This window comes from Rhizobium sp. ERR 1071 (assembly GCF_007828675.1).
Classification (GTDB): Bacteria; Pseudomonadota; Alphaproteobacteria; order Rhizobiales; family Rhizobiaceae; genus Rhizobium; species Rhizobium dioscoreae.
Genome location: NZ_VITM01000013.1, coordinates 56424 through 113758 on the forward strand (window position 1 = coordinate 56424; position 57335 = coordinate 113758).

Annotated in this window: 52 protein-coding genes and 1 tRNA gene (2 of these 53 cut by a window edge); 26 read left to right on the forward strand and 27 right to left on the reverse strand. The window is 60.9% G+C overall.

The window, feature by feature from the left end:
- Positions 1–88: the 5' portion of a hypothetical protein gene (locus FBZ99_RS28765; protein ID WP_145636292.1), read on the reverse strand. It extends 578 nt beyond the left edge of the window; 88 of the gene's 666 nt are visible here — the first part of the coding sequence; it begins with the start codon at positions 86–88; its stop codon lies beyond the left edge, outside the window.
- Positions 89–298: 210 nt separating this feature from the next.
- Here FBZ99_RS28765 and ftsE point away from each other — a divergent pair, with 210 nt between their 5' ends.
- From ftsE to FBZ99_RS28785, 4 genes are all read left to right on the forward strand, one after another.
- The gene (gene ftsE / locus FBZ99_RS28770; RefSeq protein ID WP_015341323.1) at positions 299–958 is read left to right on the forward strand and encodes a cell division ATP-binding protein FtsE; all 660 of its coding nucleotides are present in this window, start codon (positions 299–301) and stop codon (positions 956–958) included.
- A gap of 88 nt (positions 959–1046) precedes the next feature.
- Positions 1047–1994 carry a cell division protein FtsX gene (locus FBZ99_RS28775; RefSeq protein ID WP_113421393.1) on the forward strand — a complete coding sequence of 316 codons (948 nt, stop codon included), beginning with the start codon at positions 1047–1049 and terminating at the stop codon, positions 1992–1994.
- A gap of 69 nt (positions 1995–2063) precedes the next feature.
- Positions 2064–2786: a YdcF family protein gene (locus FBZ99_RS28780; protein ID WP_173002584.1), complete on the forward strand. Its 723-nt coding sequence runs from the start codon at positions 2064–2066 to the stop codon at positions 2784–2786.
- Between the two features lie 105 nt (positions 2787–2891).
- The gene (locus FBZ99_RS28785; RefSeq protein WP_145636295.1) at positions 2892–3695 is read left to right on the forward strand and encodes a lysophospholipid acyltransferase family protein; all 804 of its coding nucleotides are present in this window, start codon (positions 2892–2894) and stop codon (positions 3693–3695) included.
- A 27-nt stretch (positions 3696–3722) separates the two neighbouring features.
- On the opposite strand, the gene FBZ99_RS28790 is transcribed toward FBZ99_RS28785, so the two are convergent.
- On the reverse strand, positions 3723–4295 hold the full coding sequence (locus FBZ99_RS28790) for a gamma-glutamylcyclotransferase (RefSeq protein ID WP_113354222.1): 573 nt from the start codon (positions 4293–4295) through the stop codon (positions 3723–3725).
- A gap of 11 nt (positions 4296–4306) precedes the next feature.
- Here FBZ99_RS28790 and FBZ99_RS28795 point away from each other — a divergent pair, with 11 nt between their 5' ends.
- Complete coding sequence (locus tag FBZ99_RS28795) at positions 4307–5320, forward strand: DUF2125 domain-containing protein (protein WP_145636297.1); 1014 nt, start codon at positions 4307–4309, stop codon at positions 5318–5320.
- A 3-nt stretch (positions 5321–5323) separates the two neighbouring features.
- Here FBZ99_RS28795 and FBZ99_RS28800 read toward each other — a convergent pair whose 3' ends face one another.
- The 4 genes from FBZ99_RS28800 to FBZ99_RS28815 form a co-directional block, all read right to left on the reverse strand.
- Positions 5324–5752, reverse strand: coding sequence for a GNAT family N-acetyltransferase (locus tag FBZ99_RS28800; protein WP_145636299.1), 429 nt, complete (start codon positions 5750–5752; stop codon positions 5324–5326).
- A gap of 27 nt (positions 5753–5779) precedes the next feature.
- Entirely contained in the window at positions 5780–6709 is a 930-nt protein-coding gene (locus FBZ99_RS28805; RefSeq protein ID WP_145636301.1) for a prephenate/arogenate dehydrogenase family protein, read from the reverse strand.
- The gene (hisC, locus tag FBZ99_RS28810) at positions 6706–7815 is read right to left on the reverse strand and encodes a histidinol-phosphate transaminase (RefSeq protein WP_145636303.1); all 1110 of its coding nucleotides are present in this window, start codon (positions 7813–7815) and stop codon (positions 6706–6708) included. The genes FBZ99_RS28805 and hisC overlap by 4 nt, the downstream gene beginning before the upstream one ends.
- A 102-nt stretch (positions 7816–7917) precedes the next feature.
- A complete protein-coding gene (locus FBZ99_RS28815; RefSeq protein WP_145636305.1) occupies positions 7918–8697 on the reverse strand; it encodes a class I SAM-dependent methyltransferase in 780 nt (259 codons plus the stop codon).
- 53 nt (positions 8698–8750) lie between these two features.
- On the opposite strand from FBZ99_RS28815, the gene gloB reads away from it, so the two are divergent.
- From gloB to FBZ99_RS28830, 3 genes are all read left to right on the forward strand, one after another.
- Positions 8751–9521 carry a hydroxyacylglutathione hydrolase gene (gloB, locus tag FBZ99_RS28820; RefSeq protein WP_113421404.1) on the forward strand — a complete coding sequence of 257 codons (771 nt, stop codon included), beginning with the start codon at positions 8751–8753 and terminating at the stop codon, positions 9519–9521.
- On the forward strand, positions 9521–9946 hold the full coding sequence (locus tag FBZ99_RS28825; RefSeq protein WP_113333931.1) for a cupin domain-containing protein: 426 nt from the start codon (positions 9521–9523) through the stop codon (positions 9944–9946). Before gloB ends, FBZ99_RS28825 begins: the two co-directional genes overlap by 1 nt.
- Before the next feature lie 134 nt (positions 9947–10080).
- Positions 10081–11238 carry an esterase gene (locus FBZ99_RS28830; RefSeq protein ID WP_113421386.1) on the forward strand — a complete coding sequence of 386 codons (1158 nt, stop codon included), beginning with the start codon at positions 10081–10083 and terminating at the stop codon, positions 11236–11238.
- A 21-nt stretch (positions 11239–11259) separates the two neighbouring features.
- On the opposite strand, the gene yddG is transcribed toward FBZ99_RS28830, so the two are convergent.
- Both yddG and FBZ99_RS28840 read right to left on the reverse strand, forming a co-directional pair.
- Positions 11260–12159: an aromatic amino acid exporter YddG gene (gene yddG, locus FBZ99_RS28835; protein WP_113421385.1), complete on the reverse strand. Its 900-nt coding sequence runs from the start codon at positions 12157–12159 to the stop codon at positions 11260–11262.
- A 134-nt stretch (positions 12160–12293) separates the two neighbouring features.
- On the reverse strand, positions 12294–13070 hold the full coding sequence (locus tag FBZ99_RS28840; RefSeq protein ID WP_112336429.1) for a DUF3108 domain-containing protein: 777 nt from the start codon (positions 13068–13070) through the stop codon (positions 12294–12296).
- 237 nt (positions 13071–13307) lie between these two features.
- On the opposite strand from FBZ99_RS28840, the gene rpmB reads away from it, so the two are divergent.
- Both rpmB and FBZ99_RS28850 read left to right on the forward strand, forming a co-directional pair.
- Positions 13308–13607 (forward strand): 50S ribosomal protein L28, encoded by a 300-nt coding sequence (rpmB, locus tag FBZ99_RS28845; RefSeq protein ID WP_069612914.1) that lies wholly within the window; start codon positions 13308–13310, stop codon positions 13605–13607.
- Positions 13608–13724: 117 nt separating this feature from the next.
- A complete protein-coding gene (locus tag FBZ99_RS28850; RefSeq protein WP_113333929.1) occupies positions 13725–14360 on the forward strand; it encodes a queuosine precursor transporter in 636 nt (211 codons plus the stop codon).
- A 99-nt stretch (positions 14361–14459) separates the two neighbouring features.
- On the opposite strand, the gene FBZ99_RS28855 is transcribed toward FBZ99_RS28850, so the two are convergent.
- The 4 genes from FBZ99_RS28855 to FBZ99_RS28870 all read right to left on the reverse strand — a co-directional run bounded on the left by FBZ99_RS28855 (position 14460) and on the right by FBZ99_RS28870 (position 19404).
- Complete coding sequence (locus FBZ99_RS28855; RefSeq protein WP_233788801.1) at positions 14460–15455, reverse strand: esterase-like activity of phytase family protein; 996 nt, start codon at positions 15453–15455, stop codon at positions 14460–14462.
- A 110-nt stretch (positions 15456–15565) separates the two neighbouring features.
- Positions 15566–17467 (reverse strand): cobaltochelatase subunit CobT, encoded by a 1902-nt coding sequence (gene cobT, locus FBZ99_RS28860; protein WP_113333927.1) that lies wholly within the window; start codon positions 17465–17467, stop codon positions 15566–15568.
- Between the two features lie 17 nt (positions 17468–17484).
- Positions 17485–18474 carry a cobaltochelatase subunit CobS gene (cobS, locus tag FBZ99_RS28865; RefSeq protein ID WP_095436016.1) on the reverse strand — a complete coding sequence of 330 codons (990 nt, stop codon included), beginning with the start codon at positions 18472–18474 and terminating at the stop codon, positions 17485–17487.
- 309 nt (positions 18475–18783) lie between these two features.
- A complete protein-coding gene (locus FBZ99_RS28870; RefSeq protein WP_145636310.1) occupies positions 18784–19404 on the reverse strand; it encodes a J domain-containing protein in 621 nt (206 codons plus the stop codon).
- A gap of 109 nt (positions 19405–19513) precedes the next feature.
- Here FBZ99_RS28870 and FBZ99_RS28875 point away from each other — a divergent pair, with 109 nt between their 5' ends.
- Entirely contained in the window at positions 19514–19801 is a 288-nt protein-coding gene (locus FBZ99_RS28875; protein WP_113333926.1) for a BolA family protein, read from the forward strand.
- 15 nt (positions 19802–19816) lie between these two features.
- On the opposite strand, the gene FBZ99_RS28880 is transcribed toward FBZ99_RS28875, so the two are convergent.
- The 3 genes from FBZ99_RS28880 to FBZ99_RS28890 are packed head-to-tail and all read right to left on the reverse strand — an operon-like array spanning position 19817 to position 22847.
- Positions 19817–21127, reverse strand: coding sequence for an HlyC/CorC family transporter (locus FBZ99_RS28880; RefSeq protein ID WP_113333925.1), 1311 nt, complete (start codon positions 21125–21127; stop codon positions 19817–19819).
- Complete coding sequence (gene aroB, locus FBZ99_RS28885) at positions 21127–22257, reverse strand: 3-dehydroquinate synthase (protein ID WP_145636312.1); 1131 nt, start codon at positions 22255–22257, stop codon at positions 21127–21129. Before aroB ends, FBZ99_RS28880 begins: the two co-directional genes overlap by 1 nt.
- Complete coding sequence (locus tag FBZ99_RS28890) at positions 22254–22847, reverse strand: shikimate kinase (protein WP_069612905.1); 594 nt, start codon at positions 22845–22847, stop codon at positions 22254–22256. The genes aroB and FBZ99_RS28890 overlap by 4 nt, the downstream gene beginning before the upstream one ends.
- Positions 22848–23007: 160 nt before the next feature.
- Between FBZ99_RS28890 and FBZ99_RS33280 the strand changes: the two genes are divergently transcribed.
- The 5 genes from FBZ99_RS33280 to FBZ99_RS28910 all read left to right on the forward strand — a co-directional run bounded on the left by FBZ99_RS33280 (position 23008) and on the right by FBZ99_RS28910 (position 26948).
- Complete coding sequence (locus FBZ99_RS33280; RefSeq protein ID WP_167078112.1) at positions 23008–23175, forward strand: hypothetical protein; 168 nt, start codon at positions 23008–23010, stop codon at positions 23173–23175.
- Positions 23172–24161 carry a site-specific tyrosine recombinase XerD gene (gene xerD / locus FBZ99_RS28895; protein ID WP_145636314.1) on the forward strand — a complete coding sequence of 330 codons (990 nt, stop codon included), beginning with the start codon at positions 23172–23174 and terminating at the stop codon, positions 24159–24161. The genes FBZ99_RS33280 and xerD overlap by 4 nt, the downstream gene beginning before the upstream one ends.
- A 63-nt stretch (positions 24162–24224) precedes the next feature.
- Complete coding sequence (locus FBZ99_RS28900; RefSeq protein WP_113333922.1) at positions 24225–25178, forward strand: acetyl-CoA carboxylase carboxyltransferase subunit alpha; 954 nt, start codon at positions 24225–24227, stop codon at positions 25176–25178.
- Positions 25179–25408: 230 nt separating this feature from the next.
- On the forward strand, positions 25409–26722 hold the full coding sequence (locus FBZ99_RS28905) for a L,D-transpeptidase family protein (protein WP_113354435.1): 1314 nt from the start codon (positions 25409–25411) through the stop codon (positions 26720–26722).
- Positions 26715–26948, forward strand: coding sequence for a sulfurtransferase TusA family protein (locus FBZ99_RS28910; protein ID WP_113354234.1), 234 nt, complete (start codon positions 26715–26717; stop codon positions 26946–26948). Before FBZ99_RS28905 ends, FBZ99_RS28910 begins: the two co-directional genes overlap by 8 nt.
- Before the next feature lie 378 nt (positions 26949–27326).
- Here FBZ99_RS28910 and FBZ99_RS28915 read toward each other — a convergent pair whose 3' ends face one another.
- Together FBZ99_RS28915 and FBZ99_RS28920 are read right to left on the reverse strand one after the other, a co-directional pair.
- Positions 27327–28529 (reverse strand): CobW family GTP-binding protein, encoded by a 1203-nt coding sequence (locus FBZ99_RS28915; protein WP_113354235.1) that lies wholly within the window; start codon positions 28527–28529, stop codon positions 27327–27329.
- A gap of 15 nt (positions 28530–28544) precedes the next feature.
- On the reverse strand, positions 28545–29711 hold the full coding sequence (locus FBZ99_RS28920) for a D-alanyl-D-alanine carboxypeptidase family protein (RefSeq protein WP_113354236.1): 1167 nt from the start codon (positions 29709–29711) through the stop codon (positions 28545–28547).
- Between the two features lie 195 nt (positions 29712–29906).
- Here FBZ99_RS28920 and FBZ99_RS28925 point away from each other — a divergent pair, with 195 nt between their 5' ends.
- Complete coding sequence (locus tag FBZ99_RS28925) at positions 29907–31067, forward strand: M20 aminoacylase family protein (RefSeq protein ID WP_113354237.1); 1161 nt, start codon at positions 29907–29909, stop codon at positions 31065–31067.
- A 122-nt stretch (positions 31068–31189) separates the two neighbouring features.
- Positions 31190–31266: transfer RNA gene (locus tag FBZ99_RS28930), tRNA-Arg, on the forward strand.
- A gap of 362 nt (positions 31267–31628) precedes the next feature.
- On the opposite strand, the gene FBZ99_RS28935 is transcribed toward FBZ99_RS28930, so the two are convergent.
- Positions 31629–31895 carry a BON domain-containing protein gene (locus FBZ99_RS28935; protein WP_113354283.1) on the reverse strand — a complete coding sequence of 89 codons (267 nt, stop codon included), beginning with the start codon at positions 31893–31895 and terminating at the stop codon, positions 31629–31631.
- Positions 31896–32092: 197 nt separating this feature from the next.
- On the opposite strand from FBZ99_RS28935, the gene dxr reads away from it, so the two are divergent.
- Both dxr and FBZ99_RS28945 read left to right on the forward strand, forming a co-directional pair.
- Positions 32093–33286, forward strand: coding sequence for a 1-deoxy-D-xylulose-5-phosphate reductoisomerase (dxr, locus tag FBZ99_RS28940; RefSeq protein WP_145636316.1), 1194 nt, complete (start codon positions 32093–32095; stop codon positions 33284–33286).
- Between the two features lie 120 nt (positions 33287–33406).
- On the forward strand, positions 33407–34036 hold the full coding sequence (locus FBZ99_RS28945) for a LysE family translocator (protein WP_113354438.1): 630 nt from the start codon (positions 33407–33409) through the stop codon (positions 34034–34036).
- A gap of 88 nt (positions 34037–34124) precedes the next feature.
- Here the strand turns inward: FBZ99_RS28945 and hemA are convergent, their stop codons facing one another.
- The 4 genes from hemA to FBZ99_RS28965 all read right to left on the reverse strand — a co-directional run bounded on the left by hemA (position 34125) and on the right by FBZ99_RS28965 (position 39281).
- Complete coding sequence (hemA, locus tag FBZ99_RS28950) at positions 34125–35336, reverse strand: 5-aminolevulinate synthase (RefSeq protein ID WP_069612971.1); 1212 nt, start codon at positions 35334–35336, stop codon at positions 34125–34127.
- Positions 35337–35555: 219 nt separating this feature from the next.
- Complete coding sequence (locus FBZ99_RS28955) at positions 35556–36350, reverse strand: FAD binding domain-containing protein (RefSeq protein WP_113354285.1); 795 nt, start codon at positions 36348–36350, stop codon at positions 35556–35558.
- Positions 36351–36365: 15 nt separating this feature from the next.
- Positions 36366–38711 carry a xanthine dehydrogenase family protein molybdopterin-binding subunit gene (locus tag FBZ99_RS28960; protein ID WP_145636318.1) on the reverse strand — a complete coding sequence of 782 codons (2346 nt, stop codon included), beginning with the start codon at positions 38709–38711 and terminating at the stop codon, positions 36366–36368.
- Positions 38712–38792: 81 nt separating this feature from the next.
- Positions 38793–39281 (reverse strand): (2Fe-2S)-binding protein, encoded by a 489-nt coding sequence (locus FBZ99_RS28965; RefSeq protein ID WP_113333911.1) that lies wholly within the window; start codon positions 39279–39281, stop codon positions 38793–38795.
- A 297-nt stretch (positions 39282–39578) separates the two neighbouring features.
- Between FBZ99_RS28965 and FBZ99_RS28970 the strand changes: the two genes are divergently transcribed.
- The 6 genes from FBZ99_RS28970 to FBZ99_RS28995 all read left to right on the forward strand — a co-directional run bounded on the left by FBZ99_RS28970 (position 39579) and on the right by FBZ99_RS28995 (position 50581).
- Complete coding sequence (locus FBZ99_RS28970; protein WP_069612891.1) at positions 39579–39878, forward strand: glycine zipper domain-containing protein; 300 nt, start codon at positions 39579–39581, stop codon at positions 39876–39878.
- 302 nt (positions 39879–40180) lie between these two features.
- Positions 40181–42106, forward strand: coding sequence for an autotransporter assembly complex protein TamA (locus FBZ99_RS28975; protein ID WP_145636320.1), 1926 nt, complete (start codon positions 40181–40183; stop codon positions 42104–42106).
- 65 nt (positions 42107–42171) lie between these two features.
- Positions 42172–46356 (forward strand): translocation/assembly module TamB domain-containing protein, encoded by a 4185-nt coding sequence (locus FBZ99_RS28980; protein WP_145636322.1) that lies wholly within the window; start codon positions 42172–42174, stop codon positions 46354–46356.
- 473 nt (positions 46357–46829) lie between these two features.
- Complete coding sequence (rocF, locus tag FBZ99_RS28985) at positions 46830–47765, forward strand: arginase (protein ID WP_113354439.1); 936 nt, start codon at positions 46830–46832, stop codon at positions 47763–47765.
- Positions 47766–48132: 367 nt separating this feature from the next.
- Complete coding sequence (locus tag FBZ99_RS28990) at positions 48133–48609, forward strand: chemotaxis protein CheW (protein ID WP_095436032.1); 477 nt, start codon at positions 48133–48135, stop codon at positions 48607–48609.
- Positions 48610–48907: 298 nt separating this feature from the next.
- Entirely contained in the window at positions 48908–50581 is a 1674-nt protein-coding gene (locus FBZ99_RS28995; RefSeq protein WP_145636324.1) for a methyl-accepting chemotaxis protein, read from the forward strand.
- Between the two features lie 72 nt (positions 50582–50653).
- Here the strand turns inward: FBZ99_RS28995 and FBZ99_RS29000 are convergent, their stop codons facing one another.
- From FBZ99_RS29000 to FBZ99_RS29020, 5 genes are all read right to left on the reverse strand, one after another.
- Positions 50654–52315, reverse strand: a complete 1662-nt coding sequence (locus FBZ99_RS29000) for an OFA family MFS transporter (RefSeq protein ID WP_145636327.1) — start codon at positions 52313–52315, stop codon at positions 50654–50656.
- Positions 52316–52418: 103 nt separating this feature from the next.
- Positions 52419–52685, reverse strand: a complete 267-nt coding sequence (locus FBZ99_RS29005) for a formate dehydrogenase subunit delta (protein ID WP_113333905.1) — start codon at positions 52683–52685, stop codon at positions 52419–52421.
- Positions 52675–53502: a formate dehydrogenase accessory sulfurtransferase FdhD gene (gene fdhD, locus FBZ99_RS29010; RefSeq protein ID WP_145636329.1), complete on the reverse strand. Its 828-nt coding sequence runs from the start codon at positions 53500–53502 to the stop codon at positions 52675–52677. Before fdhD ends, FBZ99_RS29005 begins: the two co-directional genes overlap by 11 nt.
- 187 nt (positions 53503–53689) lie before the next feature.
- Positions 53690–56569, reverse strand: coding sequence for a formate dehydrogenase subunit alpha (fdhF, locus tag FBZ99_RS29015; RefSeq protein ID WP_113354293.1), 2880 nt, complete (start codon positions 56567–56569; stop codon positions 53690–53692).
- 5 nt (positions 56570–56574) lie between these two features.
- Positions 56575–57335, reverse strand: the end of a protein-coding gene (locus FBZ99_RS29020) for a formate dehydrogenase beta subunit (protein WP_113354294.1). It continues 796 nt past the right edge of the window; the window shows 761 of its 1557 coding nt (coding positions 797–1557); its start codon lies beyond the right edge, outside the window; the stop codon is at positions 56575–56577.

The window sequence follows — 57335 nt, forward strand, 5'->3', positions numbered from 1 at the left end:
GCACCGGGCTCGACCCCGCTCCGCGTTCGGGCGGAATGAGGTCATAAATAAGCCCCGTCTGTTGTTGACGGTGGCGAAAAGCGCCCATGATGGCCTCCCGTTGCGGTGATCCACATGGTTTCGACGCCCGTTGCCAATCTGGGCATTGAAACGAATCCTGCCCAGTCGTAAATTTTCTTGGTTAATGCTTCGCAAAGATCGCCATGAATAGGGCGCCTTTCCAGAAAAATTTACCGGCTGTTAATGCCATTGGTTAACAAGTCGCCTGATTGAACCCTGCGGAAGACTGGACTGCCCGTTGATTCATTTTGAGAACGTCGGTTTGCGCTACGGCATGGGTCCGGAGATCCTCCGCGACCTGAGCTTCGACATACCGAGGAAATCGTTCCAGTTCCTGACCGGCCCTTCCGGCGCCGGCAAGACGACACTGCTGCGGCTGCTCTTCATGTCGCTGCAGCCGACGCGCGGGCTGATCCGCATGTTCGACCGGGAGATTTCCTCGATCCCGCGCAATGAGCTGCCGCTGCTGCGCCGCCGTGTCGGCATCGTCTTTCAGGATTTCCGGCTGCTCGAGCATTTGACGACCTATGAAAATGTCGCCCTGCCGCTCCGCGTGCGCGGCAAGGACGAAAGCTCCTACCGCACCGACGTCCTGGAACTGCTGAAATGGGTAGGCCTCGGCGAGCGCATCAATGTGCTGCCGCCGGTTCTCTCCGGTGGGGAAAAGCAGCGCGCCGCGATCGCCCGCGCCCTCATCGACCGCCCGGAAATCCTGCTTGCCGACGAACCGACGGGCAATGTCGACCCGCCGATGGCACGCCGCCTGCTCAATCTCTTTCTGGAACTCAACCGTCTCGGCACCGCCGTCGTCATTGCCACGCACGATCTCGCTTTGATGGACCAGATCGAGGCGAGGCGCATGATCCTATCGGGGGGGCATCTCGATATCTATGACTGATCCCCGCCCCCGCAGGACAGCCCCGACCACCGGAGCTCCGCAAGCACGGCAGGCGCCTGCAGCACCCGCAGAACGCAAACGCCCGGAAATGCGCGTGCGCCCGACGGGACCGATCGTGCCGTCCTCCAACATTCAGGGCAATGCGCTGATTGTCGTCATCGCCATCATGGCCTTTCTTGCCTGCCTGACGCTCGGTGCGGTCAGCATGGTGCGTTCGACGGCGGCAAGCTGGGAGAGCCAGATTTCCCGCGAGATCACCATCCAGATCAAGCCGGACGACAATCTCGACATGGAAAAGTCGCTCGCGAGCGCCCGCGACATCGCATTGAGCTTCGTCGGCACCAAATCAGGCCAGATCGTCGACGAGGCGGCGACCGCGCGCCTGCTCGAGCCGTGGCTCGGTGCCGGCCTCGATATCAAGGAACTGCCCGTCCCGCGCCTCGTCATCATCACGATCGACGAGACGCATCCGCCCGATTTCGAAGCGATGCGCAGCCTGCTCAAGGCACAGATCCCGCAGGCGACCCTGGACGACCATCGCACCTGGGTCGATCGGCTCGTGTCGATGGCGCACACCACCGTTCTCATCGGCACCGGCGTGCTGCTGCTCGTCTTCACCGCCATGGTGCTGACGGTGGTCTTCGCCACGCGCGGCGCATTGTCGGGCAATCGCCATATCGTCGAAGTCCTGCATTTCGTCGGCGCAGAAAGCACCTTCGTCGCCAATGAATTCCAGAAGCATTTCCTGAAGATCAGCCTCAAAGGCTCGGGAGCCGGCAGCGCGCTCGCCGCCCTCTTCTTCGCGACAGCCGGCCTTCTGCAGAGCCATACGATCGCGACACCGCAAACCGATCAGGCAACGGCATTGTTCGGGACTTTCTCCGTCGGCGCGCTCGGCTATGTCGGCATTCTCGCCACCATGATCATCATCGCGCTGCTGACGACGCTGACGGCGCGATTCACCGTCATGCGCACGATTTACGAGATCGATCTGGTCCGTTCCGATCCCGGGCGGACGGATAGCGTACCGAATTGACGCCTCAGCGATGTTTTTTTACCGTTTGCCAGCCCGTTCATTGCCGCAATTGGCGTATAATAGCGAATCATGAGCATGGATCTGACGACTCGCAAGTCCGTGAGTTTGCAGTCGCTGCGGGCCCGACCCCGCGGTGATAGACCCGTGCGCCGCAGCCTGTTCCGCCGTCTCTTGCGCTGGGGCGGCTTCGCTTTCATCTTCCTGGTAGCCATCGTTTTCGGCGGCTTCCTGCATTTCGCCGATTCGATCACCACCTTGAAACCGCCGCTCGACCCCAAGGCCGATGCCATCGTCGTGCTGACGGGCGGCTATCAGCGGATCGATCAGGCGGTGGAGCTGCTGCGCACCGGTGCCGGCAACCGCCTGCTGATCTCGGGCGCACATCCGACCACCACGCCAACGCAGATCCGGAAACTGACGCAGAGTTCCGCCAGCCTGTTCAGCTGCTGCGTCGACATCGGCTATGACGCGCTCGATACGATCGGCAATGCCCGCGAAGCGGCAAAGTGGATTCACGCCAGGGGCTACAAGAGCGTTCTCGTTGTCACGAACAACTACCATATGCCCCGCAGCCTCGCAGAATTGAAATACGTCGATCCCTCGACCGATTTCATTCCCTATCCGGTCGTCAACTCCGATCTGAAGACCAAGAACTGGTTCACGGACCCGAATGCGCTGCGCACGATGATCGCGGAATATGCCAAGGTGCTCCTTGCCGGCGCCCGCAACATCACGGGACTTGGACGTCCGACCGGCCTGCGTTCGCGTCAGCCGATCGAGGACGACGACTAAGGCCTGTCGCGCAAAACCGCGCACGCACCGACTTTTTATTGACGTCGTAATCGTGTAGGCAAACCTTTGGATGCCGGTGCAAGCCGGTGCATTGGAAAAGCCTCGATGATTATCCTGCGTTCGATCCTGTTCAACACGGCCTTCTATGCCAATCTGATCATTCGCATGATCGTGCTGGCGCCGATTTACTTCCTCATGCCGCGCAAGGCGGCCTATGCGATCCCCAAGGCATGGGCGAAATCCAGCACCTGGCTGATGGAGAAGATCGTCGGCACCACCTTCGAGATCGAGGGCTTGGAAAATATCCCCAAAGGCAGCTTCATCTTCGCGCCCAAGCATCAATCCTTCTGGGATACATTTGCGCTGCTGCCCTATCTCGACGATCCGGTCTATATCCTGAAGCGCGAGCTGATGTGGATCCCATTGTTCGGCTGGTATGCCGGGAAACAGCGCATGATCCCGGTGGATCGCGGCGCCCGCGGCAAGGTCATGTTCGATGTCCTGAAGCGCACGCGCGAAGAGCTCGCCACGGGTCGCCAGCTCATCATCTACCCCGAGGGCACGCGACGGCCGCCGGGCGCCGAGCCGGTCTACAAATACGGCATCGCCCGCATGTATCGCGACCTAGGCATCCCCGTCGTCGCCGTTGCCATGCATCCGGGCTTTTTCTGGCCGCGCCGCACCTTCCGCAAATATCCCGGCCATATCAAGGTGCGCATCCTGCCGCCGATCGAGCCCGGCATGGACCCGGATGCCTTTTTCGCGCGCCTGATCGAGGAGACGGAAAGAGCAAGCGACGAGCTGCTGGTCGAAACGATCGCCAACAACCCGAACCTGCCGGTTCCGCCGACGGCGGCGCAACGTCTCGCGGAAATCGCCAAGGCAAAACCCGTTACCGCCGCAGTCTGAGCGAACTCTCAACGCCAGGCGACAGGTTCAGGATGCCTTTCGCATCCGCTCCACTTCGCCGGCAACCTGTTCGAGCCAATGATCGCGGATGCCCATGTCGCGCAGATGCGTCAGCGTATTGAAGAGATAGGCGTCATTCGGGCCGGAACGCCCATTGGCAGCTTCCACCACGTGCGCGGCCTCGATTGCATCCAGCGAGCCGGCATATTGCCGGTGATTGCGATCGACGACATAGGCGACGGCGATCACGCGCCGCCCGTCGGCGAGCCGAATCGGCAAGTTCTTTTCCAGATAGACGTTGGTGACGAGTTCGCGCTCGCGCAGATAGGTTAGCACCTCATCCCAATCGGAGGCCGGAACCCGGAAGGCCATGCCCCGGCAGGAGCCGCCACGATCGAGCCCGAGGACGAGGCCGGGGTTTTCTTCCGTGCCGCGATGGACCCAGGAACGGACGCAGAGTGAGCGACGATAGCCAAAAATCAGGGCCTCGGCCCGCTCGTCATAACCAAAGCCCGGATTCCACATGAGGGATCCGTAGCCAAACACCCAAAATTCGTCCATATCCAACGCCAAATCACTGTGAAGCTTCAGTCCAACCATTGGAGAACAACATGGCAGCGTCAAGCCAGAGCGTAACGACCGGTCGAGGCAAGCGTCTGTGGCTCATCCTTTTTGGGCTTGTGGTGGTTCTAGCCGGTCTTTACACTGGCGGTTGGTACTATGCGACCAGTTTCGTCAGGACCAATGTCCTGAAGGCGCTCGGCCAGCAGAACAGCGCCGGCATTGCCGGCAAATGCGAGAACATGGCCTTCAACGGCTTCCCCTTCTCCATAGGCCTGACCTGCGACACGGTGACGGTCGACAACCCGACGCGCGGCGTCTCCACCAATTTCGACAGGCTCAGCGCCTCCGCACCGGTCTTCCAACCCAACCATGTGAGCTGGAGCCTGAAATCCCCCGCGGAGTTGCGCACGACGGAAGGCCTGACCGTATCGGCCGAATGGGCCGATCTGCAATCGAACCTTATCGCCAAGGGCCGCGGCGTCGCTCAGACTCAGACTGTCATCGAAGGGCTGAAGGCCGGCATCGTCTCCTCCGTCACCGGCCAGAGCCTTAATGTCACCGCTGCCCACACGGAGATGCACGCCAATCAGAATGGCAGCGATCTGGATTTCGCGATCGGCGTCGAAAATGCCAATGCCGTCATCAAAGACTTCCCGCAGACATTGCCCACCGCATCGACCAGCGCCAAGGTGACGCTGTCCGGCAAGGCCGGCCTGCTCGATGGCAGCGACCGGGAGGGGCTTCGCGGCTCGGCAGGCATGCTGCATCAGGCCGTCATCGATATCGGCGATGGCCGCATCATGACGCTTTCCGGACCTTTCAACTTTGACGATGAGGGTTTTCTGTCCGGGCAGTTCAAGCTGGAGATCAATCAGATCGGGCCCTGGGGCGATAGCCTGACCACGACGCTTCCCGCCGCCAAGAACATCATCAAGACGGCGACGAAGATGCTGAAGGCGCTGGCCAATGGCGCGGATAAGGTCTCCGTCGATCTCACCGCCGATCGAGGTCGCCTCTCACTCAGCGGCTTCATCCCGCTCGGAAAGATCCCGCCGATCTGAAGCCTATCCTCTGCGGGCGTCGGAGATATCCTTCACAAAGAATATCTCCGGGGTCGGCTGGACGATACGGAGGTCGATGCTGCCAGCTGGCTTGAAGCCGTTGCGGCGGTGCCAGGCCTGTGGCTCGGCTTGCGCCCATTCGCTCGATGTCATCAGATGCTTGGCGCCCTCGTCGATCATGGCGCTTTCCCAGGCGTGGAACAGAGCAGTTCCGAGACCCTCGCGCCGGTGTAGCGGCAGCACGCGGATCATATCCATATAGGGTATCTTGCCCCAAAAGCGGCTGAAGCGCAGGAAGCCGAGGAGTTTGCCATCCCGCTCGGCCACAAAATATTCACCGAACGCAATGCAGCGCCCAATCCAGTCTTCACTGGCGTCATCATGCTCAAGGAGCCAGGACAAATCTTCGGAACGCGCGCGCCTGACGATCATAAGCGCCCCTCCGTCGTATAGGGATGCCTATTCCTTCACATCCAGCGCATGACGGCCGAAGTCCGGCACGTCGACGTCCTGGCCGGCTTCGACGATTGAACGGCGGATGGCGCGGGTGCGGGTGAAAAGTTCGAAGATCTTGTCGCCGTCGCCCCAGCGGATGGCACGCTGCAGCGATGCCAGATCCTCGGAGAAGCGCGACAGCATCTCCAGAATGGCATCGCGATTGTGCAGGCAGACGTCGCGCCACATGGTCGGATCGGACGCGGCGAGGCGCGTGAAGTCACGGAAGCCGGAGGCGGAATATTTGATGACTTCCGATTCGGTCACCGTCTCCAGATCGTCGGCGGTCCCGACAATGTTATAGGCGATCAGATGCGGCAGATGCGAGACGATCGCCAGCACCTTGTCGTGATGCTCCGGATCCATCTCGTCGACACGGGAGCCCAAGGTTTCCCAGAAGGTGCGCAGCGTCTTGATCGCGGTCTCGTCCGTGCCCGGAACTGGCGTGAAGATGCACCAGCGCCCCTTGAACAGCCCAGGAAAACCGGCATCCGGACCGGATTTCTCCGTACCTGCGAGCGGATGGCCCGGAATGAAATACACGTTGGACGGCATATGCGGCTGCATCTGCGCAATAACCGACGCCTTGGTCGAACCGACATCCGTGACGATGGCGCCCGGCTTCAGATGCGCCGCGATTTCTTTGGCGACGCTCTCGGAGGCGCCCACAGGCACGGAAACGATAACGAGATCGGCGCCTTTCACTGCTTCGGCCGACGACGGCGTATAGCGGTCGCCGAGCTTCAGCTCCTCAGCACGCTTCAGCGTCTCGGCGCTGCGTGTCGAGATCACCACTTCCTTTGCGATACCGAGGCGCTTGATGTCGTGGGCGATGGAGGAGCCGATCAGGCCGATGCCGATCAACGCAATGCGATCGAACTGGATGTTGCTCATGCCTTGCGTCCCATAAACTCGGTCAGAGCGTCGATGACGCCGAGATTGGCCTCTTCGGTACCGATGCTCAGGCGCAGCGAATTCGGGAAGCCGTAGGCGCGCACAGCGCGCAGGATATAGCCGCGGCTCGTCAGGAAATCATCGGCCTCGGCCGCACGCTTGCCGTCGCTATCGGGGAAATGGATCAGGACGAAATTCGCAACCGACGGCGTCACCCTGAGGCCCAGGGCTTCGAGCGCAGCCGTCATCTTCTCGATCCAGAGCGTGTTGTGTGCCACAGCCTTTTCCGTAAAGGCCAGATCGCGAATGGCAGCCGCTCCGGCGGCAATGGCGGCGCTGTTCAGATTGAACGGAGCACGCACGCGGTTGATCGCATCGATGATATCGACAGGCCCGTACATCCAGCCGATACGAAGGGCTGCCAGGCCATAGACCTTGGAGAAGGTACGGGTCATGACGACATTCTGGTTCGCCGAAACGAGCTCAAGGCCGGCTTCGTAATCGTTGCGGCGAACATATTCGGCATAGGCCGCGTCGAGCACGAGAATGACATGCTTCGGGAGGCTCGCCTGCAGGCGACGGATCTCGCTGACCGGCACATAGGTTCCAGTCGGATTGCCGGGATTGGCGATGAAGACCATCTTGGTCTTCTCCGTGACTGCCGCGAGGATCGCGTCGACATCGACGGTGCAATCCTTCTCCTTAACGGTGACCGGCGTCGCGCCGGCGGCCATGATCTGGATCTTGTAAACCAGGAAGCCGTGTTCGGTGATGATGCCTTCGTCACCGGTGCCGAGATAGGTGTGGCAGAGCAGGCCAAGCAACTCGTCCGAGCCGGCGCCGCAGAGGATATTGGCCACATTCAGCCCATGCACATCGGCGATCGCCTGGCGCAATTCCTTGGCCTGTCCGTCCGGATAGCGCTCGAGATTGCCGGCAGCGCCCCGGAAGGCTTCGATGGCCTTGGGGCTGGCGCCAAGCGGCGTCTCGTTCGAGGAGAGCTTGAACACGCGCGCAACGCCCGGCGCATGCTCCTTGCCCGGCACATAGGCCGCGATATCGAGGATGCCGGGACGCGGGACGGGCTTGCTCATTTCCATGCTCATGGGATCGACCTTGGGAAGCGCCGGAAAATTCCGGTTTATGACACCCCGTCGCATTAATGCGGATTGACAAATTTGTCGAGTGTCGGCGCTACGACGAAAGCGTCACGCGCCATCGCGCGTCGTCGGTATGCCACGCGGTGCCAGCACCGGCACGAAGACGCGGCGCGAGGCACGAACGGCAACGGGCAGGCCCTGATAAAGCCGTTTCTGCGCCTCGACGATGATGACGCCGGAAAACGCCGGCCACAGGGTGCGGCCAACCCGCTCGAATGCGCGGCGCAGCCGCAGCACCGTGCGCAGCTTCGAGGGCGGAAAGAACAGCGCTTCGGCGGTCGCGCCGGGCGTGAAGTTTGTTTCGCGCAGCAGCGACGTCAGCTGGCCGCGCGAATAGGGCCGGCCGGAGCCGAACGGCGTATGCTCCATGCGCGCCCACACGCCGGTTCGGTTCGGCACGACAATAACAAGCCGGCCGCCGGGCGCCAGAACGCGCCAAAGCTCTTTCAGCGTCTCGCGCGGGCTTTCAGCGAACTCCAGAGAATGCACCATCAGCACGCGGTCGATCGAACTGTCGGGCAGCGGCAATTCCTCATCGAAGATCAATGCTGTCGTCGAGGCCGACCCCATAGGCCAGTTCACCGCGCCCTGCCCCGCCGGCATGAAGGCGAAAGTGCGTTCGGTATCGGCACGAAAACGATCGAGATAGGGCACGGCATAGCCAAGGCCGACGAGCCGCTCCTCCGGCATACGTGCCCAGATGGAAGAAAGCGCCATGGCAATCGACTGCTCCGCCAAGCGACCAAGCTCGGAATGATAAAACTGGCGGAGATCGACAATATCGGTATGCATCGAAACAAATGTTATCAGCCGAACGTTGGACTTCAAGGCCGAACGGCTTACATTCTCTACTCACGGAAAAGATGAGGACGATTTCGATCATGAAACCATTGGAATTAGAGATTTTTATCTGCCGTTCCGACAATTACGGCGTCTTGGTCCATGATCCCGAAACCGGATTGACGGCATCGATCGACGCTCCGGAAGCAGATGCGATCCTGAAGGCCGCTGATCGTCGTGGCTGGACCATCAGCCATATCCTGACCACGCATCACCATACCGATCACGTCGAGGGCAACCTGGCGCTGAAGGAGCAGTTCGGCTGCGAGATCATCGGCCCGATCAACGAGGCCGTCGCCATTCCGGGCCTCGATCGCGCCGTCGCTGATGGGGATACGTTCGAGTTCGCCGGCCATACGGTCAATGTCATCGAAACGCCCGGGCATACCGCCGGCCATGTCTGCTATCATTTTGCCGACGACAAGCTGCTCTTTGCTGCCGATACGCTGTTTGCGCTCGGCTGCGGCCGCCTGTTCGAACGGCCGGCAGCGGATATGTGGGCCTCGCTGCAGAAGCTCGCCGTGCTGCCGGATGAAACAGCCGTCTATTTCGGCCATGAATATACGCTCTCCAACGCCCGCTTCGCACTGACCATCGATCCCGACAATGAGCGGCTGAAGGCGCGCGCCGCCGATATCGAGGCATTGAGAGCGGAGGGTAAGTTCACCATCCCGACGACATTGGCGCTTGAGAAGGAAACGAACCCGTTCCTGCGCGCCGCCGATCCGGCAATCCGCCGCCATCTGCTGATGGAAAGCCGCAGCAACGAAGAAGTCTTCGCCGAGATCCGCAAGCGCAAGGACAATTTCTGATGCAGGCAAAAGAGATCATCGAAACGCTTTCCATGCAGCGGCATCCGGAAGGCGGCTGGTACGTGCAGACGTTTCGCGACGAGAACGGCGGCACGAGAGGCCACTCCACCGCCATCTACTATCTGCTGGAGGCGGGCGAGCGCTCGCACTGGCATCGGGTGCACGACGCCGCCGAGGTCTGGCACTACTATGCCGGCGCCCCCCTCGCTTTGCATCGCTCGGCCGACGGCAAGGCGAGTGAAAAACTCGTTCTCGGCATGGATCTGGCAAAGGGCGAGCGCCCGCAGGCGATCATTCCGGCCAACTGGTGGCAGTCGGCCGAAAGCCTCGGGCAATTCACGCTCGTCGGCTGCACGGTCGCACCCGGCTTCGAATTTTCGAGCTTCGAGATGGCGCCACCTGACTGGAAGCCGGCCTCAGACTGACCCTTTTCTACCTTTCATTGACATCACGCAGGATGCGGCCAGACAGCGCGCAGCGACGGTCTTGAAAAAGCGACGCGCTGTGTCAGCTTTACACGGGGAAAGTGAAAATTGATTCATCCGGAGGAGGTTTTTTCGTGCGTTTGTTGTTTCCTTTGCTCGTCGCAGCAGGCTGCGTCATGAGCGCCCCTGTCTTTGCCCTTGATGCTCCGGCCTCGCCGCCGGCCGACAAGCCACTGAAGAACTTCGTGACCGCGGTAGAGAAGGATGGGTCTATCACCTTCCGCCTCTATGCGCCGGCGGCAAAAGCGGTTTCGGTCACTTTGGGCTCGCGCGATCCCCTCGCCATGCAACGCAGCGACGATGGCACATGGAGCGCGAAGACGGAGGTGCTGAAGCCGAACCTCTACGAATATTACTTCAACGTCGACGGCTTCCGCAGCATCGACACCGGCACCAATGCGCCGAAGCCGCAACGGCAGGTCAATACCAGCCTGATCCTAGTGCCCGGCAGCATTCTTGATATCCGCAACGTGCCGCATGGCGACCTGCGGCTGGTGACCCTGCATTCCAAGGCGCTCGATTCGGAACGGCAGATGTATGTCTACACGCCGCCCGGCTACACCGATTCCTCCAAGCCGCTGCCGGTGCTCTACCTCTATCACGGCTTCGGCGATACCGTGGGGTCCTGGGTGCTCCAGGGCCGCGCGCCGCAGATCCTCGACAATCTCCTTGCCGAAAAGAAGATCGAGCCGATGATCGTCGTCATTCCGGATACGGAAACCGACGTGCCGAATGCGATCGCCGAAAACTTCCCCGCCGCCGATCGTCGCGCGAATTTCTATCCGGCCAATGCCGAGGCAGCCGATCGCGAGCTGACGGAAGACCTTATCCCCTACATGAAGAAGCATTATCGGGTGCGAAACGAGGCGAGCGGCCGCGCCGTTGCCGGCTTGTCGCAGGGCGGCTATCAGGCTCTCGTATCCGGCCTTTCACATCTGGATACCTTCGGCTGGGTCGCAACCTTCAGCGGCGTCAGCACGACGACCGTCCCGAACAAGACAGTCGATGCCGTGCTGAACGAACCGGAAAAGATCAACAAGGCGCTGCATAATTTCACAGTGACCGTCGGCAGCAAGGATCAGATCGTCGGCAAGGACGTAGCCGGCTTGAAGGCGACACTCGACGCCAAGAAGATCAAGCACGAATACCATGAATACCCCGACCTCCAGCATGAGATGGATGTCTGGCGGCCGTCGCTCGCGGCCTTCCTGGAAAAAGTCTTCAAGAAATAAACGGCAGCGAGGGCGGCGGAGCTATTCCGCCGCTTCCGCCTGCGTCCGCACGACATCATCCCGGCGCAGGATCATGCGATGGGCGGCCAGCACCGCACCTCCCGTCACGAGCAGGCAAGCAAGCGCAATGCCCCAGCTCGGCTCGGCAAAACCGAACAACGTCAGGATCAGCGTCGAGAGCAGCGGTGCGGCATAGCTTGCCGCGCCGAGGATCTGGATATCGCCGTTCTTGACGCCATAATCCCAGGCATAGAAGGCGGCTCCGACCGGAAAAAGGCCAAGGCCGAGAACGGCGATCCACTGGGAGATGCTCTCCGGCCAGATCGTCTCCTCCAGGCCAAGGTGGCAGAAAAAGGAGAGAATCGACGTGACCAGACAGAAGATGGTGACGACATCTGTAGAAACGGCCTCGAAGCGGCGCGTTATCAAGGAATAGCCCGACCAGGTGAAGGCACAGAGAAACGCCGCGCCATAGCCGACGGCATAGGCGCCTTCGAAATGAAAGCCGTTGCGGCCGACGATCAGAACCGTGCCCGCAAGCCCCATCAGTGCGCCGACAATATGATACCAGCGCAGCCGCTCACCTGGCAGCAATGCGGAGCCGACGACGATCAGCAATGGCCAGAGATAGGCAATCAGGCCCGCCTCCACCGCCGGCGCGTGACGCAATGCCGTGAAATAGAGAAAGTGGTAGCCGAACAAGCCGGCAATACCTGTGATCCAGACCTTGGCCGGCTGGCGCAGCAGCTGCAACCGCTCGGGCCTCAACAGAAGAACGATGATGCCCGGAATGCTGCCGATCGCAAAGCAGACGGCGAGCAGCTGGAAGGGTGGCATCTTGCCGGAGGCAACGGTCAAAAGCGCCAGAAACGACCACATCAGAATGGCTGAAAAGCCTGTCAACGTCGCGCGAAATTTCATCCCTGCCCCCAGCTTATCGCCGCGGACGTCCCCAGCCCGCCAAAGCAATTCCACGAAAATGTACAGCAATTTTCGTGAATTGCGTAGAAACAACGGCGAGAATCGTCAAGCGTTTCCGTGAAACAGCAGCCGGTCTAGCTGCCGTATTTTACGGCCGTAATCGTCACCGTTCCGTATTGCGTCGGGATGCGGACGTAGACCGGGGCATAGACATTCATCGTATCCGCCTTGGCGAACCAGATCTCCATATTGTCGCTCTTGGCGAGGTAAAGATAATCCTTGCGGGTGCTCTTGTAGCCGCTCTTCGGCGTGAAGCGCACGCCACAGGCAATGGTCTTGCCCTTGAAGCCATCGGTCGAGAAAGGATGCGATCCCTTTGGCGACAGCTTCAGATCCATGCGCATCTCGCCATCGAAGACGGCCAGCGTCTGGTTGCAGAGGTTCAGGCTGGGCGTGATCGGGAAGATCATGCCCGATATCGGATCGAGCACGGACTTCAAGTCGCTTTCCGTGATGGGGACCCAGGTGTCCGGACGCTTCGGCTCGGGCGTGATCGTATTCGACGTCACATTGCCGTTGGTATAGGCGACATCATAGGTGCGCTCTTTCTTCCCGCTCTTGTAGAAGAGCGTGTAGTGGGTCGCCTGCAGCTTACTGTCGTTGACGACCCCAGTCACATCGGTCTTCGCATCGATCGAGGTAACGAGATCCGCAAGGCCTGCCGAGGTGATATCGCCGCGAATGGTGAACTGTTTGCCCGTGACCTCGGTCTTGAAATCCGCCCTGGCGATCGGCAGGCCGGCCAGCGAAACGCGATAGCGCGTTTCATGCCGCAGCACGTCGGCCAGTGCCATCGACGGCATTGACGCGACGATCGCTGAAATAAGAAGCCACTTCCGAATTTGAACCATGATCAGGGCCTTCAACGAGGATCAGGCAAGTTATATAGTTGCTTTGCTCGCCTGCTGCGAGCGTCAGACAACAGCAGCTTTTTGACGGAATTGCGGGAAAACACAAGGTTTGGCTTGACGGGGCCAGCCTCTCTGACTATAGAACCGCAACTTTCCAATTATGGCCTGTTGGATTGCGCGCCGGGTTTTGCCCGGTATGTCTATCCGATGGCCGAGAAAAACAAAAGTAGGTGTACCATGTCCCGCATGTGCGAATTGACCGGCAAGGCCGTCCTCGTGGGCAACAACGTTAGCCACGCCAACAACAAGACCAAGCGTCGGTTCCTGCCGAACCTCTGCCAGGTCACGCTGATTTCCGACGTTCTCGGCCAGCGCTATCGCCTGCGCGTTTCCGCTGCAGCGCTGCGTTCGGTCGAGCATCGCGGTGGTCTGGACGCTTTCCTCCTGAAGGCAAGCGAAAACGAACTCAGCATGCGCGCTCGCCTGCTGCGTCGCCAGATCGTCAAGAAGTCCGCTGAAGCTGCCGTTGCTGCCTAAGCGGCGCTAGCATTTCGCGATTTCATACCGGCTAAGAGGCTTGTACGGATCATATCCGGACAAGCCCTTTTCCATGTCCGGTTTCTTTCAACTGGTGGCATCTCCCAGGATAAAAAAATGCTGACGATACGTCATACCCTTATCTACGTTCTGCTGATGACGCTGGTCGTCGTCGCTTCCAACATCCTCGTGCAGTATCCGCTGCAGGTCAGCCTCGCCGGCATCAATCTCGCGGATATCCTCACCTGGGGTGCCTTCACCTATCCAGTCGCCTTCCTCATCACTGATCTGACCAACCGCCAGTTCGGCCCCAAGGCCGCGCGCAAGGTCGTCTTTGCCGGCTTCGTCGTCGGTGTCGCGCTGTCGTTCTACACGGCCCAGCCGCGCATCGCGATCGCCTCCGGTTCGGCCTATCTTGCCGGCCAGCTGCTCGACATCTCGGTCTTCAACCGCCTGCGCCGCATGGCCTGGTGGCGCGCGCCGCTGTTCGGTTCGCTCATCGGCTCGATGCTGGACACTCTGATCTTCTTCTCCTTCGCCTTCGCGCCCTTCTTCGTCTTCTTCGGCCCGAACGATCCCTTCGCGATCGATTGGGCTCCGATCCTCGGCGCTTTCTCCACCTCGGCCCCGCGCTGGGTATCCTGGGCGATCGGCGATTTCTCAGTCAAGGTGACCGTCGGCCTCGTGATGCTGCTGCCCTATGGCGCGCTGATGAACATGCTGAAGCCGATGTCGCAGGCGCCGACTGCCTGACAGCCAAATGATCCGCTGCGCGACTCAATATGACGCGCGGCACCATTTCCTGATAAAGAAGGATGGCCAGCGGCCGAGAACCAGACCGCTCGCCCGCTCTCAATTCTGGCTGACGATATTGTCATCATGCAGCTTGAACTCCAGCATCAGGCTGCGCTGCAGAATTGAATGGTTGTCATCCGAGACCATGACAAGATGCAGGGAGCCATCGGCAGCGTGGAAGACATCCAGGCCCTCCATATTGTCGATCTGATCTCCCGAGCCAGCCGCGAAAATCACCTTGCCGTCCACGACAGCGCCCGGCTTGATGTGAGCACCGACGATGCGGCGGATACGCACGCCGAGGCCATGGATCAGCCCGAAGCGCCGCTCCAGCAGCAATAGGTCACCATCAGGCAGAAAGACGCCGTCGCTGACATTGAAGCCGCCATGGCGTCTCACGGTGAAGCGCCCCTGAAGCGGCCCGTCCAGAACGGCGGCGAACAGATTACCCTGATCGTCCAGACTGTCTTCGGCGACGATGACAGCCCCGCCGGCAAGCGGGCTCGACTGCGGCGCGATCATCAGTGCCTCGAGGCTGCGATTGGACCGCAGTTCCCATCTCGGGATAGGAACGGGCATGCTGCCATCGGGCGGCGAAATCTCAAAGCCTGGATCGGGATAGGCATCGACGCGGTGATATTGTTCATAGCTGACGAGGACGTGATTGCCGCGCAGCGCCAAGCCTTCGGCATCCATGACCCCATCGCCCGCATCCGTCTCGCCGAAGCGGTCGATCATAGGCGCAATCCGCGCATCGCTGATCCCCTTCAGCCGCCCCTCCTGGTCGCGTTCGATGGTGCCGGTGAACCAGTGGCCGGTATCCAGGACCGAAATGAACCGCCGTTGATCGTCACGAAAACGAATGGCCGAAACAGCGCCGAGAAACGCATTGTCCGAGCTGAACTCAAGACCGCCGAGAAATTCCAGCGCGCCGAAGCGCGTTTGATCCGAGCCTCGTTTGAAGGTGGAAATGACCTGGGCCTGAATTGCCGCCTTGCCACGCTCGTCGGCGTCATTTCCGGAACCGCAGCCCGAAAGCAGACCCGCGACCATCGCAATGAAACACACGGATTTCGCGGCAACCGGCCAGCGTCGCGAACCGGCGATCTCGTCCGAAAACGACACCGGCCATAAGGCCGATGCCGATAAACGCCACAGCGGGCTCAGCTGGCGCGGCGCATGCGCGAGCGCGGCATGCTCGTCTGATCCTCGAAAAGCGAGGCAAGCTGTTCTGTCATGGCGCCGGCCAGTTCGTCGGCATCGACGATGGTGACGGCGCGGCGATAGTAGCGCGTGACATCATGGCCAATACCGATGGCAAGCAATTCCACCGGCGAGCGCGTCTCGATCTGGTCGATGACGGCGCGCAGATGCCGTTCCAGATAATTGCCCGGGTTGACCGACAGCGTGGAATCATCGACCGGCGCACCATCCGAGATCATCATCAGGATGCGGCGTTGTTCACGGCGTCCGAGCAGGCGGTTATGCGCCCAGATCAGCGCTTCGCCGTCGATGTTTTCCTTGAGCAGGCCTTCGCGCATCATCAGCCCGAGGTTGCTGCGAGACCGTCGATAGGGCTCGTCCGCGGACTTGTAGATGATGTGGCGCAGGTCGTTCAACCGGCCCGGGGTTTGCGGCTTGCCGCTGGCCAGCCACTTTTCACGCGCTTGGCCGCCCTTCCACGCCTTGGTGGTAAAGCCGAGAATCTCGACCTTCACACCGCAGCGCTCGAGCGTGCGGGCCAGAATATCGGCACAGGAGGCGGCAACCGTGATCGGACGACCGCGCATCGAGCCGGAATTGTCGATCAGCAGCGTCACCACCGTGTCGCGGAACTGCGTATCGCGCTCCATCTTGAAGGACAGCGCCTGCATCGGATCGATGATCAGCCGCGGCAGGCGTGCCGGATCGAGATAGCCCTCTTCCAGATCGAAGTCCCAGGAGCGGTTCTGCTGCGCCATCAGGCGGCGCTGCAGGCGGTTGGCGAGCCGGCCCACGGCGCCCTGCAGATGGGCAAGCTGCTTGTCGAGGAAGGCACGCAGGCGCTCGAGTTCGGCCACGTCGCACAATTCCTGCGCCGTCGTGGTTTCGTCGAACTCCTCCGTATAGACGTGATAGTCGACCTTCTCGTTGAAGTCGGCGAAAGGCGTGTTCGGGCGACGGGTTTCGCCCGGCGTTTCCGAATCTTCCTCGCCCTCTTCGCTCATATCGTCGTCGGAGATCTCGCCGCCGTCTTCGGTCGCACCGTCTTCCATCTGCTCGTCGGAAGCTTCGCTATCTTCGGCTGGGGCGGCGTCGGCGCCTTCGTCTTCCTTGACGTCGTCGTCGTTCTGATCCTCGCCGCTCGGCTTGTCCTCTTCGCTCTGCTGGTCGTCGCTATCGGGTTCCGACTGCTCGTCGCCATACTCCTCGGCCATTTCCATAGCCGTCAGCATGTTGCGGACGACACGGGCGAAGCTCTGCTGGTCGTTGATGGCAGACAGCAGATTGTCGAGTTGACCGCCGGTCTTTTCCTCGATGAAGGGGCGCCAGAGATCGAGCACCTTGCCGGCAGTTTCCGGCGGCTTCTGGCCGGTCAGCTTCTCGCGCACGATCATCGCCATGGCTTCACCGATCGGCGCATCCTCGCGCCGTTCGATGCCGGAGAAATTCGCCTTGGCGTATTTCTCCGTATTCATGGAGTTGAGGTTGGCGGCAACACCGCTCATGCGCAGCGAGCCGATCGATTCGACACGCGCCTGCTCCACAGCATCGAAGATCGAGCGGGCGTCCGCGCCTTGCGGCGCCATGACGGCATGGACGCGGGCATCGTGACAGGCAAGCCGCAGGGCCATCGAATCGCCAAGGCCGCGCGTCACCGCGAGCTCATGGGCTGTCGGCCGCTTCGAAAGCTCCGGCAAGCGGATGCGCTCGCCGGTCATACCCGGGCGTTCATTGGCAAAGGCCACCTCGACCTCGGCATCGCCGGCGATCGAGCGGACACAGCCGGTGATCGCCCGGCGCAACGGCTCCATGTCCACCGGGGCGCCCGGCTTCGCTTTGGAATTATCTCCGCGACCTGACATGATGTGTCGGCTTTTCCTTAGGCTTCGAGCACGATGTTGGCGGCACTTTCCTTCAGCTCGACGCCGAACGCGCGCTGATAGTGCTCGGCAACCAGCGGCCGTTCCAGCTCATCACACTTGTTGAGGAAGGTGACGCGGAAAGCAAAGGCGACATCGCCGAAGATTTCCGCATTTTCGGCCCAGGTGATGACGGTACGCGGGCTCATGACGGTCGACAGATCGCCATTCATGAAGGCAGCGCGCGTCAGGTCGGCAACGCGGACCATCTTGGAGACGGTGTCGCGGCCCTTGTCGTTGCGGAAGGACTTCACCTTCGCCAGTACGATATCGACTTCATTGTTGTGCGGCAGGTAGTTCAGCGTCGTCACGATCGACCAGCGGTCCATCTGCGCTTGGTTGATCTGCTGCGTACCGTGATAGAGGCCGGTCGTGTCGCCGAGACCGATGGTATTGGCGGTTGCGAACAGGCGGAAGGCCGGGTGAGGACGGATGACGCGGCTCTGGTCGAGCAGGGTCAGACGGCCCGAGGATTCCAGCACGCGCTGGATGACGAACATCACGTCCGGGCGGCCGGCGTCATATTCATCGAACACGAGCGCGACATTGTGCTGATAGGCCCAGGGCAGGATGCCGTCCTTGAATTCGGTGACCTGCAGGCCATCCTTGACGACGATCGCATCCTTGCCGACGAGATCGATACGGCTGACGTGGCTGTCGAGGTTGATACGCACGCACGGCCAGTTGAGGCGCGCGGCGACCTGCTCGATATGGGAGGACTTGCCGGTGCCGTGATAGCCCGAGATCATCACACGGCGGTTATGAGCGAAGCCGGCGAGAATGGCGAGCGTGGTCTCGCGGTCGAAGAGATAGTCCGTGTCGAGATCGGGCACGTAGGCACTGCCCTGGCTGTAAGCGGGCACGCGAATGTCGGAATCAATGCCGAAGACTTCGCGGACCGAAACTGTGGTATCGGGGATCTCGGAAATATCAAGGTCAATCTTGCTCATCATGTCTCCAGGGCGGGTGGCTCTCACCCTGCCATATCAAACTCAGCCGATTTATCCGAAACGCCGCAGCTTGTTGCCCGCATCCGTCCGGTCGGAACAGCGGCGATACTTCTCCGGGACTAAAGCAAAATCTCGGCGCGATAATATGATCGCTTGCGAGCATCCTTGAACAGAGTCCCCGGACAAGAAACGCCGCGTCCGGAAAGTTGACCGAGGTGCAGCCAGCCAAATGCGCACCCTGCCGCGGTTGCCCGCAGCTTCAGCCGATTTGGACCATACCTGATTGAAGGCGGAGAGCAAGGACGGGAATTAACAAAAACCGTTCTGCTTCAATAATTGATAGGCCTGAATAACTGCGCGGAAGCGCTCTTCCGAGCCGCGGTCGCCGCCATTGGCGTCGGGATGGTGCATTTTCACCAATTCCTTGTAGCGGCGCTTGATTTCCGGAGCCGAGGCATTGGCGCCGAGACCCATGGTGTCGAAGGCTTTCGCCTCCAGCGTTTTCAGCTTGCGCTGCTGCGGAAAACGCGGGCCGCGACCTTGGCCGTCGCCTTCCCTAACGAAGCCGAAGGGGTCGCGAACGCGGGAATAAGCGCCCGAGCGGATATCGGAATGAAGCGGGCTGTTCCTGGCAGCCTTGTTCACGCCCACGGTCCAGGTCGGACGGTGGCCGGTGATGGCTTCCTTCTGATAGCGCGCGATTTCCCCGTCCGAGAGGCCGGAGAAATAATTGTAGCCCTTATTGTATTCCTTGACGTGCTCGAAGCAGAACAAAAAGAACTGCCCTTCAGCATTGCGCCCCACCGGGGCGCGATGCGTACCGTGCTTGTCGCAGCCGTCCCACTGGCACGTCGGCGGACCCTGTTCGGGCTCCTGCGCGCGCTTGCGGCGGGTGCGGATGCGATCGAAATATTTTGAATCAAGTCTCATGGCGTCCTAATTATGGGGCCTTGGATACCCCACAACAAGAATTGACAAACAGGAATGTTATAGGCTTTGTGGGAGCCTTTTTTTTCGCAAGCGAGGTCGACGCGGGAATATGGAAACGACACTGCAATCCCGCATTGAGCGGAAGCTCACCGATGCCTTCGCGCCCGAGCGCCTTGCCGTCATCAACGAGAGCCACCTGCATGCGGGTCATCAGCCCGACATGACCGGGACGGGCGAAACTCATATAAGAGTTCGCATCGTGTCCGCCAAGTTTTCCGGCATGCCGCGCCTCGCGCGCCACAGGGCGATCAACGAGTTATTGAAGCCGGAACTGGAGGCGGGGCTGCACGCGCTGGCGGTAGAGCCGGCAGCTCCGGGAGAGACGGTGCGCTGGTAGGGCGCTGGGGACGCCTTAAGCCGGCTTCGCCTCTTCCGACTCCGCGGGACGGATGCGCAGCTTGGTGATGCGGTTCTTTTCGCGCTTCATGACGATGAAACGCTTGCCGTAGAACGTGAAGGCCTGCCGCTCTTCAGGGATGGTCATCGATTCGTGGATGACGAGGCCGGCAATCGTCGTCGCCTCTTCGTCGGGCAAATCCCAGTCGAGCGCGCGGTTCAGATCGCGAATCGGCACGACTCCGTCAACAACGATCGAGCCGTCGGCCTCCTGCCGCACGCCCTGGATATCCAGATCGTGCTCATCGGCGATGTCGCCAACGATCTCTTCCAGAATATCCTCCAGCGTGACGATGCCCTGCACCTCGCCATATTCGTCGACGACGACGGCGAAATGCTGCTTGCGACGCAGGAAGGCGTTGAGCTGGTCCTCGAGATTGGTGCTGTCGGGCACGAACCAGGGCTTTTGCGCGATCTTGACGATATCGAGATTTTCCGGCTCGACATTACGTTCCGCGAGCGCCCGCAGCAAGTCCTTGGCATGCACGACGCCGATGATGTTGTCGATCGTGCCGCGCCAGAGCGGCATGCGCGTATAAGGGCTGTCGAGGATCGCACGCACGACCACTTCTGGCGGATCATCGGCATTGATGGCGCGCATTGCCGTACGGTGAACCATGATATCAGACAGTTCCAGCTCGCCGAGATCGAGAACGCCACCCAGACGGTCGCGGTCGGCCTTGACCACGGAACCCTCGCGGTGAAGCAGGTCCACGGCGCCGCGCAACTCCTCATGCGCCGACAGCATCGACACTTCCCGGGAGAGATTGACGCCGAAAATGCCCAGGATCTGGCGCACGATGGCATTGACGACGCTCGACACAGGCCCAACGACGATAACGAAGAGGCGTATCGCACTGGCGACATTCAGCGCGAAGCGGTCCGGCGTCGCAATGGCCCAGCTCTTCGGCAGAACCTCCGCGAAAATGACGAGAATGACGGTCATGGCGGCGGTAGCGATCGCCACGCCGGAATTGCCGAACAGACCCAGGAACACGCTGGTCGCAAGCGAGGACGACAGAATATTGGCGAGATTGTTGCCGATCAGCAGCGCGCCGATCAATCGGTCGCGACGTTCTATCAAGAGCCGCACGATGCCGGCACGCCTGTCGCCGTTGGCTTCCAATGTATGAATACGGCTGCGCGAAGCCGCCGTCAGCGCCGTCTCCGAGCCGGCAAAGAAGGCGGAAAGCAGCACCAGGGCCACGATCGATATAATCTCGGGCCAATATTCCCACAAAACAGCCAGCGTGCCCTCGACGGTCATCAGGGATGTTTTTCCTTCAGGAAACTCAGGACTTCGGAAGACGGTACATCGTCCGCAACGAAGGACTGACCGATGCCACGCGTGAGGATGAAGGTGAGCTTGCCGCTCTTGACCTTCTTGTCCTGCGCGATCGCATCCATTAGCGCTTCGGCCGGCGGCAGCTCGCCCGGAATATCGCCCATCCGCGTTGGCAGGCCCACGGCCTTCAAATGCGCCTCGACACGCTTGGCATCATCCGGGCTTGCCAGATTGAGGCGCGCGGAAAATTCATGCGCCAGCACCATGCCGATCGCAACACCCTCGCCATGCACCAGCCGGCGGCTGTCATAGGCAGTGGCGGCTTCCAGCGCGTGGCCGAAGGTATGGCCGAGATTGAGCAGCGCGCGAGGGCCGTTTTCGCGTTCGTCGGCAACGACGACATCGGACTTTGCCTCGCAGCTGGTGGCAATCGCCTCGATGCGAGCGGCACCACCCGAGAAGACATCCTTCCAATTGGCTTCCAGCCAGGCGAAGAAATCCGGCTTGTCGATCAGGCCATATTTGGCGACTTCGGCATAGCCGGCGCGAAATTCACGCTCGCTCAGCGTATTCAGCACATCGGTATCGGCAAGCACGAGATCAGGCTGATGGAAGACGCCGACGAGGTTCTTGCCATGATGGGTATTGATGCCGGTCTTGCCGCCAACGGACGAATCCACCTGCGACAGCAGCGATGTCGGCACCTGGACGAAACGAACGCCGCGGCGCACGATGCCGGCAGCAAAGCCGGAGAGATCACCGATGACGCCACCGCCAAGTGCGATCACCGCATCGTTGCGCTCCACACGCGCCGTCAGCACCGCATCGCAAACGGTAATCAGATGCTCGAAGCTTTTTGTCTTTTCGCCAGCGGGCAAAACGAGGCTGGAAGCCTGGATACCGGCCGCTTCAAGGCTCGCAACCAAAGCATCGAGGTAAAGCGGCGCGACATTTTCATCGGTGATGACGGCGGCCTTGCGCCCCTTCAGCCGGACTGCGATCTCCTGGCCCGCACGCGCGATCAGGCCGGGGCCGATCAGGATGTCATAGGCACGCTCGCCGAGAGGCACGCGCACGAGACGCTCAGCGGAAGCCGGTGTGATCGCATTCATGGTATTCTGCTTTCTGCTTTCTTTCCCTCGGCAATCGCGGCAAGGACTTCCCTGACCATGATATCCTTGCTTACGTCGCGGGAAAGAACCGTGATATCGGCTTCCGCATAGATCGGATAGCGCGCATTCATCAGGTTCTCGAGGGTCTGTTTCGGATTCTCGGTCTTCAGCAACGGCCGTGTGTCGCGCTTGTTGACGCGGTCCCACAAGACGTCGAGGTCGGCCTTCAGCCAGACGGAAAGGCTGCCGCGCTTGACATGCAGGCGCGTGCTTTCGTTGATGAATGCGCCGCCGCCGGTCGAGACGACACGCGGGCCGCCCTTGAGCAGCCGCTTGATGACACGCGTTTCCAGCGCCCGGAACTCCTGCTCGCCATAGGCGGCAAACAGTTCGGCGATCGTCATGCGCGACACGCGCTCAATCTCGATATCCGTATCGACGAAGGGAAGGCCGAGCTGCTGCGCGACTGGCCGGCCGATCGAGGATTTTCCTGCTCCCATCAATCCCACGAAGACGAGATTGCGCTGACCGAGCGCAGCACGCGCCCTGTCTTTAAGGCTCTCGGCAAGGGTCAGGACTTGTTCACTCATCGGCCCATTCACAATTTCTTTGGAAACGGTATCGTCAAATGCACCGGTAGCGTCAAGACGCCGCTATCGTAAACATGTCTGCAATATCCTTCAGCTAACCCTTGAAGGACATAATTATTGCGCATCGCCGCGCCAATGAACGGCGAAGGAGAGTTTTCGAATGCCAACCCTATTTCGCTTCCTTGTCATCTGCGCGGTCATCGCCGGATCGATATATGGAGCAATGTGGGCTCTGGTGCTCTTCGTCGATCCCCAGCCACGTGATGTGACGATCCGCATTGCCCCCGAACGCCTCAATCCTCCGACGACAGGCTCGCTGAAACCATGAGCGCGCAAGCCGAAAATATACGAGCGGGCAAGAGAGATCTGGGGCGAGTGCATCTGGAAGCCTTTCTGGAAATGATGAGCGCCGAGCGGGGTGCTGCCATCAACACGCTGCAATCCTACGAGCGCGATCTCGACGATCTCCATTCATTCCTATCCGGGCAAGGAGTTCGTCTGACGGAAGCCAGCTCCAGCGACCTGGGAGCCTATCTTTCCAGCCTGTCGAGCCAGGGCTTCAAACCGTCCTCCCAGGCACGCCGGCTCTCTGCCATGCGGCAATTCTATAAGTTCCTCTATGCTGAAGGTCTGCGCACAGACGACCCGACGGGGATCCTCGATGCTCCCAAGAAGGGCCGCGCCCTTCCGAAGACGATGGGCGTCGACGAAGTGACGAGGCTTCTGAGCCAGGCTGAGGAGGAGGCCGCGGCCGACGGACCGGACCGGCTGCAGCGCCTGCGCATGCTGGTGCTCCTGGAAATGCTCTATGCCACCGGCATGCGTGTAAGCGAGCTCATCTCTCTGCCGGCGAAGGTGCTGGATCAGGAAGGCCGCTTCCTGATGATCCGCGGCAAAGGCAACAAGGAGCGGCTGGTACCGCTGTCGCAGTCGGCCATTTCGGCGCTGAAAAGCTATGGGCGGCTGCAGGCCGAGATTGCGGCAAACGCCAAGAACCCTGCCACCGAAAGTCCGTGGCTTTTCCCCGCCGCGTCCAGGCAGGGCTATCTGCCGCGTCAGGTTTTTGCGCGCGATCTCAAGGACCTTGCCATTCGGGCGGGCCTGACGCCTTCGATGATTTCACCGCATGTGATGCGCCATGCCTTCGCGAGCCATCTTCTCGCCAACGGCGCGGACCTGCGCGTCGTGCAGGAACTTCTCGGCCATTCGGACATTTCGACGACGCAAATCTACACACATGTGCTGGAAGAACGCCTTCATCAGCTGGTCCAAACGCATCACCCCCTTGCCAAACAGGCAAAAAAACAGGATTAGGACCGGCACACAGGCTGAAGCCGCCATCTCTCGTCACGGGCAAAAGGATCGGAAACGCACCTCATGCACAATTATCTGGACTTCGAAAAACCCATCTCGGATCTCGAAGGCAAGATTCACGAGCTCAAGAAACTGGCGAGCGAAGACGAAAGCATCGACACGTCCGAGGAAGTCGGGCGGCTTGAAATCCGCGTCCGCGAGGCGATGGCCGACATCTATTCCAAGCTCAACGCCTGGCAGAAGACGCAGGTCGCCCGCCACCCGCAGCGCCCGCATTTCGTCGATTATGCCAGTGCACTGTTTACGGAATTCACACCGCTCGCCGGCGATCGCCAATTCTCCGAAGATGCCGCGATCCAGGCAGGTTTTGCCCGCTTCCGCGGCCAGCCGGTCGCCCTCATCGGCCAGGAAAAAGGCAACGATACCAAGAGCCGCCTGAAGCACAATTTCGGCAGCGCCCGGCCGGAAGGCTATCGCAAGGCGATCCGTATCCTCGAAATGGCCGACCGCTTCCAGTTGCCCGTCATCACGCTGGTCGACACCGCCGGTGCCTATCCGGGCGTTGGCGCCGAAGAACGCGGTCAGGCCGAAGCGATCGCCCGCTCGACCGAGATGTGTCTCGGCGTGAAGGTGCCGATCATCTCCATCGTTATCGGCGAAGGCGGTTCCGGCGGCGCCATCGCGATAGCCGTCGGCAACCGCGTCTATATGCTCGAACACTCGATCTACAGCGTGATTTCGCCCGAAGGTGCGGCCTCGATCCTCTGGCGCGATTCAACGCGCGCCAAGGAAGCAGCAACCAACATGAAGATAACGGCCGATGATCTGAAGAGCCTCGGCGTGATCGACGGCATCATCTCCGAGCCCGTCGGCGGCGCGCATCGCGATCCGAACGCGGTGATAAGCTCGGCCGGCGAAACGATTGCGACCGCGCTTGCAGAGCTTTCCAGCCGTTCGGGCGAACAATTGCGCAGCGACCGCCGCCAGAAATTCCTCAACATCGGTCGCAATCTCTAAGCGGCATTCGGAAAAAGTGATCGCTGAAAGCGGGAATGAGGCCAAACCTTGGCCACATTTCCGTTATCGAAGCTTTTATGGCAAAGAAAAGCTTGCCGACGCGCTGCGGGCACGTCATAGGCTGGTAAGGAATTTTCAAGTATAAGCCATCTATGATTCCGTTTCATGCTTCGAGGGGAGTGGCGAAACAGATCGAGCTGCCACTCTTCGCATTTATGGACCAAGTCAGAATGCGCATTCGTCACCTTGCCTATGTTTCCCTGATGGCACTGGCCCTCGCCGGCTGCAACGACGCGCTGGATACCGCGTCGATTGACCTGTCGAAGGTGAAGAACAAGGTCGAACAGCCGCTTCCAAGCCATATCCTCGCCGACATGGCCAAGAAGGGCATGGACCGCAACTCGCCGATCATGATCCGCATCTTCAAGGAAGAAGGCGTGATGGAGATCCTGAAGGCGAACCAGAACAACCGTTTCGAAGTCATAGCGGATTACAAGATCTGCGCCTGGTCCGGCCGTCTGGGCCCGAAGGTCAAGGAAGGCGACCGGCAGGCGCCGGAAGGCTTCTACATGCTGACGCCGGCTAACCTGAACCCGAATTCGAAATATTACCTCGCCATCAACACCGGCTTCCCGAACCGCTACGATGCAGCCAATGGCCGCACCGGCAACAATCTGATGATCCACGGCGCCTGCTCGTCGTCCGGCTGCTATTCGATGACCGACCAGCAGGTACTGGAAATCTATGCCTTCGCGCGCGACGCCTTCAAGGGCGGCCAGAAGGCCGTTCAGCTCGAAGCCTTCCCCTTCCGCATGACGGCGGAAAACATGTGGAAGCATCGCCTCAGCCCCAATATCGAATTCTGGAAGATGCTGAAGGTTGGCTACGACAATTTCGAAGTCACCAAGCGCCCGCCCGAGGTCGAGGTCTGCGAGAAGAAATACGTCTTCAACCAGCAGGCCAGCGGCCCGTTCAACGCCAGCGGCAAATGCCCCGTCATGACCACGCCGCCTGCCCTGCAGATGGCGCTTGCGACCTATGACAAGCAGTATCAGGCCGACTATGCAGCTGCCTCGAAGAAGTTCGACGGCATGGCCTGGTACGACCCGACCGAAGCCGAGCGCAAGGCCGTCGTCGCCAAGCAGCGCAAGGGCCACGATATCGCCTATGCTCCCACAGGCACCGCCCTTGCCGCCGGCAAGATGATGAAGGTCGCCGATCTCGAATCGATGATGGCGAACCAGTCGGCCCAGCAGATCGCGCGCGGTGGCACGGCAGTAAGCCCGACGGGCAACCCGACGACGGCAAGCATTCGCGTGGCTACGGCAAGTCCTGCGACAGGTGCTCCGATGGCACCTGCGCAGCAGCCCGCGGCCGGCCCCGTCATTGCGGCCAATGTTCCGGCAAATGTGCCGATCCCGACGGCAAACCCCATGAACCCCAGCCTCAACGCGCTCGCCTACGCGCCAGCGCCTCCTGTCGAAACCGCGCAGACCGAGGCCAAGAAACCGCCTTTCTGGAAGTTCTGGGCCAAGAGTGAATAGTCCGGATACCGAGATCTACGATCTGCGCGGCCTGAAATGCCCCTATCCGGCGATCAAGACGGAGAAGCGTCTGCGCGGCATGGCAAGCGGCGCGACCTTGACCGTGGAAACCACGGATCCGCTCGCCGTCATCGACATCCCGCATCTCTGCAACGAGAAGGGCCACACGCTTCTCGTGAACGAGAAGACGGATGGCGGCCATCGCTTCGTGATTCGCAAGGGCTGACTGTCTGCGACCGGGACCATTCTCATGGTTCGAGGGTCGCTACGCTCCCGCCTCAAAACAGGCCGCTTGCATATGGCATGCGAGTGCCACGGATTCCTTCTCCCCTCGGGGAGAAGGGCTATCGCATATGGAGGCGGACGAGCGCCGTAAGCTCCTTCTCCCCTTGGGGAGAAGGTGGCCCGAAGGGTCGGATAAGGGGGTGACCGCTCCCAATCGATCGGCTTTGTGCTGTTAGCAATCCCCCTCATCCGCCTGTCGGCACGATCTCTCCCAAGGGGAGAAGGGGTTGCGTGGCGACCATCTCATATCCGATTAGCTTGGCCCTCACCCTGAGCCCGTCGAAGGGAGAGGCGGGTTGCCAAATCTCAAAGGCTGAAACTAGAACCGCATCCCCGGCACGGCGAGCGGATTATCCTCCAGCGCTGCCCTATCAGGCGTATCGACGCGCGGCTTGCTGAGGAAGGCGTCGAACAGGCCCTTCACGAAATCTTCCGGCAAATCCTTCGTGATGATGACCATGCGCGTGCGGCGGTCTTCGGGGTCAGGCCATGCCGGCAGGCGCACCGGCGCATGGAAGATATTCTGCACGCCATGCAGCACGACAGGACGCTCCGGCCGGTCGGACACTGCAACGATCGCCTTCATGCGCAGGAGCTTCTCGCCATGCGCCGAACGCAGCAGGTCGATGAACATTTCGAGCGCCATCGGATCGATAGGCTGGGTCTCGACGATCGAGAACGACCGGATCGAGCTGTCATGCCGCGTGACGTCATGGGCGTGCTGATGCCGGTGGCCGTGGTGGTGCCCATGATGGTGATGGTGGTGTCCACGATCGCCATGATGATGGTCATGATCATGGTCGTGGTGATCGTGCTCATCATGGTGATGATGATCGTCGTCCGCCTCCAGCTCGTCCTGCAGCCAGCGGCCGACATCGGCGATCTTGGACGCCGGGTCGTAGAGGCCGTTGACCAGAATGGCGGCGCGTCCCGCCTCGTCGCTATCGGCATTCAGGATCTGCGCGCGCGGATTGAGCGCCCTCAGCCTGCTCTCCAGCTGCGCTTCCGGCACGGCGCCGGCAATCCCCGTCTTGGACACGATCAGCCGGTCGGCGACCGCCACCTGCTTGCGCGCTTCTTCGTGATTGTCGAGCGTCTGCAGCCCGTTGACCGCATCGACGACGGTAATGACGCCATCGAGGTCGAAATTGTTGGCGATGATCGGATTGCCCATGATCGACTGCATGACGGGAGCAGGATCGGCAAGGCCGGTCGTTTCGATGACGACGCGCTTCAGCGGCCGGATACGGCCGGTCTGCATCGCGTCCATCAGGTTCGCCAGCGTATCCACCAACTCGCCGCGCACCGTGCAGCACAGGCAGCCATCGGAAAGCTCGATGATGGAATCGCCGGAGCTTTCCACCAGCAGATGATCGATACCGACATCGCCGAACTCGTTGATGATGACGGCCGCATCGCGCATGGCCTCATCCTTGAGGATGCGGTTGAGCAGGGTCGATTTACCCGCACCGAGGAAGCCGGTCAGGATGGCAACCGGCACTCTTAGCTGCGAAACACTCATGATTCCTGTCCGATATTAGAAAGTGGGCCGCGGCATCGGGACCGGCACATTGGACGCGCTGCCGGAGATCGCGATCTTGTTGTCCCTGGTCGCCTTGTCGCCTCTGGCCGTGACATCGTCCTTGTCGCTCTTGGCGGCCGTCGCGATATCCTGGCCGCCGATCAGACCGGCATAGACGAAATTGGGCTCGTGATCCATTTCGTGGATATAGGGTGATTGTACCTTGGTGCGACCGAAGGGATCGCGGGTCTCGCTGCGCGCCTGCGCGCCCTTTGTGCTGCAGATGTCGGCGGTGACATCGGCGACGTCGGCTGCAAGCGGCGCATCGGGCCTGAGGGTCGCCAGCGTGTCGCGGGTGGACAGCTGGTTCTGGAAACCCTTTTCCAGGAGATTGGCAGAATCGTCGGCGCGCGCCGCCAGGCTATCGGTGCCGAGAACGACCGAGATCAGCGTGCGGCCGTTGCGGGTTGCCGAGGCGATCTGGTTGAAGCCGGCAGCGCAGATGAAGCCGGTCTTCATGCCGTCGGCGCCGTCGAAACGGCCGATGAGCATGTTGATGTTCGGCACCTGCTTGACGCCGTTGGTGAAGCCCTCGAGCGAGAAATAGCCGGCATATTGCGGGAACTCGCGGCGCAGCGCCACGCTGAGAATGGCAAGATCGCGCGCCGTCGTATACTGTCCCTTGCCGGGCAGACCGTTCGGATTGATGAAATGCGAGTCGCGCATGCCGAGGCGCGCGGCTTCCGCATTCATCCGCGCCACGAAGCCCTGCTGCGAACCGCCGACCGTCTCTGCGACCGCCATGGCAAGATCGTTTGCCGATTTGACCAGCATCATCTTCAAGGCGTTGTCGAGCGTCATCTTCTGGCCCGGCTTGAAGTACATCTTGGCCGGCGGCTGTGCGGCAGCAAGCTTCGACATGACGACGGGCGTATCGAGCCGGATCTGACCGGACTGAATGGCCCGGAAGGTCACATAGGTCGTCATCAGCTTCGTGAGCGAGGCGGGATACCAGCGGCGAAACGCCTCCTGCTGGTCGAGAACGCGTCCGGTGCTGACATCGACGAGAATATGCGGATTGGCTCCGGCCATTTGCGCGGTCGACAGGAAAAGCATGGATGTTGCTGCGGCCATAGGAACGAGCCGCAGGGCGGCATACAAACGATTCTGCTTCGTCGGCACGATCTATCCTTCAGAAGTCCGGAATTTTCTCGAAAGCTTCGTCTATTTAACCTATATGGCTAGGAGAAGGCAAAGGCGATTGACGACTTTATTTCCCGATGGCACGCCGCCAAGGCCACGATAAGCTGGCCAAGGCTGTGCCAAGGACCCGCAGGTTGAACCAGAATCGATATTGAGCAGCAGGAAAATCAGCATATGCCGATCTTGAACAGAGCCGCAGAACTCCAGGGCGAAGTGACCGAGTGGCGCCGCCATATCCATGCGCATCCCGAACTCCTCTATGCGGTCGAGAATACGGCCGCTTTCGTGGCTGAGAAACTGCGCGCCTTCGGCGTCGACGAGGTGGTGACCGGCATCGGCCGCACCGGCGTCGTCGGCCTGATCCGTGGCAAGGGCGAAGGGCGCACGATCGGCTTGCGCGCCGACATGGATGCCCTGCCCCTCACCGAAATCACCGGCAAGCCCTATGCCTCCCAGACTCCCGGCAAGATGCATGCCTGCGGCCATGACGGCCACACCGCCATGCTGCTGGGCGCTGCGAAATACCTCGCCGAGAACCGCAATTTCAACGGCAACATCGCCGTCATCTTCCAGCCGGCCGAAGAAGGTGGCGCCGGCGGCGACGCCATGGTCAAGGACGGCATGATGGAGCGCTTCCAGATCGCCGAAGTCTATGGCATGCACAACATGCCGGGCCTGCCCGTCGGCCATTTCGCCATCCGCAAGGGCGCGATCATGGCGGCGACGGATGAATTCACCGTCTCCATCAAAGGCGTCGGCGGCCACGCCGCCATGCCGCACAAGACGATCGACCCGATCGCCATCGGCGCGCAGATCGTCTCCAATTTGCAGCTCATCGCCTCGCGCAGCGCCGATCCGCTGAAATCGGTTGTTGTCTCCGTCACGACATTCAACGCCGGCAATGCCCACAACGTCATCCCCAACGATGCGAGCTTCACCGGCACAGTGCGCACGCTCGATCCCGAAATGCGCGACCTTGCCGAGCAGCGCTTCAAGCAGATCGTGACAGGCATTGCCGCAAGCCATGGTGCGGAAGCCGAGATCGAGTTTCATCGCAACTACCCTGTCACCTTCAACCATGCCGACGAGACCGATCACGCGATTGCGGTGGCCGAGGAAATCGCCGGTGCAGGCAATGTCATCCCGAATATCGACCCGATGATGGGCGGCGAGGATTTTTCCTACATGCTGCTCGCCCGCCCCGGCGCCTTCATCTTCGTCGGCAACGGCGACAGCGCCGGTCTGCACAACCCGGCGTACGACTTCAACGACGAAGCCATCGCCCACGGCATTTCCTACTGGGTACGCCTCGCCGAACACCGCCTCAACGCCTGAGGCTCCATCAATGCCCCGCGCAGCCTTCAAAGCCGCGCGGGGCGCACGCTCAAGACAGATTGTCTCCACGACGCAAAAGGGCTTGGCTTCGGGCCTTGGCTTTTGTATGGATCATGCCGAGTGGTCTCGTAGCTCAGCAGGATAGAGCATCAGATTCCTAATCTGAGGGTCACGCGTTCGAATCGCGTCGAGATCACCATTATACTCAAGCACTCAGTATCGCTCTTAGTCCGCGTTTCGAGCTGGCGAAGGTTGCGGCGATCACGATCTTTTCATGCGTTTCGCCTCGAGAACGGAGTATCCCGTGAGCCCCCAAGGCAAGCGTACATGAAACGACGCCGTTGCCGCGTCCTCCTTCTCCCCTCGGGGAGAAGGTGCCGACAGGCGGATGAGGGGGGTGTTGCCAAGGGTGCGAAAACCCCACATTCAAATCGGTCAGCCCCCTCATCCGACCCTTCGGGCCACCTTCTCCCCGAGGGGAGAAGGAACTTTCGCCCATATGCGATCACTCTGCCGTGAGCCCATCGGGCGCCGCGTAAACGCGAACTTAAAAGGCGGATATCACCCCACCGCAATCCTGTTCCTCACCAGCCGCACGCCGGGAATGGATTCCGCGACCGCGGTTGCTCGCGTCACCTCCTGATACGTCGCGACCGAACCGTGCAGGCGGATTTCCTGGCCTGCCGCAATCACGGTGACATCGGAAGCATCGATTCCGCCGGCAACGGCGAGCGCATTGGCAACCGCGGATTCCAACGCCGAGCGCCTGGCCTGGTCGTTTTCCAGATAGAGCTCCATGCCGTGAAACGTTGCCGCCTTGAAAACCATTCGTTACCTCCGCAGTCGAGTGGTCGGAAAACGCAGCAGTTTGCATTTGGTTCAATGGAGATTGAAAAAAATATGACTAATTCACACGGTCGCTTTTCGCGTGTATCGCCGGGGGAGCGGTTGCATGGCTCCGGACTTGCCGCTCCGCCCAATCCCCTGTAGAGCCTTGGGGAACAGCAGCAAATGCGGATACCTGAATGAACACCGGCAGCACGGCGCGTCGTCGCCTGACGATATTGGGTTCGACCGGCTCCATCGGCCAGAATACGCTCGACGTCATTGCCCAGCTGGGCGGGCGTGAGGCCTTCGATATCGCGGCCATCACCGGACATGACAATATCGGCCTGCTGGCCGCGCAGGCCAAGGCCTGCGGTGCCGCTTTTGCCGTGACGGCCAATGAGGAGCGCTATCGGGATCTGAAGGATGCGCTGGCTGGATCGGGCATTGCCGTCGGCGCGGGCAAGAATGCCTTGATCGAGGCGGCTTCGATGCCCTCGGACTGGGCGATGGCGGCGATCGTCGGCACGGCCGGCCTGGCGCCGACGCTGGCAGCCGCCCGCCGCGGCGCCGATATCGCGCTTGCCAACAAGGAATGTCTCGTCTCCGCCGGCGATCTCTTCGTGCGCGCCGTGGCCGAAGGCGGCGGCCGGCTGATCCCCGTCGATAGCGAGCACAGCGCGATTTTCCAGGCACTGGAGGACGATCAGCAGCACGCGGTGGAGCGCATCATCATCACGGCATCGGGCGGCCCCTTCCGCACCTGGACACGGGAGCAGATGGCCAATGTCACGCCGGCGATCGCGCGTGCCCATCCCAACTGGTCGATGGGCTTAAAGATTTCGATCGGCAGCGCCTCCATGTTCAACAAGGCGCTGGAGATGATCGAGGCTAAGCACCTGTTCGACGTCCGGCCCGACCAGATCGAAGTCATTGTCCACCCGCAATCCGTCATTCATTCCATGGTCGGCTATACGGACGGTTCCATTCTGGCGCAACTCGGCTATCCCGACATGCGCACCGCCATCGGCTACGCGCTGACCTATCCCGCTCGCAGCAGGCTCAATGTCGACCGGCTGGATTTCACCAAGCTCGCCCGGCTCGATTTCGAGGCGCCGGACGAAGTGCGCTTCCCGGCACTGCGCCTTGCCCGCACAGCACTGGAGCGCGGCGGCCTGCAGGGCGCCGTCATGAACGCCGCCGAGGAAATCGCCTTCCACGCCTTCGTCGATGGCCGCATCGGCTTCCTGGAAATGGCCGATATCGCCGAAGCCGTCATGGACGAGATGATTGCAACCGGCAGCGCCGAAACCATGGATGCGGTCTTTGCCGCCGATGAGGAAGCGCGCGGCCGCGCCGCCGCACTCGTCGCCCAGCGGGAAAAGGCTGCGTAAGCATAATCTTACAATAGATCGCAGCGTTCCGCATTCGTTACGCAACCGCATATACGGCGGTTGCCATTCCCGGCGATGATGCTAGAGAGGAATTCCGGCTTCACTTTCAAGGGAATCACGATGCCGGACTTTTCCACGATCATTCTTTTTGCCGCCGCTGCGCTGGTGCTCACCGCCACGCCCGGTCCCGACATGCTTCTCATCGCCTCGCGCAGCGTCAGCCAGGGCCGCTCCGCCGGCTTTCTCACCTATGCCGGCATTGCGCTCGGAACCTATTGCCACGCCATGGCGGCAGCCTTCGGACTGTCACGGCTCTTTCTCACCGTGCCGGTCGCTTATGAGATCGTGCGTTGGGCAGGCTGCGCCTACCTGCTCTATCTGGCCGTCAAGACGCTCCGCTCCCAGGGTTCTGCGTTCACACCGTCAGCCGGGCTCAAGCGCCTTTCGGGTAAGCGCATCTTCGTCGAGGGCCTGGCAACCAACATTCTTAACCCGAAAATGGCCCTGTTCGTGCTTGCGCTCTTCCCGCAATTCGTCGATCCCAGCGGCTCGATGATCCTGCAGATGGCCTTGCTCGCCACCATTCTCAACGGAATCGGCTTCCTGGTGAACGGCTCCGTCATCCTGCTTGGCAGCCACATCCGCGGCCGGTTCTCGGCGATCAAGCGCCTTCCGAAGCTGCCACAATATCTACTGGCGACGGTATTTGCCGGCCTCGCCTGCCGCCTGGCTTTGGGAAGCCGCGGCTAACGCCGGCACAAACAATCATTGCGGAAATCGGCATCGCACCGATATTCCGCAATGAAGCGCATTTTGATTTTCAGGCAGGCGTGGTCCCTTACGCAACGGCCCTTGCGAGCGCACAGCGAGACCAAAGCGCGTGCAGCGCACCGACCAGCTGCTCGATATCGCCATCGGAATGCAGCGGCGTCGGCGTGATACGCAGGCGCTCGGTCTTCTTCGGCACAGTCGGATAGTTGATCGGCTGCACGTAGACGCCGGCGTCCAGCAGCAGATCGGAAATCCACTTGCACTTGGCAGCATCGCCGACCATGACCGGAACCACATGGCTCGGGTTCGGCATGTGCGGAATGCCAGCCGCATCGAGCTGGGCGCGCAGCTTGCGCACGCGATCCTGATGGCGCATGCGTTCGAACTGGCTGACCTTGAGGTGTTGGATCGAGGCGACGGCACCCGCAGCCAGAGCCGGCGGCAGCGACGTCGTGAAAATGAAGCCCGACGCAAACGAGCGGATGAAATCACAGAGCGCGGTCGAAGCGGCGATATAGCCGCCCATGACGCCGAATGCCTTACCGAGTGTGCCTTCGATGACGGTCAGACGATCCATCAATCCCTCGCGCTCGGCAATACCGCCGCCGCGCGGGCCGTACATGCCGACGGCATGCACTTCGTCGAGATAGGTCATCGCGCCATATTTGTCGGCGAGATCGCAGATTTCCTTGATGGGCGCGATATCGCCATCCATGGAATAAACGGATTCGAAAGCGATCAGCTTCGGCGCCTTGGGATCGGCAGCCTTCAGCTTGGCTTCGAGATCGTGCAGGTCGTTATGCTTCCAGATGACCTTGTCGCACTTCGCATAACGGATGCCCTCGATCATCGACGCATGGTTGAGCGCATCCGAGAAGATGATCAGGCCGGGAATGCGCGCGCCGAGCGTGCCGAGCGTCGCCCAGTTGGAGATGTAGCCCGAGGTGAAGATCAGGGCGGATTCCTTGCCGTGGAGATCGGCGAGTTCCTGCTCGAGCAGAACATGGTAGTGGTTGGTGCCAGAAATATTCCGGGTGCCTCCCGCACCCGCGCCACAGTGATCGATCGCCTGCTTCATCGCCTCGATCACTTTCGGATGCTGGCCCATGCCGAGATAGTCGTTGGAGCACCAGACAGTCACTTCCTGCGGGCCATTCGGGGTATGTCTGACAGCGCGGGGGAAATTGCCACGGCGGCGTTCGAGATCTGCGAAAACCCGATAACGGCCCTCATTGTGCAGGCCTTCCAGCTCGCCTTTAAAAAATGCTTCGAAATCCATCATATGCTCCAGTACCGTGCGACCGTTTTCGAGAATGCCGGTTCACACGTCAACCCCTCCGCATTGCTTTCGCGCCCACTGCGGCAAATGGCCCCTAATTTTGAACAATTCCAGACAAGAATAACCATTCACGTCAAATTGACAATCGAAACCATGCTGGAAACACTCTCTCCGGAGCGGAGGGTAAACCCTGCCGCTCCGGGCTTGTTCATGGCGAATCTAGGCGGCAGCCACAGCGCGCTTGGCCATAACCTTGATCAGATTGGCGCGATATTCGGCCGTGGCGTGCAGGTCGGACAGCAGCGCGGATGGGTCCACCGTCACGCCGGTAACCGCGTCCGGCAGAAAGTTCGCCGCAAGCGCCTGCTCCAGTTCGGTATGGCGGAACACGCCGTCCGCACCGGCACCGGTAATGGCAACGCGCACGCCCCCCGCCCCCTTGGCGACGAAGACACCCGTCATCGCATAGCGTGAAGCCGGATTGGGGAATTTTGCGTAAGCTGCCCTTTCCGGTGCGTCGAAGGCGATGGAGGTGATGAGCTCCGCCCCTTCCAGTGCCGTTTCGAACAGACCCCGGAAGAAGTCGTCAGCCGCGAGCTGGCGCCGGTCGGTGACGATGGTGGCATTCAGCGCCAGCATTGCCGAGGGATAATCCGCCGCCGGGTCATTATTGGCGATGGAGCCGCCGATCGTCCCCATGTGCCGGACATGCGGATCGCCGATCATGCCGGCAAGGTCGCAAAGCGCCGGGCAGACCGCACGGATCGCTGCCGAAGAGGCAACCTCCGCATGGGTGGTCGCCGCGCCGATCGTGACCCTGCGGCCATCGACGCGAATTCCCTTGATCGAAGGGATATGCCGGAGATCGACGAGATCGCTCGGCGATGCCAGACGCTGCTTCATGGTGGCGATCAGCGTCATGCCGCCGGAGACATATTTGCCTTCGTCGGCATCAGACAGAAGCTTCACGGCTTCGTCGACCGAGGAGGCGCGATGGTAATTCGTTGCGTACATTGTCCTATCCTCCTCTCAGCCAGCCGCCCGCGCCGCTTCCCACACCTTGAGCGGGGTTGCCGGCATGGTCAGCCTGTTGTTGCCGATCGCATCGGTGATGGCGTTCATCAACGCCGGCGGCGAGCCGATCGCACCCGCCTCGCCACATCCCTTGATCCCCAGGGGATTGTTCGGGCATGGCGTATTCTGATGCGAAAGCTGGAAGGACGGCAGATCATCGGCGCGCGGCATGGTGTAGTCCATGAAGCTCGCCGTCAGAAGCTGGCCGCTCTCGTCGTAATGTACGCCTTCCAGCAGCGCCTGACCGATACCCTGCGCGATGCCGCCATGCACCTGTCCCTCGACGATCATCGGATTGATGATGTTGCCGAAGTCGTCGGCCGCGACGAACTGCACGATCTCGGTTTTGCCCGTTTCCGGGTCCACTTCGACCTCGCAGATGTAGCAGCCGGCCGGGAAGGTGAAGTTCGCCGGATCGTAGAAGGCGGTTTCCTTCAGGCCTGGCTCCATACCGGCGGGCAGATTGTGGGCGGTATAGGAGGCGAGCGCCACCTGGAACCATGGCAGCGCCTTGTCGGTGCCTGCCACTTTCACTTCGCCGTTCTCGATGACGATGTCGCTTTCGTCGGCCTCCATCAGATGCGCGGCGATCTTCTTCGCCTTCGCCTCCACCTTGTCGAGCGCCTTGACGACCGCGGACATGCCGACGGCGCCGGAGCGGGAACCATAAGTGCCCATGCCCATCTGCACCTTGTCGGTATCGCCGTGGACAATGGAGACGCTGTCGATCGGCACGCCGAGGCGATCGGCGACCAATTGCGCGAAGGTCGTTTCATGCCCCTGTCCGTGGCTGTGCGAGCCCGTCAGCACTTCGATGGTTCCGACCGCGTTCACCCGCACTTCGGCCGATTCCCAGAGGCCGACGCCGGCCCCGAGCGATCCTACCGCTTGCGATGGCGCGATACCGCAGGCCTCGATGTAGCAGCTCATGCCGATGCCGCGTTTCATGCCGCGGGCGGCGGCTGCTGCCTTGCGGGAAGGGAAACCTGCCCAATCCGCCTGCTGCATGGCGGCGTTGAGTGAAGCTTCGTAGTCGCCGGCATCGTAGTTCATGATGACGGGCGTCTGATGGGGGAAGGAGCGGATGAAGTTGATCCTTCTTAGCTCCGCCGGCGAAACGCCGAGTTCGCGCGCAGCCGTTTCCACCGTGCGCTCCAGCAGATAGGTCGCCTCCGGCCGCCCTGCCCCGCGATAGGCGTCGACGGGCACGGTATTGGTATAGACCGTGCGGACATTGGCATGGATTGCCGGGATATCATATTGGCCCGACAGCAGCGTCGCATAGAGATAGGTCGGTACCGCCGAGGAGAAGAGCGACATATAGGCGCCGAGATTGGCGATCGTGTCGACCTTCAAAGCCGTCATGCGGTTCTGTGCATCGAAGGCCATCTTGACCTTGGAGACATGATCGCGACCATGCGCATCGGTGAGGAAGGCTTCCGTGCGATCGGCCGTCCATTTCACAGGCACGCTAGTCTTCTTCGATGCCCAGAGGCAGACGATTTCCTCCGGGTAGATATAGATCTTCGAGCCGAAACCGCCGCCGACATCGGGCGCGATGACGCGCAGCTTGTTTTCCGGCGCGACATTATAGAAGGCGCTCATGACGAGCCGGGCCACATGCGGGTTCTGGCTGGTCGTGTAACAGGTATAATGGTCTTCGGCCGCATCATAGATGCCGAGCGTAGCGCGCGGCTCCATGGCATTCGGCGAAAGCCTGTTGTTATGAATCTCGACTTCGGTGACATGCGCGGCCTCGGCAATCGCCTTGTCGGTCGCCGCTGCATCGCCCAGTTCCCAGTCGAAGATCAGATTATCGGGCGCTTCCGGATGGATCTGTGGCGCGCCGGCTTTCAGCGCATCCACCGCCTCTACGACGGCAGGCAGTTCCTCGTAGTCGACTGCCACGGCTTCCGCCGCATCGCGTGCCTCGCCAAGACTGTCGGCCACGACGATGGCGACGGCATCGCCGACATAGCGGACGGTATCGACCGCCAGCGGCCGCCACGCGCCCATCTTCATCGGCGATCCATCCTTAGAATGGATCATCCAGCCACAGATCAGGTTGCCGATGCCATCATCAAGCAATTGCTTGCCGTCGAGCACGCCGATCACGCCCGGCATGGAGAGTGCTGCCGATGCATCGATGCCCTTGATCTTCGCATGCGCATGCGGGCTGCGAACGAAATAGGCATATTTCATTCCCGGCGTCACCATGTCGTCGGTGTAGCGCCCCTTGCCCGTCAGAAATCGCTTGTCTTCCTTGCGCGCCACGCGCGCGCCAATGCCTTCAACGCCCATCACATCCTCCATTGGGGTTCCGGGCCTGGCAATCCGCCAAGATCACAGCCCGGGCGTTTAGCCAGACGGTCTCGGTGGAATTTATTCGGCCGCTTGGCTTGCGGCGTTCATCGCGGCATTGGCTGAAAGCACCGCCTTGACGATGTTGTGATAGCCGGTGCATCGACAGATATTGCCTTCGAGTTCACTGCGCACCGTCTTTTCGTCCAGCTTGCCGCCATGACGATTGATCATATCGACCGATGTCATCACCATGCCCGGTGTGCAGAAGCCGCATTGCAGACCATGATGTTCCTTGAAGGCGGCCTGAACCGGATGCAGCTCGCCATTGGCGGCCAGACCCTCGATGGTTGTGATCTTGGAGCCGGAAGCCTGAACGGCCAGGATCGAACAGCTCTTCACAGACTTGCCATCCATATGGATGACACAGGCGCCGCACTGGCTGGTGTCGCAGCCGACATGGGTTCCGGTCAGGCCGAGTTTTTCCCTGATGAAATGGACAAGCAGCGTGCGATCCTCGCACTCGCCGCTGACCGAACGGCCATTCACCGTCAAAGTCACTTTTGCCATATTTTCCTCCTCGCCTCTCCTCCAGAGGCAAGGAGCATCATTTGACTTTTTCGCAATCCAATCAACCTCTACTTTAGAGAGGAGGCTGATTTTATGCTCGCAAAGGACTGTTTTACTCTCCAGGCGCAAGGCCGCCTTTATTCAGCAATAAAAAAACTGACGTCCGCCAATAGACAATCATATTTTGCACGATATTTTCTATCATTGCAGGACTGTAAAGACAGCCCATCGTGGTGGAGCTGAAGAATTGGGACGACGTTGGCCGGGGTTCGGCTTAACTAACGTTGGAGAGAGTAAATGAAGAAAGTTCTTATGCTCGCATTGGTCGGCTTGTCTATCGCAAGCTGCACGCCGACAGAACAGGGCGCTGGCATCGGCGCAGCATCCGGCGCGATCATCGGCGGCGCGGTCACCGGCAACGTCCGCGGCGCGGCAGTCGGCGCAGCAATCGGTGGCGTTTCCGGCGCCGTCATCGGCAGCGTCCAGGAACAACCCGGCCAGTGCTACTATCGCGACCGCTACGGCCGTCGCTACATCGACGATTGCCCGCGCGGCGGCTATCGCGGTGGTTATGGCGGCGGTTACGGCGGCTATTGATCGGTTTTTCATAGAATTTCGGAGATCCCGGGCTACAAGTCCGGGATTTTTTTATTCGGGCTGCAAGACCTTTGATGTCGGTCCCGCTGTCGAAGAATGGCTCCAACCCGCTTTTTTTAGCTCGACTGAACAGGTGGAATTTCGCCGCGAAACGCGGACTTTTTGCCCGCAAGAGGTTATCTTTTCCCCGTTTTTGACTCCAAAACGGTACACCTGAGGGACTTTTGCCTCTATGGTGGCCGCGCGTTAACTCCCGGGAAACGTCAAACTGAGTAAGTTCTCATGTAACCGTAAAGCGGCGTATGCATAAAAGAACTGAACCGAGAAAGAGTATTGCGTATCGGCGGGCAGGAACCGTGGCAGCGGTTGCGGCAATGCTGGCGCTCGGTCCGGTGTGCGCCAAAAATGCCTTTGCATTCAAACTTTTCGGCATCAAGCTCTGGGGTGAAGACGAAACGGCGGATCAGGTTTCCGATCCCGTCCGCTACACGGTGGATTTCAAGTCCGATAATCTCGACAAGGACCTCAAGGAAGCATTGAGCGATAGCTCAATGCTGATCTCCGACGAAAAGAAGCCGGTATCCGGCGACCTTGGCGTCGTCGTCAAGGCGCGCGACGATCGCGACCGGCTGATAGCAGCGCTTTACGAAAAGGCCCGTTACGGCGGCGTGGTCACCATTGCCGTCAACGGCACGCCTCTCGACGCCTTACCGCCGACGCCGACCTTCAGCCGCGCCAAGCCCGTTGCCGTCACCATCAGCGTCGATCCCGGCCCGGTCTTCAAACTCGGCAAGATCAACCTGCTTGGCGACGCCGCGAGGCTGGACCCGGCCAATTATGGCCTCGTGCGGGGCGGCGATGCCGGCTCATTGACCATTCTGAAGGCAGGCGACAAGATGGTCGTCGACTTCAAGAACGAAGGCCACCCACTCGCCAGACTGGACGAGCGCCAGGTCGTTGCCGATCATTCGACCAATACCGTGGATGTCTCGCTGAAGGTCGAAAGCGGCCCCGTCGCTCCCTTCGGCAATGTCGGCGTTACCGGCCAGAAGTCGGTCGATCCAGACTTCATTAAGCGCTATGCCCGCATCAACGAAGGCAAGCCCTACTCGCCCGACGAGCTGAAGAAGGCCTCGGACCGCCTGAGAAAGCTCGGCGTCTTTTCAAGCGTTACCATTCGCGAGGCCGACAAGCTGGCGCCGGATGGCAGCATCCCGACGACCATCGAGGTGTCGGAAGGCAAGCAGCGCTTCTTCGGTGTCGGCGCACAATATTCCACCATCGACGGTTTCGGCCTGCAGGGCTATTGGGGACACCGCAATCTCACGGGGCGCGCGGATTCGCTGCGCATCGAGGGCTCCATCTCCCGCATCGGCGAAACGACCGATGTTGGCCAGTTCGATTACACGGCCGGCATCACCTATGTCAGACCTGCGACTTTCTATCCTTCGGCGACCTTCACGGCCGGCCTCAAGATGCAGAGCCTGCATCCGGACGCCTACGACGCCAACACTGCGACGGCAAGCGGCAGCCTTGCCTATGAAATCAACGATCAGGATACGGTATCTGCCGGCGGCGAGGTGTCCTATGAATCCGATACCACCGATGCTTTCGGAAAACATAATTACCTGACGGTCGCGATCCCGCTCGAATACGTCAGGGACACGCGCGACAACAAACTGGATCCGACCGAAGGTTATCGTGCCTCCATCAGCGCCAAACCGAGCTATGAAGCAATGGGCGGCACGGTTTTCAGCTCCTTCGAGGGCTCGATTACCGGTTACAGGGGCATAGGGGCCAACAACAACGTGGTCTTCGCCGGCAAGCTTGCCGCAGGCTCGTTGCTGGGCGCAAACAGCATCGAGGACATTCCCGCGACCCGGCGTTTCTATGCCGGTGGCGGCGGCTCGGTGCGCGGTTACAGCTATCAGGAAATCTCGCCCTATAACTCCCACGGCGACGAAACTGGCGGACGCTCCTACGTGACCGCCTCCTTCGAAGCGCGGGTGAAGATCACAGACACGATCGGCGTCGTGCCCTTCGTCGATATGGGTAGCGTCACAGACAGCGTCTTGCCCGACGCGTCCGATCTGCGCATTGGCGCTGGCGTCGGCTTGCGCTACGCTACGCCCTTCGGTCCGATCAGGCTCGATGTCGCCGTGCCGTTGAAGAAATATGACAATGGCACATCTTATGGCATCTATGCCGGCATCGGTCAGGCCTTCTGATAAAGCGCAGAGTTGTCGCGGGCCTTTCAGCACACGGTTACGAAATTGAGGTTACTGTCGCTTTCATGAGCATATTGATTCGAATCCTCGGGAAATTGGTGCGCTGGATCGCCTATGCGGTCGTGGCAATCCTTTTGCTCGTGATCGTGGCTGTGCTCGTCGTCGGCCTCGTACCCTCCGCAACCGGCTATGCCGTCGATCAGGTGGCAAAGCTCGCATCTACGCCGGATCGTACCATCGCCATCGCCGCGCCCTCAGGACTGCTGAACGGCAATCTGAGGGTCGGTTCGATCACTGTGTCCGACACGAAAGGCCGCTATGCCAAGGTGCAGAACCTTGCCATCGACTGGTCTCCCCTGTCCTTGCTGACCGGCACCTTCCATGCCGATCGCGTCGCAGCCGATGTGGTCGATTTCGGACGGCTGCCGGTTTCGACGGTCGCATCCGCACAGGCAACGCAGCCGGCAAGCTCCAGCGGTTTCTCCCTGCCCATCGCCATCGATATCGGCGCCATCGCCCTGCCTGATCTTCGCATCGGACAGGCCGTTGCCGGGCAGGACTTCGTTCTCGCCGCCGACGGCAGCGTCAAGGCAAACAACAGCAGTATGGGTCTGACACTCAATGCCTTCAGGCACGATGTGCCGGATGCCAAGCTTTCCGCCGATATCGCCTTTGCTCCGGCCGACAATCAGCTGAAACTGAAGACACAGATCTCCGAGCCGCGCGACGGCATGCTGGCCGGGCTGCTGCACCTGCCGGGCGGCCCTGCCGTCAATATCGATCTTTCCGGCGATGGCCCTCTCTCCAACTGGGCCGGCAAGCTGCAGGCGTCACTCGACGGCAAGCCGACAGTCGCCATCAGCGGTCACCACAGCCTCTCCAACGACGGCCTGCATCATATCGATGTCAAAGGCGGCGGCGACGTCGATTCCCTCCTGCCGCCGACCATGCGTGCGCTCTTTGCCGGCCAGACCACCATCGATCTCTCCGCAACCTTCGACGGCAAGGGCAAGATCGATATCCAGACTGGCAATCTCGCCACCGGCAGCGCCGTGCTTGCCGCATCAGGCACACTCGATCCCGCCGGCAACAACAGCCTCAATGCCAATCTCATCGGCACCTCCGGCCCCGTCGATTTCCGCTGGCCTATGGAAAACGGCGAGGTCCGCGCCCTGATTTCGCGGGTTGACATCGCGCTGACGGGTGCGGCCCAATCGGTGAAGATCGACGCAAAAGCTGCTCTCGATAGCGCCAGCACGCCGCAGGGCAATATCGGACAGATTAATCTCAGTGCCCGCAGCGATGCCTTCAATCTCACCGGTATGTCCGGCCCGCTGCAGCTTCGCCTGGTTGTCGGCCAGACGGCCTTCGTGAGCCCCGACCTCAATCGCCTCATCCGCGCGCCGATTGCGCTGACTGCGCCGCTGCAGCTCTCGCCCGATACGATCGGCTTCAACAATACGACATTGGAAAGCGCCAGCATCGGCGGCACCGTCAACGGCAAATATACGCTGTCGTCGAAGGCGCTGACGGGCAATTTCAAGCTTTTCGCCCTGCCCGGCGTTCTGCCGGATGGTGTCTCGGACAAGTTCGAAGGCACGATCTCCCTGGAAGGCCAGGTCGCCGGCACGGTGCCGACCAAGATGACGCTCTCCAATCTTGCGGTGAAATCCAATGTCGCCGAAATCAATGGCAATGTCGCGCTCAACGACCAATCGCTAACCACAGATCTATCCGGCAAGGTACTCGACCTTTCCAAGCTCGTCCCGAACGCACAAGGACAGGCCGATATCGGTCTCAAGGCCAAGGGACCGCTCTCTGCACTCGGCATCGACGCGACCGTCAAGGCCGTCAATGTCAAGCTGGCGGGACGGCTGCTCGATACGCTCGATATCGGCGTGACCGGTACCGCCGATCCCAAGGCACCGCAGGCAAATATCCAGGCAAATGGGGCAATCGACGGCAAGCCGATCCGCATCACCGCCGACGCCGTTTCCAAGGATGGCCGCACCAGTATCCCATCGCTGGCAGCCGAAATCGGCACCAACAAACTGCAAGGCAAGCTGGATCTGTCGCCGAGCTTCGAGCCGACAGGCGCGCTGACCTTTGACCTGCCGGATCTCAGCCTTCTGGCCGCGCTTGCCGGCCAGCAGGCCGAGGGTGACCTCAAGGGCTCGCTCGACATCGCCAGCACCGGCGGCAAGATCGGCCTGAAAGTCAATGCAAACGGCAGCGGCATCCGCCGCGACGATCTCGTCATTAGCAAGCCGGCCGTGGCACTTGCCGTCGATGATCTCAAGGCCCTCTCCGCAAATGGCGCCATCCGCGCCGATACGATCGCCTCCGGCGCCAACCGCATCGCCGATCTCAACCTAACCTTCACCCAGCAGGGCAGCCGCACGGATTTCGATCTGAAATCCACATACGACAACGCGCCGCTGACGACACACGGCAGCGTCGAAACGGCTGGCGGCCAGACGACGGTGAGCCTCGACTCGTTTGCAGGCGCGCCGCGCACGATACCGGTGAAGCTCACATCGCCGACGAAGATCGTCATCAAGGACGGCATCGCCTCTCTGAACGGCCTGACCCTTCAGACCGGTGGCGGTTCAGTGACCGTTGATGGCACCGCCGGGCAGGTCCTGAACATCAATGCGAAGATAGCCAACCTGCCCGCGAGCCTGGCCAATGTCTTTGCGCCGACGCTTGCGGCAGAAGGCGTCATCTCGGGCACGATCGCGGTCACCGGCAAGGCCGCCTCACCGGCCGTTGTCTTCCAGACCAACTGGTCGGGAGCAGCAACAAGCCAGACGAAATCCGCCGGCCTCGCCGCGCTCGGCATCAAGGCCGACGGCAAGTTCGCCGATAATGTCGTCACCATCAACACCAACCTGACCGGCCAGAGCGGCCTGGCGTTGAATGGCGGCGGCACCGTCGCCATTGCCGGCAACAAGGCGATGGCGCTGAGGTTTGCCGGTAGTCTGCCGTTCGATGCCTTGGCAGGCCAGCTGGCCGCCCAGGGCCTGGTCATGACGGGTACGGCGAAAATCGACATGCAGATCGGCGGCACGACGGCAGCACCCGCCATCACCGGCTCGATTACCACCGACGGTGCCAAACTGGTCGATGTTCGGCGAAACCTAACGCTCAACGGCCTTGCCGTCACCGTAACACTCGACAGCAGGCAGGCGGTCATCTCGCGGCTGAGCGGCAACCTCACGAGCGGCGGCAGCGTTTCCGGCAGCGGCACGGTCGGCATTACCCCGGATAGCGGCTTCCCTGCCGATATCCAGATGAAGTTCAACAATGCGACCTATGTCGACGGGACACTCGTCACCGCGACGGTCAACGGCACGCTCGGCATCAAAGGACCGCTGATGACCGCGCCGATGCTGACGGGCAATCTTAGGATCAACAAGGCATCGATCACCGTGCCGCAGAAGCTGCCGGCCTCGCTGTCTGAGATCAACATCAAGCACAAGAATGCGCCGGCTGCGGTCAATGCCCAGTTCAAGGATCAGAAACCGGAGGCGCCGCGCAGCAAATCGACCACCCTCGGTATCGATCTGCAACTCGAGGCACCCTCGCAGATTTTCGTGCGCGGCCGCGGCATCGATGCCGAACTCGGCGGCAACATCACGGTGCGCGGCACGGCAGCAGAACCAATCGTGTCCGGCGGTTTCACCATGCGGCGCGGGCGTCTGACCATCTTGAGCCGTCGGCTTGACTTCACCGATACCAGCAAGATCACCTTCGGCGGAGATCTGACGCCGGCACTCAACATGGAGGCGACGTCGACGGCAGGCTCCACCACCATTACGGTCGACGTCACCGGGCTGGCGACCGACCCGCAGATCGGCTTCTCCTCATCGCCGGCCCTTCCGCAGGACGAGGTGCTGGCACAACTGATCTTCGGCCAATCCATGTCGAAACTATCGGCCATGCAGATCGCCCAGCTCGCCGACGCCGCCAGCCAGCTGGCCGGCGGACGCTCCACCTCGCTCTTCGAAGGCCTGCGCAGCCATCTTGGCGTCGACGATCTCGACATCTCGACGGATGCGAACGGCCAGGCACAGGTTGGCGCCGGCAAGTATATCAACAAGCGCACCTATATCGAACTGCAGCAGGGCGCTTCAAACAACACCAAGGCCATCATCAATTTTAACGTCGGTCGCGGCGTGAAGCTGCGCGGTGCGGCGGGATCCGACGGCGCCGGGGAAGCCGGCGTCGTCTACGAGCATGAATATTGAGAAGATCTCGCGCTTTTCTGCTCAGGCCAATGCGCGGCCACCTCGCCCTTCGAGGCTTTGCCGCTTTCGCCGACGCTCAATCGTCAAAGCACCTCAGGGTGAGACGGGGAGAGTTTTGCCGCCACGCATAGAAGATCAGCCCATGCTGAGGTGCGTAGGCTCCTGAGTCCGTCCAAGGGCTGTAGCCTCGAAACACGAAGCATCTCGTCGAACAAGGCGAGATTGCATTAAGATCGTCCATGCGCTTGTCATTCTGCGCAATCGGATTGATCAATCTGTCGAAACCCAGTCGATTTTGGACAATTTTTCATCTTTTTGCTGTCATCCAGACAATCGATAATGCGCGCCAACATAATTCAGACCGGTTCGGCTCTTCATGGATTCTCCGAACTGGTCTATCTCATTTTCATGCCGTCCCGGGCAGAGCCGCTACTGGCTCTTCCGGAAGCGCTCTAACCCTCGGAGCAATGCCGATGAATACGCAATCCACTCCCGTTACCCTGATCGGCGTCCCCCTGGAAGAAGGGTCCGGCCGCCGCGGCGCCGGCATGGGTCCGACGGCGCTCCGCATCGCAGGCATCGAAACCACACTGACCGAACTTGGCCATCGCGTCACGGATAGCGGCGACCTGCATCCTGTTCCGGCAGCGGATCTTCCGGACCATCCCCACGCTCACAATCTGAAAATTGTCGGCGCTTTCACGCGTGCGCTGGAAGCGAAGGTCTATGATGTCGCATCGTCTGGCGGCTTCCCGCTGATCCTCGGCGGCGACCACAGTCTCTCCATGGGCAGCGTCTCCGGCATGGCCCGCCATGCGGCGGAGGTCGGCCGCCCGCTCTTCGTGCTCTGGCTCGACGCCCACTCCGATTTCAATTCGCCCGCCACCTCCCCCTCGGGCAATATTCACGGCATGCCCGTTGCATTCTTCTGCGGCGAAGCCGAGATCGAGGGTGTTCTGCCGGCCGGGCGGCCGCTGGTCGACCCGACGAAGGTCTTCCAGGTCGGCATCCGCTCCGTCGACCCCCGCGAGCGCGAGGAAATCCGCGAACACGGCGTCAACGTCTTCGACATGCGTTCGCTCGACGAGCAGGGTGTCGCCGCCATCATGCGCAAGGTGCTCGATACCGTCAGCGAAGCCAACGGCCTGCTGCATGTCAGCTTCGATGTCGATTTCCTCGATCCGGATATCGCGCCGGGCGTCGGAACCACCGTGCCGGGCGGCGCGACCTATCGCGAAGCGCATCTCATCATGGAGATGCTCTCCGACAGCAATCTCGTCTCGTCGCTCGATCTGGTCGAGCTCAACCCGTTCCTCGATGATCGCGGCAAGAGCGCCCGCGTGCTGGTGGAAATGGCCGCAAGCCTCTTTGGCCGGCGCATCTTCGATCGACCGACCCGGGCGGCCTGAGGCGCTGTCCGGCCGGCAGAGAAATCGAACACGCTTCGCCAATGAGCGAACCAGTCCTCACTGGGACCACCCTCGTCCTTCGACAAGCTCAGGATGAGGGTGGAGTGAGCCCTTCGCTGATAGAGGTACGTTCTTTGGCAGCAAAGGGAGACGATCAGCCGTCATGATGAGGCGGCGCGTGACCGCCCTCGAACCACGGGGGCGGGTGGCCGCTCTCCCTTTACAACCTCCATACTTCCAGCATCTTGCTTTGCCAGCCAATACTATCGAAACCGCTTGCATAGGTTTAGGTTTAAGCAATCTTCTTGCCCTATCGTGCCAATAACGCGCCGCATTCGGCGTCACGGGTTCAATGGGAAGAACGTTCATGGCCACGATCAATTCCACCAGCTTCAGCGGCGATACTCTGGAGATCATTGCCTTCCGGCTGCATGATCAGGAATTCTGCGTCAAGACCACCACGATCCGCGAAATACGCGGCTGGGCACCCTCGACGCCGATCCCGCATGCGCCGGCCGATGTCATCGGCGTCATGAACCTGCGCGGTTCGGTGATCCCGATCATCGACCTTGCCTACAAACTCGGCATGCAGAGCACGGTCGCCAACGAACGCAGCGCCATTGTCGTCGCCGAAGTCCACAACATGGTCATCGGCATGCTGGTCGACCGCGTCTCCGACATCCTGACGATCGCCTCCAGCCAGGTGCAACCGGTGCCGGAAGTGACCGCCTCCTTCGATCGCGCCTATTGCGAAGGCATCATCGCCACGGAGAATGGCATGATCTGCTTCCTGAACCTCGCCAAGATGTTCAAGGAAAACGAAACAGATGAACTTGCCGCATAACTTCGCCGCATAGTCCTTTTTAAGAAACCGCCGCTCTCTTGCGGCGGTTTTTTATTATCTCCTAATTTTAGCTAGTTATATTTTATTTAAATTATAATTTCTAATGAGCTAATTTTTACTCAAAATTAAAGGAGGAAACTCCATCATCGATTGTGAAGCGAGGAAAGAAAATACAATCTATACATTCCGACCATCCCTTGCGGAACGTCGTCCTTCGGCGTGCCGACGAGCGCGGCCGCCCGCTTCGAAGCCATTAATCGACGCCCGACAAAGGCGAGCTTTCTAAGAGGGAATGGGAATGTTCAGTCTATCATCCGATGCCAGCCGCATTCTTTCCGCCGTTTCCAAATCGCAGGCCATCATCGAATTCGACATTCAAGGTAAGGTTCTGACCGCAAACGAGAATTTCTGCCGCACGCTGGGCTATGAGCTGAAGGAAATCGTCGGCAATCATCACCGGATGTTCTGTGATCCCTCCTATGTCACAACCCCTGCCTATCAAGATTTCTGGGCGCGTCTCGGCCGCGGCGAACATGATGCCGGCACCTACAAGCGTCATGCCAAGGGCAATCGCGAGATCTGGATACAAGCCTCCTACAATCCTGTCTTCCGCAACGGTAAGCCGATCAAGGTCGTAAAATTCGCTGTCGATGTCACCGAAGCCAAGAAGAAGGCAATCGACGATGCGGGCAAGCTAGAGGCGCTCTCGCGCTCGCAGGCCGTCATCGAATTCCTGCCGACCGGCGAAATTCTGACCGCGAACGAAAACTTCTGCAGCGCAATGGGCTATGCGCTCGGCGAGATCACAGGCAAGCATCACAGCATCTTCTGTGATCCTTCCTATGCCCGCACCGAGGAATACAAGCGCTTCTGGCAGCGCCTAGCGCAGGGCGAGTTCATCGCCAACGAATTCGTCCGCTACGGCAAGGGCGGCAAGGAAATCTGGATCCAGGCGGCCTATAACCCCATCGTCGACGCCGACGGCAAGGTCTACAAGGTCGTGAAATTCGCCACGGACGTTACCTCGCGCATGAGCGCCATCAACGAAATCGCCGGCGCCCTTCGCAGCCTGTCGGAAGGCGACCTGACGAAGACGCTCCAGCGGTCCTTCGTGCCATCCATGGAGCAGCTTCGCCACGATTTCAACGCAACGATCGAGAAGCTTTCCGAAACGCTGACCACCGTCGGCCACAATGCTAGCGCCATTGCCGCCGGCTCGCGCGAGCTCGGCCACTCAGCAGAAGCCTTCTCAAGGCGTACCGAACAGCAGGCTGCATCGGTGGAAGAGACGGCGGCGGCTCTGGAGGAAATCACCACGACGGTCACCGATTCCAGCCAGCGTGCGGAAGAAGCAGGGCGTCTCGTTGCCGAAACCAAACGCGGCGCCGAAGAATCCGGCACAGTGGTCCGCAATGCCGTCGCCGCCATGGATCAGATCGAGAAATCCTCGCGCGAGATCACCAACATCATCGGCGTCATCGACGATATCGCTTTCCAGACCAATCTGCTGGCGCTGAACGCCGGTGTCGAAGCGGCACGTGCCGGCGAGGCGGGCAAAGGCTTCGCCGTCGTGGCGCAGGAAGTGCGCGAGCTTGCTCAGCGTTCGGCCAGTGCCGCCAAGGAGATCAAGGCGCTGATCACGACATCAAGCCAGCACGTCAAGAATGGTGTCGGCCTGGTCGGTCAGACAGGCAGGGCGCTGGAGCATATCGTTACTCAAGTCGCCGATATCAACACCAACGTCGCCGCCATCGTGAAGGCTTCGAAGGAACAGACGATCGGTCTTCGGGAAATCAACTCGGCGATCAATTCGCTGGATCAGACCACTCAGCAGAACGCTGCCATGGTGGAGGAAAGCACGGCGGCAAGCCTCCGGCTCGCCAACGAGGCGGATGCGCTGCACATGCTGCTTGCGCAATTCCGCCTCGCCGACTCGATGATCCGCGATATGGTGATGCGGCGCGCAGCTTGACCGCCAAACTTGCTGAAAAGCACGAGGCCGCCCCGAACTTCGGGGCGGCCTCGTCGTCTTGCGGAGGATCGTTTAGCCAAACAATGCGTAGGTGCTCTTGATCGTCACCCATACGCCCCAGAGGAGCGGAATGCCGACGAGTGCCCAGGCGATCAGCGCCTTGCCATCGAAACCGCCCGTGCCGATGCCGAAAGAGCCGGTGGGGCCGGCATTGGCGGCGGCGGTCTTTGCCTGCAGCGCCGCCACCTCCTCGTCCGACATGAACCATTTATCCGAGAGCGGCTTGACCAGCGAATTGGCGATCAAGCCCAGAGCCAGCATGCCCGCAAGAATATACATGGTGAAGGTGTAAAGCTGGGCGCCTTCCACGCCTGCCGCCTTCTGCGCCTCGCGGATATAGTTGACGACGACAGGCCCGATGATCCCGGCCGTCGCCCATGCCGTCAGCAACCGGCCATGGATCGCACCTACGAACTGCGTGCCGAAGATATCGGCGAGATAAGCGGGAACAGTAGCGAAACCGCCGCCATACATCGATAGGATGATGCAGAGAGCGCCCACGAACAGCACCTTGCTATGAATACCGGCCGCCCAGGGAGCCAGGACATAGAGCGCGATGCCGATGACGAAGAAGCAATAGTAGGTGTTCTTGCGGCCGATCTTGTCGGACAGCGACGCCCAGAAGAAGCGCCCACCGATGTTGAAGAGCGACAGCAGACCGGCAAAGCCGGCGGCTATGGCAGCGACGGTGGCGATCTGATCCTTGCCGAGATCGGCGAATTTCACATCCGGCAGGCCGATGAGGGCTCCGCCGAAAATCTCCTGCAGCATGGGCGAGGCCATGCCGATGACGCCGATGCCGGCCGAGACATTCAGGCACAATACTGCCCAGATCAGCCAGAACTGCGGGGTTTTGTGGGCATCGCGGAGATGCACATGCTTGGTGGTGATCATCGAGCTCTTGGCGGCAGGCGCCGTCCAGCCCTCAGGACGCCAGCCGGCCGGCGGCAGGCGATAGCCGAAGGCGCCGCCCATCATGAAGACGAAATAGATCGCCGCCATGACGATGAAGGTCTGCCAGACGCCCACCGATCCATCAGTGCGGAAGTGGTTCATCAGCAGGCTCGCAAGCGGCGCCCCGATCATCGCGCCGCCGCCGAAACCCATGATCGCCATGCCGGTCGCCATGCCGCGCCGATCCGGAAACCATTTGATCAGCGTTGACACGGGTGAAATATAGCCGAGACCAAGCCCAATACCGCCGATGACGCCGGCGCCGATCCACATGATCCAGAGCTGATGGAAAATGACGCCAACGGCCGCGATTAGGATACCGCCGCACCAGCAGCAGGCAGCGACTACGCCGGCCTTGCGCGGCCCGACTTTCTCGAGCCACCCGCCCCAGATGGCGGCGGAGGAGCCGAGCAACACGAAGAACAGCGTATAGATCCAGCCGAGATCGCTTACGCGCCAGTCGCAGCTCGTCGTGAACAGGGCGGTCAGAAGATTGAGGCTGGCGCATTCTGCAGGGGCTGGAGTCGGCGTACCGAGCGCCTTGGAGAGCGGCAGCCAGAAAACGCTGAATCCATAGGCCATGCCGATGCAGAGATGGATCGCCAATGCCGCCGGCGGCACCAGCCACCGGTTGAAGCCCGGCTTGGCGATAATTCGCTCACGGTCGAGCAGACCCGCCGTCGCCGTCCCTCGGGAAATATTCGTATCCGCAGCCGTCATGAACAACTCCTCCTTGCTTCAAAGACCGGCACCCTTCCTCAAAGGAACCGCATTCGACGATAGAGCCTCCACTCTCCATCCCAATGCGCCATCTGTGTTAGTATTAAGCCGACTTAATTTCCTCGGCCGGCGCCGGCCTGTGGATCAGCGAGGCCGCCTCCAGGACCAAAGGATTCAGCCCACTGTCGCCATGATCGATGATCGCGAACAGCTGTCTCCGCATGCGCGGCTCCCAGAATTTGTTGATATGCGTAGCCACACCCTGCACCGCCTCGCCCGCCGGCTGTGTCTTGAAGAAGGTGGCGATCTGATTCGCCATATAGATAAGCTTGGTCTCGGTCTTGCCATGAGGTGTTTCGTCAGGCGACATCGGCGATGCTCCCCGGGATGATGCGATGCGGATGGGTGAAAATCTCGAAATCGTCGCCGCGCACCAGCGCCACCAGCGTCATGCCGGCCTCCTCGGCCGTACGGATGGCAAGCGCCGTCGGCGCGGAAATCGCTACAAGGACGGAACTGCCCAATATCGCCGCCTTCTGCACCATCTCGACGGAAAGGCGACTGGTGACGGCGACCACGCCATCCGCGCCCTTATGACCGGACCGAATGACCGCGCCGCATAGCTTGTCGAGCGCATTGTGCCGGCCGACATCCTCGCGCACGGCAAGCAGACCCTCGGACGGAATATAGAAGCCCGCGCCATGCACGGCATGCGTCTCGCGATGCAGCGGCTGGGCATCATTGAGGAGAGCGATGGCGCGGACGATATCCCTCTGCGTCAGCTTCAAAGCAACTTTCGAGACATCCGGCACCTTGCGAACTGCCTGTTCGATCGATTCGATGCCGCAAAGGCCGCAGCCGACGGGGCCCGCCATATGGCGGCGACGCAGCCGCAGGGCATCCGCAGCATCATCGACGAGCGTGATCTGCACGTCGATCCCCTGCCCGTCCTCGATCGGCTCGATCGCAGCAATCTCACTCATATCGGTGATGATGCCCTCGGTGAGGCTGAAGCCGACAGCGAAATCCTCGATATCGGCGGGCGTACCCATCATGACCGCGTGCGAGGTGCCGCCATAGGAAAAAGCGATCGGTACTTCCTCGGGGACAATTCGGGAGCCGGACCGCACCAACCCGTTGCGGCGGGCGGTCTCGGGGACGGGGGTGGTGGGCGTGAATTTGGTCATTATCCGGTCTCCCCTTCTCCCCCTCGGGGAGAAGGTGGCGCGAAGCGTCGGATGAGGGGGGCGAGGAGCGACGGCTCCGAGCGTCCTGAGCGCGAGCGAAGGGCCATTCTTCCCGCGCGAAAAGACCCCCTCATCCGCCCTGCGGGCACCTTCTCCCCAAGGGGAGAAGGAGAAAGCATCCTCAAACTCACTCCGCAGCCTCCATCTTCCCAACGATGCGCCGGGACTGCCGGGCCTGTTCATCATACTCGACCTGCCACTGCGATGGACCATTCGAGGGCGAGACCTGCACGGCCGTCACCTTGTATTCCGGGCAGTTCGTCGCCCAGTCGGAATAATCCGTGGTAATGACGTTCGCCTGCGTGTCCGGATGATGGAACGTCGTATAGACGACACCGGGCGCGACGCGGTCGGTAATCAACGCCCGAAGCGTCGTGTCGCCGGATCGGCTGCTGAGCCGCACCCAATCGCCCTCGCGGATGCCGCGCTGCTCGGCATCGTGTGGGTGGATTTCCAGGCGATCCTCCGCATGCCAGACGACATTCTCGGTACGCCGCGTCTGGGCGCCGACATTGTACTGACTGAGGATACGCCCGGTCGTCAGTAGCAGCGGGAAGCGCGGGCCGGTGCGCTCGTCCGTCGGCACATATTCCGTGCGAATGAACTTGCCCTTGCCGCGCACGAAGCCATCGACATGCATGATCGGCGAGCCGAGCGGCGTCTTCTCGTTGCAGGGCCACTGCACCGAGCCCATCTTTTCCAGATAGTCGTAGGAGACGAGCGCGAAGCTCGGCGTCGTCGCGGCGATCTCGTCCATGATTTCGGACGGATGCGTATAGTTCCAGCCGAGACCCATGGCCTGCGCCATCTTCTGTGTCACTTCCCAATCGGCATAGCCGTTGCGCGGGGTCATGACCTTGCGCACGCGGTTGATGCGGCGCTCGGCATTGGTGAAGGTGCCGTCCTTTTCCAGGAAGGTCGAACCGGGCAGGAAGACGTGGGCGTAGTTGGCGGTCTCGTTCAGGAAGAGGTCGTGGACGACGACGCATTCCATCGCAGCAAGGCCGGCCGCAACATGCTTGGTGTCCGGATCGGACTGGAGAATGTCCTCACCCTGGATGTAGATGCCCTTGAACGTGCCTTCGACGGCGGCATCGAGCATGTTCGGAATACGCAGGCCCGGCTCGTTGTTGAGCTTCACACCCCAGAGCTTTTCGAAGATATCGCGGGTCGCATCGTCAGAGATGTGGCGATAGCCCGGCAGCTCGTGCGGGAAGGAGCCCATGTCGCAGGAGCCCTGCACGTTGTTCTGTCCGCGCAGCGGATTTACGCCGACGCCCGGACGGCCGATATTGCCCGTCACCATGGCAAGGTTGGCGATCGCCATGACGGTGGTCGAGCCCTGGCTGTGCTCGGTGACGCCGAGACCGTAATAGATCGCGCCATTGCCGCCCTTGGCAAACAGACGAGCAGCACCGCGTACGAGTTCCGGAGAAACGCCGGTGTATTTTTCCGTTTCCTCCGGGCTGTGCTGCGGTTCGGAAACGAAGGCAGCCCAATCCTCGAATTCGGACCAGTCGCAGCGCTCGCGGATGAATTTCTCGTCGAACAGGCCTTCCGTCACGATCACATGCGCCAGTGCCGTCAGAATGGCGACATTAGTGCCTGGCTTCAGCGGCAGATGATAGCTGGCTTCGACATGCGGCGTGCGCACAAGATCGATGCGGCGCGGATCGATAACGATGAGCTTGGCGCCTTGGCGCAGCCGCTTCTTCAGGCGCGAGCCGAAGACCGGATGGCCATCCGTCGGGTTGGCGCCGATGACGATGACGACGTCGGAATGCTCGACGCTGTCGAAATTCTGCGTGCCGGCGGAGGTGCCGAACGCCTGGCCGAGGCCGTAGCCTGTGGGAGAATGGCAGACGCGGGCGCAGGTATCGACATTGTTGTTGCCGAAGCCTGCGCGCACCAGCTTCTGCACCAGAAAAGTCTCTTCATTGGTGCAGCGCGAGGAGGTAATGCCGCCGATGGAATCGCGGCCATACTGATATTGCAGCCGCTTGAACTCGGTGGCGATATGGGCAAAGGCCTCATCCCATGTCACTTCACGCCAGGGATCGCTCACCTTCTCGCGGATCATCGGGTTAAGGATGCGATCCTTGTGGGTCGAATAGCCATAGGCGAAGCGGCCCTTGACGCAGGAATGGCCGCGATTGGCCTGGCCGTCCTTCCAGGGCACCATACGCACCAGCTCCTCGCCGCGCATCTCCGCCTTGAAGGAGCAGCCGACACCGCAATAGGCGCAGGTGGTGACGACCGAATGCTCCGGCTGGCCGATCGAGATCACAGATTTCTCGGTCAGTGTCGCCGTCGGGCAGGCCTGCACGCAGGCGCCGCAGGAAACGCACTCGCTGTCGATGAAACTCTCATGCATGCCGGGCGAGACCCGCGAGCCGAAGCCGCGGCCCTCGATCGTCAGCGCAAACGTGCCCTGCACTTCCTCGCAGGCGCGCACGCAGCGCGAGCAGACAATGCACTTCGAAGGATCATAAGTGAAATAGGGGTTCGACTCGTCCTTCGGCATCCATTTCAGATTGATGTCGCCGTTGTTGCGCGCCTTGACGTGGTTGTCGCCCTCATAGCCGTAGCGCACATCGCGCAGGCCGACGGCGCCAGCCATGTCCTGTAGCTCGCAATCACCATTGGCGGCGCAGGTCAGGCAGTCGAGCGGGTGGTCGGAGATATAGAGTTCCATCACGCCGCGGCGGATGTCCTTCAGCCGGCCGGTCTGCGTGTGAACGACGAGGCCGGGTGCCACAGGCGTCGTGCACGAGGCCGGCGTGCCGTTGCGGCCTTCGATCTCGACGAGACAGAGGCGGCAGGAGCCGAAGGCATCGACCATATCGGTGGCGCAGAGCTTCGGCACCTGAATGCCTGCTTCCATCGAGGCGCGCATGATCGACGTACCCTCGGGCACCGTGATCTGGCGACCGTCGATGGTGAGCGTCACCATGGTTTCGGATGTGGAGGCCGGCGTGCCGTAATCGATTTCTGGAACGAGGGACATGGGTCTTACTCCGCCGCTTCAATCAAGGGAGCCGGAGAAAAATCCTCCGGAAAATGGGTCATCGCGCTCATGACGGGATAGGGCGTGAAGCCGCCGAGCGCGCAGAGCGAACCGAACTTCATGGTGTTGCAGAGATCGGCAAGCAGCACCCGGTTTTTCTCCGGCTCGATCCCTCGCGCGATCTTGTCGGCCGTCTCGACGCCGCGCGTCGAGCCGATGCGGCAGGGCGTGCACTTGCCGCAGCTTTCGACCGCGCAGAATTCCATGGCGAACCGCGCCTGCTTCAGCATGTCGGCGGTATCGTCGAAGACGACGATGCCGGCATGGCCGATGAGACCGTCCTTGGCCGCGAACGCTTCATAGTCGAACGGTGTGTCGAACAGGGCGCGCGGGAAATAGGCTCCCAGCGGACCACCCACCTGCACGGCCTTGACCGGCCGCCCTGTCGCTGTGCCGCCGCCGATCCGGTCGACGATATCGCCGAGCGAAAGACCGAAGGCCGTCTCGTAGAGGCCGCCATGCTTGACGTTGCCGGCGATCTGCAGCGGGATCGTGCCGCGCGACCGGCCCATGCCGAAATCGCGATAGAAGGCAGCACCCTTGTCCATGATGACGGGGACCGAGGCGAGCGAGATCACATTGTTGATGACGGTGGGACAGTTGAACAGGCCCTTATGCGCCGGCAGCGGCGGCTTGGCACGCACGATGCCACGCTTGCCCTCGAGGCTGTTCAAGAGCGCCGTTTCCTCGCCGCAGACATAGGCGC

What these genes read in the sequence shown, in the direction of transcription:
- FBZ99_RS28905 (WP_113354435.1), top strand. Translation starts at nt 25,409, where the DNA reads ATGCGCATTCGTCACCTTGCCTATGTTTCCCTGATGGCACTGGCCCTC.
- FBZ99_RS29000 (WP_145636327.1), bottom strand. Translation starts at nt 52,315, where the DNA reads ATGACGGCTGCGGATACGAATATTTCCCGAGGGACGGCGACGGCGGGT.
- FBZ99_RS28975 (WP_145636320.1), top strand. Translation starts at nt 40,181, where the DNA reads ATGCATAAAAGAACTGAACCGAGAAAGAGTATTGCGTATCGGCGGGCA.
- FBZ99_RS28970 (WP_069612891.1), top strand. Translation starts at nt 39,579, where the DNA reads ATGAAGAAAGTTCTTATGCTCGCATTGGTCGGCTTGTCTATCGCAAGC.
- FBZ99_RS28840 (WP_112336429.1), bottom strand. Translation starts at nt 13,070, where the DNA reads ATGGTTCAAATTCGGAAGTGGCTTCTTATTTCAGCGATCGTCGCGTCA.
- FBZ99_RS28915 (WP_113354235.1), bottom strand. Translation starts at nt 28,529, where the DNA reads ATGAGTGTTTCGCAGCTAAGAGTGCCGGTTGCCATCCTGACCGGCTTC.
- FBZ99_RS28965 (WP_113333911.1), bottom strand. Translation starts at nt 39,281, where the DNA reads ATGGCAAAAGTGACTTTGACGGTGAATGGCCGTTCGGTCAGCGGCGAG.
- cobT (WP_113333927.1), bottom strand. Translation starts at nt 17,467, where the DNA reads ATGTCAGGTCGCGGAGATAATTCCAAAGCGAAGCCGGGCGCCCCGGTG.
- FBZ99_RS28870 (WP_145636310.1), bottom strand. Translation starts at nt 19,404, where the DNA reads ATGAGACTTGATTCAAAATATTTCGATCGCATCCGCACCCGCCGCAAG.
- dxr (WP_145636316.1), top strand. Translation starts at nt 32,093, where the DNA reads ATGAACACCGGCAGCACGGCGCGTCGTCGCCTGACGATATTGGGTTCG.
- FBZ99_RS28960 (WP_145636318.1), bottom strand. Translation starts at nt 38,711, where the DNA reads ATGGGCGTTGAAGGCATTGGCGCGCGCGTGGCGCGCAAGGAAGACAAG.
- yddG (WP_113421385.1), bottom strand. Translation starts at nt 12,159, where the DNA reads ATGAAATTTCGCGCGACGTTGACAGGCTTTTCAGCCATTCTGATGTGG.
- FBZ99_RS28800 (WP_145636299.1), bottom strand. Translation starts at nt 5,752, where the DNA reads ATGATCGTCAGGCGCGCGCGTTCCGAAGATTTGTCCTGGCTCCTTGAG.
- FBZ99_RS28855 (WP_233788801.1), bottom strand. Translation starts at nt 15,455, where the DNA reads ATGGTCGCGGGTCTGCTTTCGGGCTGCGGTTCCGGAAATGACGCCGAC.
- aroB (WP_145636312.1), bottom strand. Translation starts at nt 22,257, where the DNA reads ATGAATGCGATCACACCGGCTTCCGCTGAGCGTCTCGTGCGCGTGCCT.
- FBZ99_RS28935 (WP_113354283.1), bottom strand. Translation starts at nt 31,895, where the DNA reads ATGGTTTTCAAGGCGGCAACGTTTCACGGCATGGAGCTCTATCTGGAA.
- fdhF (WP_113354293.1), bottom strand. Translation starts at nt 56,569, where the DNA reads ATGTCCCTCGTTCCAGAAATCGATTACGGCACGCCGGCCTCCACATCC.
- FBZ99_RS28875 (WP_113333926.1), top strand. Translation starts at nt 19,514, where the DNA reads ATGGAAACGACACTGCAATCCCGCATTGAGCGGAAGCTCACCGATGCC.
- FBZ99_RS28780 (WP_173002584.1), top strand. Translation starts at nt 2,064, where the DNA reads ATGAGCATGGATCTGACGACTCGCAAGTCCGTGAGTTTGCAGTCGCTG.
- hisC (WP_145636303.1), bottom strand. Translation starts at nt 7,815, where the DNA reads ATGAGCATGGAAATGAGCAAGCCCGTCCCGCGTCCCGGCATCCTCGAT.
- hemA (WP_069612971.1), bottom strand. Translation starts at nt 35,336, where the DNA reads ATGGATTTCGAAGCATTTTTTAAAGGCGAGCTGGAAGGCCTGCACAAT.
- FBZ99_RS28795 (WP_145636297.1), top strand. Translation starts at nt 4,307, where the DNA reads ATGGCAGCGTCAAGCCAGAGCGTAACGACCGGTCGAGGCAAGCGTCTG.
- FBZ99_RS33280 (WP_167078112.1), top strand. Translation starts at nt 23,008, where the DNA reads ATGCCAACCCTATTTCGCTTCCTTGTCATCTGCGCGGTCATCGCCGGA.
- fdhD (WP_145636329.1), bottom strand. Translation starts at nt 53,502, where the DNA reads ATGACCAAATTCACGCCCACCACCCCCGTCCCCGAGACCGCCCGCCGC.
- FBZ99_RS29005 (WP_113333905.1), bottom strand. Translation starts at nt 52,685, where the DNA reads ATGTCGCCTGACGAAACACCTCATGGCAAGACCGAGACCAAGCTTATC.
- FBZ99_RS28980 (WP_145636322.1), top strand. Translation starts at nt 42,172, where the DNA reads ATGAGCATATTGATTCGAATCCTCGGGAAATTGGTGCGCTGGATCGCC.
- FBZ99_RS28900 (WP_113333922.1), top strand. Translation starts at nt 24,225, where the DNA reads ATGCACAATTATCTGGACTTCGAAAAACCCATCTCGGATCTCGAAGGC.
- gloB (WP_113421404.1), top strand. Translation starts at nt 8,751, where the DNA reads ATGAAACCATTGGAATTAGAGATTTTTATCTGCCGTTCCGACAATTAC.
- FBZ99_RS28825 (WP_113333931.1), top strand. Translation starts at nt 9,521, where the DNA reads ATGCAGGCAAAAGAGATCATCGAAACGCTTTCCATGCAGCGGCATCCG.
- FBZ99_RS28880 (WP_113333925.1), bottom strand. Translation starts at nt 21,127, where the DNA reads ATGACCGTCGAGGGCACGCTGGCTGTTTTGTGGGAATATTGGCCCGAG.
- FBZ99_RS28990 (WP_095436032.1), top strand. Translation starts at nt 48,133, where the DNA reads ATGGCCACGATCAATTCCACCAGCTTCAGCGGCGATACTCTGGAGATC.
- cobS (WP_095436016.1), bottom strand. Translation starts at nt 18,474, where the DNA reads ATGAGCAAGATTGACCTTGATATTTCCGAGATCCCCGATACCACAGTT.
- FBZ99_RS28955 (WP_113354285.1), bottom strand. Translation starts at nt 36,350, where the DNA reads ATGTACGCAACGAATTACCATCGCGCCTCCTCGGTCGACGAAGCCGTG.
- rocF (WP_113354439.1), top strand. Translation starts at nt 46,830, where the DNA reads ATGAATACGCAATCCACTCCCGTTACCCTGATCGGCGTCCCCCTGGAA.
- FBZ99_RS28890 (WP_069612905.1), bottom strand. Translation starts at nt 22,847, where the DNA reads ATGAGTGAACAAGTCCTGACCCTTGCCGAGAGCCTTAAAGACAGGGCG.
- xerD (WP_145636314.1), top strand. Translation starts at nt 23,172, where the DNA reads ATGAGCGCGCAAGCCGAAAATATACGAGCGGGCAAGAGAGATCTGGGG.
- FBZ99_RS28805 (WP_145636301.1), bottom strand. Translation starts at nt 6,709, where the DNA reads ATGAGCAACATCCAGTTCGATCGCATTGCGTTGATCGGCATCGGCCTG.
- FBZ99_RS28945 (WP_113354438.1), top strand. Translation starts at nt 33,407, where the DNA reads ATGCCGGACTTTTCCACGATCATTCTTTTTGCCGCCGCTGCGCTGGTG.
- FBZ99_RS28850 (WP_113333929.1), top strand. Translation starts at nt 13,725, where the DNA reads ATGCTGACGATACGTCATACCCTTATCTACGTTCTGCTGATGACGCTG.
- FBZ99_RS28995 (WP_145636324.1), top strand. Translation starts at nt 48,908, where the DNA reads ATGTTCAGTCTATCATCCGATGCCAGCCGCATTCTTTCCGCCGTTTCC.
- FBZ99_RS28925 (WP_113354237.1), top strand. Translation starts at nt 29,907, where the DNA reads ATGCCGATCTTGAACAGAGCCGCAGAACTCCAGGGCGAAGTGACCGAG.
- FBZ99_RS28790 (WP_113354222.1), bottom strand. Translation starts at nt 4,295, where the DNA reads ATGGTTGGACTGAAGCTTCACAGTGATTTGGCGTTGGATATGGACGAA.
- rpmB (WP_069612914.1), top strand. Translation starts at nt 13,308, where the DNA reads ATGTCCCGCATGTGCGAATTGACCGGCAAGGCCGTCCTCGTGGGCAAC.
- FBZ99_RS28785 (WP_145636295.1), top strand. Translation starts at nt 2,892, where the DNA reads ATGATTATCCTGCGTTCGATCCTGTTCAACACGGCCTTCTATGCCAAT.
- FBZ99_RS28775 (WP_113421393.1), top strand. Translation starts at nt 1,047, where the DNA reads ATGCGCGTGCGCCCGACGGGACCGATCGTGCCGTCCTCCAACATTCAG.